Here is a 57671-nt window from a genome sequence, read left to right as displayed (position 1 = left end):
GACCGGCTCGACCTGCGGCACTGCTGCTACTGGGTCAACCTCGCCGGCCACGCCATCACCGGCCGGCGCCGCACCACCGTGCGCATACCGACCTCACGCATCTTCGACGACCGGGCGCTCTGCGAGATCATGACGCGGGTCGGGACCGGAGGCAGACCATGACGCACCGCCCGCTGGAGGAACCCGTACGCCCAGTGCGGCCGCACCCGGTCGAAGCGTCCTGGGACCGTCCCCCCGACCCCGGCGACGTCGACCCCGCCGTGCTCAGCGCCCTGCTGCGCCGGCACGGCTGGCAGCGGCGCGGGGGAGCGGCGGGGCGCTACGGCCGCTGGACCCCGCCCGGGCCGGGCGGCAACGGCACCAGCCTGCTCGTGCCCGAGTCCCGTGCCTTCCCCGACAGTGACGACCTGCTCGGCGAGGCGCTGATCGCCCTCTCCCGCAGCGGCACGCCCTCCGCCCGTGAGGTGCTGGTCGGGCTCGCCGTGCCCAGCGACGAGGTCCGCTGGTGGCGGGACGCGCCCAGCGGACCGGCCGGGGCCGCGCCCTGGACCGTCGAGGAGGAACTGCGCACCGGTGCCCGCCAGATGCTCCTCGCCGCGGCGCTCGCCACGCGCGCGCGGGCCGGCTACTACGGCGCCCGGCACCGCCGCGCCGCCGCCGCGATGCTGGAGAGCGTCCTCGTCGGCTCCGGAGCCGGCGGCCGCCACCTCGCCGCCTTCGTGCCCGTCGGCACGGGACGACCCCTCGCCGTACGCCTCCACCAAGCCCTCTACGCCGCCCGCGAGGCCATCGACTACCAGCGGGCCACCGGCGGCATGGACGCCTTCGACGGTGCCGTCGAGGCGGGCGTCAGCCGCGAGCTCACCGAAGCGCTGGTGGCGTTGGTGCGCGGTACGGAAGGCGCGCGCGTCGCCGTCGAGTGGGCACCCGCGGCCGGAGTGCCCGAGGACTGCGCGCGCGCCGTGGAACCCGTCGAGTTCTCACCGGGCGACCTGCCCGTACTGCGCGAGGCCGCCGCCCGCTATCTGCGCGAGGAACCCTCCGTACCGGTCAGGATCACCGGCACCGTCGTACGGATGCGCAGGTCCGGACCGCGCGGGGAGGGCACCGTACGCCTGCGCGTCCTCGCGGGCGCCGAGGTGCCGCACGTCCGGCTCACCCTGGACGAGGAGTCGTACCGCATCGCGGGGCACGCGCATCTGGTCGGCCTTCCGGTGCGCGTGCACGGGCGGCTGGAGAGCCGGGGCGGGTTCCGCAAGGTGACCGGGGCCTCCGGGGTCGTGCCGGTGCAGGTGGACGAGGCGGAGCGGGACCGGCTGATGAAGTCGCTGCAGGAGGATCTGGACTTCTTCGAGGGAGCGTGTGGCGGGGAGGACGCGGAGGACTGACGGGGACCCCCAGCTGGGACGCCCTGTAGGGGCGGGGAACTGCGCGACCAGCCACGATGGCGCCGCACACGACCCCCGACCGCTCACGCCCCTCCCCAAGCGGCAGCGCAACCGTTTCGCGGGCAGGTGGGTGAGGTCGGTACGATCGCGTAATGCGCGCGCTCCTGGTATGGCGCCGCACCCCCCTTCAGTCAGGAGAGACCGGTGTCAGACGTCCGTGTGATCATCCAACGCGATTCCGAGCGGGAAGAGCGCGTGGTGACGACGGGCACTACGGCCGCCGACCTCTTCGCCGGCGAGCGCTCGATCATCGCCGCGCGCGTGGGCGGCGAGCTCAGGGACCTGTCGTACGTGCTCGGCGACGGGGAAGAGGTCGAGGGCGTCGAGATCTCCTCCGAGGACGGGCTCAACATCCTGCGCCACTCCACCGCGCATGTGATGGCGCAGGCCGTGCAAGAGCTCTTCCCCGAGGCCAAGCTGGGCATCGGCCCGCCCGTCAGGGACGGCTTCTACTACGACTTCGACGTCGAGAAGCCGTTCACGCCCGAGGATCTCAAGGCCATCGAGAAGAAGATGCAGGAGATCCAGAAGCGGGGGCAGCGCTTCTCCCGTCGTGTCGTGACCGACGACGCGGCCCGCGAGGAGCTCGCAGCCGAGCCCTACAAGCTGGAGCTGATCGGCCTCAAGGGCTCCGCCTCGTCCGACGACGGCGCGGACGTCGAGGTCGGCGCCGGTGAGCTGACGATCTACGACAACCTGGACGCCAAGACCGGCGAGCTGTGCTGGAAGGACCTCTGCCGGGGTCCCCACCTGCCCACCACCCGCAACATCCCGGCGTTCAAGCTGATGCGCAACGCCGCCGCCTACTGGCGCGGCAGCGAGAAGAACCCGATGCTCCAGCGCATCTACGGCACCGCCTGGCCGTCCAAGGACGAGCTGAAGGCACACCTCGACTTCCTCGCCGAGGCCGAGAAGCGCGACCACCGCAAGCTGGGTAACGAGCTCGACCTGTTCTCCATCCCGGAGCAGATCGGCTCCGGGCTCGCCGTCTTCCACCCCAAGGGCGGCATCGTCCGCCGGGTCATGGAGGACTACTCGCGCCGGCGGCACGAGGAAGAGGGCTACGAGTTCGTCTACACCCCGCACGCGACGAAGGGGAAGCTCTTCGAGACCTCGGGGCACCTGGACTGGTACGCCGAGGGCATGTACCCGCCCATGCAGCTCGACGAGGGCGTGGACTACTACCTCAAGCCCATGAACTGCCCGATGCACAACCTGATCTTCGACGCGCGCGGCCGTTCCTACCGTGAACTGCCGCTGCGCCTCTTCGAGTTCGGGACCGTGTACCGGTACGAGAAGTCGGGCGTCGTGCACGGCCTCACGCGTGCGCGCGGCTTCACCCAGGACGACGCGCACATCTACTGCACCCGCGAGCAGATGTCGGAGGAGCTCGACAAGACGCTCACCTTCGTCCTCGGCCTGCTGCGCGACTACGGTCTGACCGACTTCTACCTGGAGCTGTCCACCAAGGACCCGGAGAAGTTCGTCGGCTCGGACGAGGTCTGGGAAGAGGCCACGGAGACGCTGCGCGAGGTCGCCGAGAAGCAGGGGCTGCCGCTGGTCCCGGACCCGGGCGGCGCCGCGTTCTACGGTCCGAAGATCTCCGTCCAGGCCAAGGACGCCATCGGGCGGACCTGGCAGATGTCGACCATCCAGCTCGACTTCAACCTGCCGGAGCGCTTCGACCTGGAATACACCTCGGCGGACGGCTCCAAGCAGCGACCGGTCATGATCCACCGCGCGCTGTTCGGCTCGATCGAGCGGTTCTTCGCGGTGCTGCTCGAGCACTACGCGGGCGCCTTCCCGGCGTGGCTGGCCCCGGTCCAGGCGCTCGGCATCCCGATCGGTGACGGGCACGTGGACTACCTGGAGAAGTTCGCGGCGGCCGCGAAGAAGAAGGGCCTGCGGGTCGAGGTGGACTCCTCCTCCGACCGTATGCAGAAGAAGATCCGCAACGCCCAGAAGCAGAAGGTGCCCTTCATGGTCATTGCGGGCGACGAGGACATGGCGAACAACGCCGTCTCCTTCCGCTACCGCGACGGCTCGCAGGAGAACGGCATCCCCTTCGACGAGGCCATCGCGAAGATCGCGCAGGTCGTCGAGGAGCGGGCGCAGGTCTGATCCGGCCGCAGGCGTGTGTCGAGGGCCCCCGGGGAGTTCAGCTCCCCGGGGGCCTTTCGTCGTCCTCGCGGGAGAAGGCGTGCAGCAGCCACGAGGCGAAGGTGCCGGTCACGGTCCCGAGCAGGCCCAGTCCCACGGCCATGATCCCTACGGCGATCAGCCGCCCGCGGACCGTGACGGGGGTGAAGTCGCCGTAGCCGACCGTGGCCAGCGTCGAGCACGTCCACCACAGGGCGTCCCCGAAGCTCCGCATGGTCGCGCCCGGTGCCCCGCGCTCCTGGTGGTAGACCGAGAGGGCTCCTGTGAAGCCGAGGAGGACGGTGGACAGGCCGGCGTAGACGATCACGCGTGCGTGCACGGTGAGCCGGGGCCGACCGTGCCGGCGCTGGAAGCTGTCGTGTGCCTTGACGATCTGCAGCGGCCGCAGCAGTGGCAGGAACAGCACCACCGTGTCCAGCGGGTGTCGCCGGACGAAGCTCCAGCGCTGTCCGCTGAGCAGCCAGCGCACGGCGTAGTCGACACCGAACAACGCCCAGGCCGTGAAGGTCAGCGCCAGGCAGAGGTCGAGCACGGCGTCCGTGAGATGACCATGGCCCAGGACCCGGATCGCGTACGAGGCGAGGAAGACCAGGGACGCCACACCGAGAGGGGTCTCGGTGCGCTGCTGCCAGCGTGCCAAGCGGCTGTCGTCGTCCACCGGCCAAGCTTGGCTCGGGCCGACCGGGTGCGAGCCCCGGCGACACGCCGCGAACGGACGAAGCCATATGCTGCACGCATGACGAGTGAGCCGGAGCAGCAGTGGGGAGTGGGGATCCAGGACGCGTTCCAGCGCCTGTGGACGCCCCATCGGATGGCCTACATCCAGGGTGAGAACAAGCCGACCGGTCCCGGAGCGGACGACGGCTGCCCCTTCTGCTCGATCCCGGCCAAGTCCGACGAGGACGGGCTGATCGTCAAGCGCGGCGAGCAGGTCTACGCCGTGCTCAACCTCTACCCGTACAACGGCGGCCACCTGATGGTCGTGCCCTACCGCCACGTCGCCGACTACACCGACCTCACCGAGCCGGAGACCATCGAGCTCGCCGCCCTGACCAAGCAGGCGATGACGGCCCTGCGCACCGCCTCCGGCGCCCACGGCTTCAACATCGGCATGAACCAGGGCACGGTCGCCGGCGCCGGCATCGCGGCCCACCTGCACCAGCACATCGTCCCCCGCTGGGGCGGCGACACGAACTTCATGCCGGTGGTGGGCCACACACGGGTCCTGCCCCAGCTCCTGGCAGACACAAGGAAGATGCTGGCGGAAGCCTGGCCCACGTCCTGACCCCGGTCCGGCGACCGATCAGCCTGTCCGGCGACCAACCAGCCCGTCCGGCGTTTGAGGACGAGGCCCGAAGGGCCGACAGCGGGGGTCTGGGGGCGCAGCCCCCAGAGGACGCCGCCCAGACCCACCTCACTCAGACCCGTCTCACCAGACCGACCCCACCCGCTCAACCGCCGGAGGCCTACGCGTCGTAGACGTCGGCCTTCCTGGGTGACGGATCCTGCACTGCCGTACTCAGGAACGACGACCGCGTACCGAACTTCTCCGTGTCCACGCCGTTCTCCGCCAGCACCTTGATCGCCGAGGCATGCACCACCCGCAGCACAGGGGTGGCCGCACGCAGCGCGTCGTCGGCCATGAACCGGTGCCGCCACGGCTGATCCGCCCACGCGTGCCGCAGGCCGAACGGCTCGGGCAGTCCTATCGTCCCGCCGAGCCAGTTGAGCAGCGGGGGATACCAGGAGATCGGGGCGCGGACCGCCAGCCGGACCACCTCGTCGGTGTTGACCAGCGGCAGCTTCACCTTGCGGGTCTCCCACGGCTTGAACGACTTGCTGACCTCCTTGGTCGGCGCCTCGGGCTTCTCCTGGAACAGCCCGTTCACCGGGCCGAGAGCGTGCCCGGTCACCTCGATGCGCAGCGTTTCGTGCAGCACGGTCACCGTGATCAGCATCGTGATGATCAACTGGCCGTCCCACAGCGTCCACTGGACGCCCAGGTAGTGCCGGTCGCCGCTGCCGAACTGCTGCTTGTTGCAGATGTCCTGTATGGCGTGCGACTTGACCTGGTACGCCTCGACGTCCGTGCCCTCCGGCCGGGAGACGGCCTTGGCGCCTTCGGCGATCGGTGTGACGACCCAGTGCCGTATCGAGGGCTTCGGGAAACCGCCGGTGTTCAGCGGGCCGCGCTCCAGCATGCGCAGCTGGTCGTGGATCGCACGGATCACGTCCCAGCTGCGGAACGGATGGATCTCCCGGGTGGGGTCGGCCGGCACCAGGTCCTCCGCCAGCTGCCAGCTGCCCCAGCGCGTGCCCATGCCGAGTATCCCCTTGGGGCCGGCGTAGAACACGGAGTTCGACTGCTGCTCGGCGCTCAACTTGGCCAGGGACTGGCGCAGTTGCTCGGCCTGGGTCTCGGTGGGGCTGGTCGGCACCGCCTCCGGCACCTTCGCGCCGACGCTGCTGCCGGCCAGCAGGCTGTCCCAGCGCTCCCGCAGATCCCTCGCCGTGCGCTCGCAGACCTGCTTGGCCCAGAACCAGCCGACCACGGGCATGAGGACCGAGGCCCGCGCATACCAGCCCCAGAAGCCGCTGAACGGCATGCGCAGCAGGAACAGCACGGCGAGCGCGCCCGCCGCGACGAGCAGCACGGAGGCCAGGGCGCCGCCGCGCTTCTCGTCCCGCTTGACGATGGTGGTGCGCAGCGTGAAGACCAGCAGCCAGACCAGCAGTCCGGGCAGGAACAGCACCCCGCAGATCACCATGATGGCGCTGAGCATCCGGTCACGGGCCTTGCGGATGTTGTTCGCGGCCAGACAGTGCTCGACGACGACCTGCGGCTCGGTGCCGAAGGACTGGATCAGGGGCTTGCGACCGCTGCCGAGCATGCGGTCGACCACGGCCCGGGAGAAGGCCTCACCCAGGTTGGGCCGGAAGATCTTCGCCCAGCTGCGGCCCGCCTTGACGTCGGTCTGGTGCCATTCGTTGTCGGCCTTCTTGATGTCCTCGAACGCATTGTCCCGGTAGGCCGCCGAGGCCAGCGCGAACGTCGCCGTCTGACCCTCTCCGGCCGTGCGCGGTACCTGCGGACCGAAGATGTCCGCGTAACCGCTCTCAACGGTCATTCCCGCCCCCGATCGCCGCACTGTCGCTTCTGCGGCCTTCCCGACTTCCGTGCTGCGCACACCTGTTGATCAATGATCAGCGTATCCCCCGCCACTGACAATCGTCGGCGGACGGCCAATGCCGCCCGCCGACGCGGAGGGGGTCTTCCGCAGGCCACTCGGTGGCGCCGGGCGCCAACTACGAGGCTTCGCGCGCCTCTTCACGAATCCTTTCCGCGATCTGCGCCGGCATCGGCTCGTGCCGGGCGTACGCACGGTTGAAGCGCGCGGTGCCGTGCGACAGCGACCGCAGGTCGACGGCGTACCGCCCGATCTCGATCTCGGGCACCTCGGCCTTGATGACGGTGCGGCCGCCGCTGGTCTGCTCGGTGCCCAGGACGCGGCCGCGCCGCCCGGACAGGTCGCTCATCACGGCGCCCACGTAGTCGTCGCCGACGAGGACGGACACCTCGGCCACCGGCTCCAGCAGATGGATCTTCGTGTCGGCCGCCGCCTCGCGCAGCGCGAGCGCGCCGGCCGTCTGGAACGCGGCGTCGGAGGAGTCCACCGAGTGCGCCTTGCCGTCGCGCAAGGTGACCCGGATGTCGACGAGCGGATGCCCGGCCGCGACTCCCTTGGCCGCCTGGGCCCTTACGCCCTTCTCCACCGACGGGATGAACTGCCGCGGCACCGCGCCGCCGACGACCTTGTCCACGAACTCGATGCCCGAACCGCCCGGCAGCGGCTCCACCTCGATCTCGCAGATCGCGTACTGTCCGTGGCCGCCGGACTGCTTCACGTGCCGACCGCGGCCCGCCGACTTGTTCGCGAACGTCTCCCGCAGGGAGACCTTGTGCGGCACGACGTCGACCTGGACGCCGTACCGGCTGCGCAGCCGTTCGAGGGCGACGTCCGCGTGCGCCTCGCCCAGGCACCACAGCACCACCTGGTGGGTGGCCTGGTTCTGTTCCAGCCGCATCGTGGGGTCCTCGGCGACCAGCCGGGACAGGCCCTGCGACAGCTTGTCCTCGTCCGCCTTGCTGTGCGCCTGGATGGCGAGCGGCAGCAGCGGGTCGGGCATCTGCCAGGGCTCCATCAGCAGCGGGTCGTCCTTGGCCGACAGCGTGTCGCCGGTCTCCGCGCGGCTCAGCTTCGCCACGCACGCCAGGTCACCGGCGATGCAGTGGCTGAGCGTGCGCTGCTGCTTGCCGAAGGGCGCCGACAGCGCGCCGATCCGCTCGTCGACGTCGTGGTCCTCGTGCCCGCGGTCCTCCAGGCCGTGCCCGGAGACGTGCACCGTCTCGTCGGGGTGCAGGGTGCCGGAGAAGACCCGGACCAGCGAGACCCGGCCGACGTACGGGTCGGACGCGGTCTTCACGACTTCCGCGACCAGCGGCCCGTCCGGGTCGCACAGCTTCAGCTCGCGCGGTGTGCCGTCGACCGTGGTGACCGAGGGCGCCGCGCGCTCCAGCGGCGTCGGGAACCCGCGCGTGATGAGCTCCAGCAGTTCGACCGTGCCGAGCCCCTGCCGGGCCCCGTCGGTCGCGGGGGCGGCGGCCAGGACGGGGTGGAAGGCACCCCGCGCGACAGCCCGTTCCAGGTCCTCGATGAGTGTCTTGACGTCGACCTGCTCGCCGCCGAGATACCGGTCCATCAGGGTCTCGTCCTCCGACTCGGAGATGATCCCCTCGATCAGCCGGTTGCGGGCCTCCTCGATCCGCGGCAGCTGCTCCTCGCCCGGATCGGACTCCTTGCGCTCGCCGGACGAGTAGTCGAAGAGCTGCTGCGACAGCAGCCCGATCAGACCGGTCACGGGCGCGTGCCCGTCCGGTGCCTGGGCACCGTGCAGCGGCAGATACAGCGGGAGCACCGCGTCGGGGTCGTCCCCGCCGAAGGCCTCCGCGCAGATCCGCGTCATCTCCTCGTAGTCGGCCCGCGCGGACTCCAGATGCGTGACGACGATCGCGCGGGGCATGCCGACGGCCGCGCACTCCTCCCACACCATGCGGGTCGAGCCGTCCACGCCGTCCGAGGCCGAGACGACGAAAAGGGCCGCGTCCGCCGCGCGCAGACCGGCCCTGAGCTCCCCGACGAAGTCGGCGTATCCGGGAGTGTCCAGAAGGTTGACCTTGATGCCGTCCCATTCGACCGGCACCAGGGAGAGCTGCACCGAGCGCTGCTGCCGGTGCTCGATCTCGTCGTAGTCCGAGACGGTGCCGCCGTCCTCCACGCGGCCCGCCCGGTTCACCGCCCCCGCCGTCAGCGCGAGGGCTTCCACCAACGTGGTCTTGCCCGATCCGGAGTGGCCGACCAGCACCACATTCCGTACGGACGCGGGGTGGTCGGCCGCCGTAGCCCTGCCGGCGGCTCCGGGGTGTGCGTTCGCCTTGTCGCCCATGATCCTGCCTCCCGTGCACGGTGAGGTCACTGTGGGCGCGGACATACGGATCCGCGTGCGATGGCGGCTCCGATGACGCCCGCGGTCCTTCGAGCTTTCCACTCCCGTCACGGTGCGTCCATACGGCGGACGTGATCGCGCCGCCCGGCACCGTGGACCGGGCCGCTCACGCCGTGTACGAGTGCCCGGCGGCCGCCCGCACCCGCGCGTGGCTACGATGGGCCAGCCGGTGGCCAGCAGGGGCCGCCCGGCCACACCGACCCTCGGGAAGGCCATGCTGAACAAGTACGCGCGTGCATTCTTCACGCGTGTCCTCACACCGTTCGCCGCGTTTCTGATCCGGCGGGGCGTCAGCCCCGACACGGTCACGCTCATCGGCACGGCCGGTGTGGTCGCGGGCGCGCTGGTCTTCTACCCCGTGGGAGAGTTCTTCTGGGGCACGGTCGTGATCACGCTCTTCGTGTTCTCCGACCTGGTCGACGGAAACATGGCCCGCCAGCTCGGCCGCTCCAGCCGCTGGGGCGCCTTCCTGGACTCCACGCTCGACCGCGTCGCCGACGGCGCGATCTTCGGCGGCTTCATCCTCTGGTACGCCGGTGGGGGCGACGACCTGGTCCTGTGCGCCGTCTCGATCTTCTGCCTGGCCAGCGGCCAGGTGGTGTCCTACACCAAGGCCCGCGGCGAGTCGATCGGCCTGCCCGTCGCCGTCAACGGCCTCGTCGAGCGCGCCGAGCGCCTGGTGATCTCGCTGGTCGCGGCCGGTCTCGCGGGCCTGCACAAGTTCGGCGTACCCGGCATCCAGTACCTGCTGCCCGTCGCCCTGTGGATCGTCGCCGTCGGCAGCCTCGTCACGCTGATCCAGCGGGTCGTCACGGTCCGCCGGGAGTCCGCCGAGGCGGAGGCCGCGGCGGCCGCCCCGGACAAGCCGCAGGGCGCCTCCCAAGGGAGCGAGGCCGCCAAGTGAGTGCCCAGGAGCGCCTCACGGACGCGCTGTACGGACTCGGCTGGGGCACCGTCAAGAAGCTCCCCGAACCGGTCGCCGTACGGCTCGGCCGCACCATCGCCGACCTCGCCTGGAAGCAGCGCGGCAAGGGGGTGCGGCGGCTGGAGAGCAACTACGCGCGCGTGGTGCCCGGCGCGAGCCCGGAGCGCCTCGCCGAGCTCTCGCGCGCGGGCATGCGCTCGTACCTGCGCTACTGGATGGAGTCCTTCCGGCTGCCCTCCTGGAGCGCCGAGCGCGTCAAGGGCGGCTTCGACCCCAAGGACCTGCACCACCTGACCGACGGCCTCGCCGCCGGGAACGGCGTGATACTCGCCCTGCCGCACCTGGCCAACTGGGACCTCGCGGGCGCCTGGGTCACCACCAAGCTGGAGACACCGTTCACCACGGTCGCCGAACGCCTCAAGCCCGAGACGCTCTACGACCGCTTCGTCGCCTACCGCGAGGGTCTCGGCATGGAGGTCCTGCCGCACAGCGGTGGCACCGCCTTCGGCACCCTGGCCCGCAGGCTGCGCGACGGCGGTCTGGTCTGCCTGGTCTCCGACCGTGACCTGTCCGCGTCCGGCGTCGAGGTCGACTTCTTCGGGGACACGGCCCGGATGCCCGCCGGCCCGGCGCTGCTGGCCCAGCAGACCGGGGCGCTCCTGCTGCCGGTCACGCTCTGGTACGACGACTCACCCGTCATGCGGGGCCGTGTCCACCCCCCGATCGAGGTACCGGAGACAGGCACCCGGGCCGAGAAGACGTCTGTCATGACACAGGCGCTGGCAGACGCCTTCGCCACGGGGATCGCCGAACATCCGGAGGACTGGCACATGCTCCAACGCTTGTGGCTCGCCGACCTGGAACCACGACCGGACGACGGCTCGGACGGAGAGCGTCCGTGAAGATCGGCATCGTCTGCCCGTACTCCTGGGACGTCCCAGGCGGCGTCCAGTTCCACATCCGCGACCTCGCCGAGTACTTCATCCGGCTCGGCCACGAGGTGTCCGTGCTGGCCCCGGCCGACGACGACACCCCGCTCCCGCGGTACGTGGTCTCGGCGGGCCGCGCCGTCCCGGTCCCGTACAACGGCTCGGTCGCCCGCCTGAACTTCGGGTTCCTCTCGGCGGCCCGGGTGCGCCGCTGGCTGCACGACGGCGAGTTCGACGTCATCCACATCCACGAGCCCGCCTCGCCGTCCCTCGGCCTGCTGGCCTGCTGGGCGGCCCAGGGCCCGATCGTGGCGACCTTCCACACGTCGAACCCGCGGTCCCGGGCGATGATCGCCGCCTACGCCATCCTCCAGGCGGCCCTGGAGAAGATCAGCGCCCGCATCGCCGTCAGCGAGTACGCCCGCCGCACGCTCGTGGAGCACCTCGGCGGCGACGCGGTCGTCATCCCCAACGGCGTCGACGTCGACTTCTTCGCCAAGGCCGAGCCCAACCCCGACTGGCAGGGCGACACCATCGGCTTCATGGGCCGCATCGACGAGCCCCGCAAGGGTCTGCCGGTCCTGATGAAGGCCCTGCCGAAGATCCTTGCCGCCCGCCCCCAGACCAGGCTCCTGGTCGCCGGACGCGGCGACGAGGAGGAGGCGGTCGAGTCCCTGCCCGCCGAACTGCGCTCCCGCGTCGAGTTCCTCGGCATGATCAGCGACCAGGACAAAGCCCGCTTCCTGCGCAGCGTCGACCTGTACGTCGCCCCCAACACCGGCGGCGAGAGCTTCGGGATCATCCTGGTCGAGGCGATGTCGGCCGGCGCCCCGGTCCTCGCCTCCGACCTCGACGCCTTCGCCCAGGTCCTCGACCAGGGCGCGGCGGGCGAACTCTTCGCCAACGAGGACGCCGACGCCCTCGCCGAGGCGGCGGTACGCCTCATGGAGGACCCCGCCCGCCGGGCCGAGCTGCGGGAGCGGGGGAGCGTGCATGTGCGCCGCTTCGACTGGTCGACCGTCGGCGCGGACATCCTGTCGGTGTACGAGACGGTGACGGCCGGCGCGGCGGCGGTGGCCGCGGACGAGCGGACCGGGGGCGGCAGCGGGTTGCGGGCTCGGCTGGGGCTGGCGCGGGACTGAGGCGGAGGGCTTTTGCCTCGTAGCGCCGGTCCAGGCGCTTTCAGCTCGTCCGGCGTTCGAGGACGAGGCATCGCCGTCCCGAACCCCCACCCACCCGCAGCGGGCTACGCCACGCCGCCCCAGGCCCTTTCAGCCTGCCCGGCGTTCGAGGACGAGGCCCGAAGGGCCGACAGCGGGGGTCTGGGGGCGGCAGCCCCCAGTGACGGCCACACCAACACCCCCGCGCGAACACCGACCCCCGCGCCACAAACGGCTCACCCCGCGGAGCGTAGGGTGCCGCCGTGACCGCAACTCTCATCTGGATCCTCGTAGCCCTCGTCGCGATCGGCCTCTACCTGAGCTGGACCGCAGGCCGTCTGGATCGGCTGCACGCCAGGATCGACGCGGCACGCGCCGCGCTCGACGCCCAGCTGCTGCGCCGCGCCTCCGTGGCCCAGGAACTGGCCACCTCCGGCGTCCTGGATCCGGCCGCGTCGATCGTCCTGTACGAGGCCGCCCACGCCGCCCGGCAGGCCGAGGAGGAGCAGCGGGAGGTCGCCGAGAGCGAGCTGAGCCAGGCACTGCGGGCGGTGTTCGCGGAGCCCCAGCAGGTGGAGGCCGTACGGGAGGCCCCCGGCGGCGAGGAGGCGGCCCGTGAGCTGACCGAGGCGGTGCGCCGGGTACCGATGGCCCGCCGCTTCCACAACGACGCCGTACGTGCCGCCAGGGCCCTGCGACGGCACCGCAAGGTCCGCTGGTTCCGCCTTGCCGGCCACGCCCCGTTCCCCCTGGCCTTCGAGATGGACGACGAGGCCCCGGTGGCCCTGGCCGACCGTGCCGCCTAGGACGTGCCGAAGTCGGGGAGGGTGAGGGACCCGTCGGCGCCGAGCGCGAACCCGGGGTTGTGCGCGACCTCCCAGGCATGGCCGTCCGGGTCCACGAAGCACCCGGAGTAGAAGCCGACGGCATTGGTGGCCGCGGGCTTGGTGACGGTCGCTCCGGCCCCTTCAGCGGCCGTCAGCAGGGCGTCGACCTCGGCGTCGGAGCGCACGTTGTGGGCCAGGGCGATGCCGCCGAAACCGGCTCCGGCGCCGTCCGTCAGCCCGCAGTCCCGGGCAAGCTTGTCGCGGCCCCACAGGACCAGGGCGAGGCCGCCCGCCTGGAAGAAGACGGTCTCCTCGACCTCCTGCCCCCGCCAGCCCAGGGCCTCGTAGAAGGCACGCGAGCGCGCCACATCGGAAACTCCCAGCGTGACCAGACTGATGCGCTGTTCCATGCCAGGACACTAACGCCGCCCGGGCGCCCAGGCTGAGGCAAAACGATCCACCGCCTCACCATTGGCCCTTGAAGTGGCCCCCGCCCGTCACGTTTCCTCAATCCTTGCAGTAGCCCCTTTTCCACCGAGCGAGGTCACCCGTGTCCATCTCCGAAAACCAGGCCCCCGAGACCGGCACCGCGCGCGTGAAGCGCGGTATGGCCGAGCAGCTCAAGGGCGGCGTGATCATGGACGTCGTCACGCCGGAGCAGGCGAAGATCGCCGAGGACGCGGGCGCCGTCGCCGTCATGGCCCTGGAGCGGGTCCCCGCCGACATCCGCAAGGACGGCGGCGTGGCCCGGATGTCCGATCCGGACATGATCGAGGGCATCATCGACGCCGTCTCCATCCCGGTCATGGCCAAGTCCCGCATCGGCCACTTCGTCGAGGCCCAGGTCCTGCAGTCCCTCGGCGTCGACTACATCGACGAGTCCGAGGTCCTCACCCCGGCCGACGAGGTCAACCACTCCGACAAGTGGGCCTTCACCACCCCGTTCGTCTGTGGCGCCACCAACCTGGGCGAGGCCCTGCGCCGCATCGCCGAGGGCGCCGCCATGATCCGCTCGAAGGGCGAGGCCGGCACCGGCAACGTCGTCGAGGCCGTCCGCCACCTGCGCCAGATCAAGAACGAGATCGCCAAGCTGCGCGGCTTCGACAACAACGAGCTGTACGCCGCAGCCAAGGAGCTGCGCGCCCCGTACGAGCTGGTCAAGGAAGTCTCCGAGCTCGGCAAGCTCCCGGTCGTGCTGTTCTCCGCCGGCGGCGTCGCCACCCCCGCCGATGCCGCGCTGATGCGCCAGCTCGGCGCCGAGGGCGTCTTCGTCGGCTCCGGCATCTTCAAGTCCGGCGACCCCGCCAAGCGCGCCGCCGCCATCGTGAAGGCCACCACCTTCTACGACGACCCGAAGATCATCGCGGACGCCTCCCGCAACCTGGGCGAGGCCATGGTCGGCATCAACTGCGACACCCTCCCCGAGACCGAGCGCTACGCCAACCGCGGCTGGTAAGCACCCCACCGGCGCCCCTCCGGCATCCCCCCAAGGACTGCACGTACATGACCGACGCACCCGTCATAGGCGTCCTGGCCCTCCAGGGCGACGTACGGGAGCACCTCATCGCCCTGGCCGCGGCCGACGCCGTGGCCAGGCCGGTGCGGCGCCCCGAAGAACTCGCCGAGGTCGACGGCCTCGTCATCCCCGGCGGCGAGTCCACGACCATCTCCAAGCTCGCCGTCCTCTTCGGCGTGATGGAGCCCCTACGCGCGCGCGTGCGGGACGGCATGCCCGTCTACGGCACCTGCGCCGGCATGATCATGCTCGCCGACAAGATCCTCGACCCGCGCTCGGGCCAGGAGACGATCGGCGGCATCGACATGATCGTGCGCCGCAACGCCTTCGGCCGGCAGAACGAGTCCTTCGAGGCAGCGGTCGACGTGCAGGGCGTCGCGGGCGATCCTGTGGAGGGCGTCTTCATCCGCGCCCCCTGGGTCGAGTCCGTCGGCGCCGAGGCCGAGGTCCTCGCCGAGCACGACGGCCACATCGTCGCGGTCCGCCAGGGCAACGCACTGGCCACGTCGTTCCACCCGGAACTGACCGGCGACCACCGTGTGCACGGCCTGTTCGTCGACATGGTGCACGCGAACCGGACGGCCGAGTCCTTGTAGGATCTCTGGCGTTCGTTCATAGATGGGTTACGCGAAGGAGACAGGCAGATGTCCGGCCACTCTAAATGGGCCACGACGAAGCACAAGAAGGCCGTGATCGACGCCAAGCGCGGCAAGCTCTTCGCGAAGCTGATCAAGAACATCGAGGTCGCGGCGCGTATGGGCGGCGTCGACCTCGACGGCAACCCGACGCTCTACGACGCCGTCCAGAAGGCCAAGAAGCAGTCGGTGCCGAACAAGAACATCGACTCCGCGATCAAGCGCGGTGGCGGTCTCGAGGCCGGTGGCGCCGACTACGAGACGATCATGTACGAGGGTTACGGCCCGAACGGCGTCGCCGTGCTCATCGAGTGCCTCACCGACAACCGCAACCGCGCCGCCTCCGACGTCCGCGTCGCCATGACCCGCAACGGCGGCAACATGGCCGACCCGGGCTCCGTGTCGTACATGTTCAGCCGCAAGGGCGTCGTCATCGTCCCCAAGGGCGAGCTGAGCGAGGACGACGTCCTCGGCGCCGTCCTGGACGCCGGCGCCGAGGAGGTCAACGACCTCGGTGAGTCCTTCGAGGTCATCAGCGAGGCCACCGACCTGGTCGCGGTCCGCACCGCCCTCCAGGAAGCCGGCATCGACTACGACTCCGCCGACTCCAGCTTCGTGCCGTCCGTCCAGGTCGAGCTCGACGAGGAGGGCGCCAAGAAGATCTTCAAGCTGATCGACGCCCTCGAGGACAGCGACGACGTCCAGAACGTCTTCGCCAACTTCGACGTCAGCGACGAGATCATGGAGAAGGTCGACGCGTAACGCTGCCGTGAGTTGAGCGGACTCGGCGGGCCGGTGGGACACACCCCACCGGCCCGCCGCCGTTGTCGGTGGCAGCAGATAGCCTGCACAAACAGGCGATCGAACGTGAGGGGGCGTGGTGCGGGTACTCGGGGTCGACCCCGGACTGACGCGGTGCGGTGTCGGTGTCGTGGAGGGAGTCGCGGGGAGGCCGTTGACGATGCTTGGCGTCGGTGTCGTACGGACGCCCGCGGACGCCGAGTTGGGCCGGCGCCTCGTCGCCGTCGAGCAGGGCATCGAGCAGTGGCTGGACGAGCACAGGCCCGAATTCGTCGCCGTGGAGCGGGTGTTCAGCCAGCACAACGTGCGCACGGTGATGGGCACCGCCCAGGCCAGCGCCGTCGCCATGCTCTGCGCCGCCCGCCGCGGCATCCCCGTCGCCCTGCACACCCCGAGCGAGGTCAAGGCCGCCGTCACCGGCAGCGGCCGCGCCGACAAGGCCCAGGTCGGTGCCATGGTCACCCGGCTGCTGCGGCTGAGCGCCCCGCCCAAGCCCGCCGACGCCGCCGACGCCCTGGCGCTCGCCATCTGCCACATCTGGCGCGCCCCCGCGCAGAACCGACTCCAGCAGGCCGTGGCCCTGCACTCAGCCAAGGCCCCGTCGAAAGGCCGTCTCGCATGATCGCGTTCGTCAGCGGCCCGGTCGCCGCCCTCGCCCCCGACTCCGCGGTGGTGGAGGTGGGCGGGATCGGCATCGCCGTCCAGTGCACACCGAACACCCTCTCGGGACTGCGGAAGGGCCAGCCCGCCAGGCTCGCCACCTCCCTGGTCGTCCGCGAGGACTCCCTCACCCTGTACGGCTTCGCGGACGACGACGAGCGCCAGACCTTCGAGCTGCTCCAGACCGCGAGCGGCGTCGGCCCGCGCCTGGCCCAGGCGATGCTGGCGGTGCACTCGCCCGACGCACTGCGCCGAGCCGTCGCGACCGCCGACGAGAAGTCGCTCACCGCCGTCCCCGGCATCGGCAAGAAGGGCGCCCAGAAGCTGCTCCTGGAGCTGAAGGACCGCCTCGGCGAGCCCGTCGGCGCCCCCGCCGTCGGCGCACCGGTCACCCAGGGCTGGCGCGACCAGCTGCACGCCGCCCTGATCGGCCTCGGGTACGCGACCCGCGAGGCCGACGAGGCGGTCGCCGCCGTGGCCCCGCAGGCCGAGGCCGCCGGGGGCACGCCCCAGGTCGGACAGCTGCTGAGGGCGGCCCTCCAGACCCTCAACAGAGCACGCTGATCGACGGACCCGACGACATGGGCGGACGACACACCCCCGTCGGCCACACCCCGTACGACACCCACCGCGACCCCCGAGGCACACTCCATGAACTGGGACGACACGACCGACACCCCCGCCCCCGAGCGGCTGGTGGGCCCTGTCGCCGACCGTGAGGACCAGGCCGTCGAGGCCGCGCTGCGTCCGAAGGACCTGGACGAGTTCATCGGTCAGGAGAAGGTCCGCGAACAGCTCGACCTCGTCCTGCGCGCCGCCCGCGCGCGGGGCGCCACCGCCGACCATGTGCTGCTCTCCGGCGCCCCCGGCCTCGGCAAGACCACCCTCTCGATGATCATCGCCGCCGAGATGGGCGCCCCCATCCGCATCACCTCAGGCCCCGCCATCCAGCACGCGGGCGACCTCGCGGCGATCCTCTCCTCCCTCCAGGAGGGCGAGGTCCTCTTCCTCGACGAGATCCACCGCATGTCGCGGCCCGCCGAGGAGATGCTGTACATGGCGATGGAGGACTTCCGCGTCGACGTCATCGTCGGCAAGGGCCCCGGCGCCACCGCCATCCCCCTCGAACTGCCCCCGTTCACCCTGGTCGGTGCCACCACGCGCGCGGGCCTGCTGCCGCCCCCGCTGCGCGACCGCTTCGGCTTCACCGCGCACATGGAGTTCTACGAGCCCGCCGAGCTGGAGCGCGTCATCCACCGCTCGGCCAACCTGCTCGACGTGGAGATCGAGGCCGACGGCGCCGCCGAGATCGCCGGCCGCTCCCGCGGCACGCCCCGTATCGCCAACCGCCTGCTGCGCCGGGTCCGGGACTACGCCCAGGTCAAGGCCGACGGGCTCATCACCAGGGACATCGCCGCCGCCGCACTCGCCGTCTACGAGGTCGACGCCCGCGGACTCGACCGCCTCGACCGCGGTGTCCTCGAGGCGCTGCTGAAGCTGTTCGGCGGCGGGCCGGTCGGACTGTCGACGCTCGCGGTCGCGGTGGGGGAGGAGCGGGAGACCGTCGAGGAGGTCGCCGAACCCTTCCTCGTCCGGGAGGGTCTGCTCGCCCGCACCCCGCGCGGCCGGGTCGCCACGCCCGCCGCCTGGGCGCATCTCGGCCTGACGCCGCCACGCTCGCAAGCTGCGGGAAACGGACAACAGGACCTGTTCGGGACGTGATGGCCCGGTCACGGCGAGCACACTGGCCGGAGCAGGAACCCCGGTGCCATGCTGAGCGTTGTTCCATGCGCGGAGACTCGCTTAGACTCCGCCGATGCCGCCTTTGTCGGCGGCACACATACCCCCAACCATCAGGCCGCTCACCGTCGCGGTCGTGTGAAGGAAGTACCGACCCGTGCCGAGTATCGTGACCCTCCTCCCGTTCATCGTGCTCATCGGGGCCATGTTCCTGATGACCCGGTCGGCCAAGAAGAAGCAGCAGCAGGCCGCCGACATGCGGAACCAGATGCAGCCCGGATCCGGTGTCCGCACCATCGGGGGCATGTACGCCACGGTCAAGGAGGTCAGCGACGACACCGTCCTCCTTGACGCCGGCCCGGGCGTGGAGCTCCTCTTCGCCAAGAACGCGATCGGTGCCGTCCTCTCCGACGACGAGTACAACCGCATCGTGCACGGCGTCGAGCACGACCTGAAGTCCGACGTCGTCCCGGACGACGCCTCCTCCCTCACCGAGACCGACGAGCCCGCCGCTGCCGCCGACTCCGACGAGAAGTCCGTCGACCTCGGTAAGAAGGACGAGGACAAGGCCGAGGAGTCCGCCGACGCCGTGTCCGCCGAGGCGAAGACGGACGACGAGCCGAAGAAGACCGACGGCGACTCCGACGCGAAGTAGCCATGCTCCGGGGCGCGCGGGCGGGCCACGCCTGCGCGCCCCCGGGCATGCTGAGCTCGCACGGGATCCCGACACCATGTCATGGCCGCCCGCCCGTTGACCCGGAGCGAGGCGGCCCGAGAGGGAGTACGAGAAGGTGGCAGCACCTAAGAAGGGCCGCAGCGCGGGTGCCCAGAGCAAGCCAGGGCGCTCGCTGGCCCTCATCCTGATCGCCATCGCGGCGCTCACCGGAGGGATGTTCGCCTCGGGGCACACCAAGCCGCGACTCGGCATCGACCTGGCCGGCGGCACGAGCATCACGCTTCGCGCGGTGGCCGAGCCCGGCCAGGAATCCGCGATCAACAAGACCAACATGGACACCGCGGTCGAGATCATGGAGCGCCGTGTCAATGGTCTGGGTGTCTCGGAGTCCGAGGTACAGACCCAGGGCGACGAGAACATCATCGTCAACATCCCCAAGGGCACGAACTCCAAGGAAGCCCGGGACCAGGTAGGCACCACCGCGAAGCTCTACTTCCGCCCGGTCCTGACCACCGAGATCTCCGGCGCCGACGCGCCCGCCACCCCCACGCCGAGTGCCACCAGCAGCGCGTCGGGCGACTCCACCGACAAGGCGACCTCCTCCGCGTCCCCCTCCGGCTCCACCAGCCCGACGCCGAGCTCCACCACCCAGGGCCGCGCGGTCACCGACGCCCTGAAGGCCGACCCCACGCCGTCGACGAGCGCCTCCTCCAGCGCCTCCCCGTCCGCGAGCGGCAGCGCCTCCGGCGACCAGGCGACCAGCGCCCTCGAAGCGCAGTACGCCAAGCTGGACTGCACCAAGGAAGCGGTCCGCGCCAAGGCCGGTGACGGCGCCAAGCCGACCGACCCCACCGTCGCCTGCGGCCAGAACTCGGCGGGCCAGTGGCAGAAGTACATCCTCGGCCCCGCCGAGGTCGACGGCACGGACGTCGACGACGCCCAGGCCGTGTGGGACGCGCAGAGGGCGGCCGGCTGGATCGTGAACATGAAGTTCACGGGCTCGGGCGGCAAGAAGTTCGCCAACATCACCGGCAAGCTCGCCAAGAACCAGCCGCCGCAGAACCAGTTCGCCATCGTCCTGGACGGCGAGGTCGTCTCCGACCCGTCCGTCAGCGAGGCCCTGACCGGCGGCAGCGCCGAGATCTCCGGCAACTTCACCCAGGAGTCGGCCGAGAGCCTGGCCAACATGCTGTCCTACGGCGCCCTGCCGCTGACCTTCCAGGAGGACAGCGTCACCACGGTGACCGCCGCGCTCGGCGGTGAGCAGCTGAAGGCCGGTCTGATCGCCGGTGCGATCGGCCTCGCCCTGGTCGTGATCTACCTGCTGGTCTACTACCGCGGTCTGTCGCTCATCGCCATCCTGTCGCTGCTGGTCTCCGCCGCCCTGACCTACACGATCATGTCGCTGCTCGGCCCGACCATCGGCTTCGCGCTGAACCTGCCGGCCGTCTGCGGTGCCATCGTCGCCATCGGCATCACAGCGGACTCGTTCATCGTGTACTTCGAACGCGTCCGCGACGAGATCCGCGAGGGCCGCTCGCTGCGCCCCGCTGTCGAGCGGGCCTGGCCGCGCGCCCGGCGCACCATTCTGGTCTCGGACTTCGTGTCCTTCCTCGCCGCCGCGGTGCTCTTCATCGTCACCGTCGGCAAGGTCCAGGGCTTCGCGTTCACGCTCGGCCTGACCACCCTGCTCGACGTGGTCGTCGTGTTCCTGTTCACCAAGCCGCTGCTGACGCTCTTGGCCCGCAGCAAGTTCTTCGGCAGCGGACACAGCTGGTCCGGCCTCGATCCCAAGCGACTCGGTGCCCGGCCGCCGCTGCGCCGCACCCGACGTCCCTCCGCCCCCGTCGAGACGAAGGAGGCGTGAGATGTCGAAGCTCGGCAACCTCGGCGCCCGACTGCACCGTGGCGAGGTCGGCTACGACTTCGTCGGCAACCGCAAGATCTGGTACGGCCTGTCGATCCTGATCACCATCACGGCCATCGTCGGCCTGGCGGTGCGCGGCCTGAACATGGGCATCGAGTTCCAGGGCGGCGCGGTCTTCAACACCCCGAAGACCAGCGTCTCGGTCTCCCAGGCCCAGGAGTACGCGGAGAAGGCCTCCGGGCACGACGCGATCGTCCAGAAGCTCGGCAGCGGCGACAAGGCGACCTTGCGCATCCAGGTCGCCGGCATCGACACCAAGCAGGCCGACAAGGTCTCGGCGCAGCTGGCCAAGGACCTCGGCGTCGCGGAGAAGGACGTCACCGGAGAGCTCGTCGGCCCCAGCTGGGGTGAGCAGATCGCCAACAAGGCCTGGCAGGGCCTCGGGATCTTCCTGGTCCTCGTGGTGATCTATCTGGCCATCGCCTTCGAGTGGCGCATGGCACTCGCCGCGTTCGTCGCCCTGATCCACGACATCACCATCACGGTCGGCATCTACGCCCTCGTGGGCTTCGAGGTCACGCCGGGCACGGTGATCGGTCTGCTCACGATCCTCGGTTACTCGCTCTACGACACGGTCGTCGTCTTCGACAGCCTCAAGGAGCAGACGAAGGACATCACCAAGCAGACCCGCTGGACCTACAGCGACATCGCCAACCGGTCGATCAACAGCACCCTGGTGCGCTCCATCAACACCACGGTGGTCGCACTGCTGCCGGTGGCGGGCCTGCTCTTCATCGGTGGCGGCTTCCTCGGCGCAGGCATGCTCAACGACATCTCGCTGTCGCTGTTCGTCGGCCTCGCGGCCGGTGCGTACTCCTCGATCTTCATCGCCACGCCGCTCGTCGCCGACCTCAAGGAGCGCGAGCCGCAGATGAAGGCCCTGAAGAAGCGCGTCCTCGCCAAGCGGGCGCAGGCCTCGACACCGGGCGAGGCGTCGGACGCCCCGGCCGCCGACGAGCCCTTCGACGACGAGCCGGAGGACGCCACCCCCGCGGTCGTCGGCCCCCGCAACCAGCCCGCGTCCCGCAACCGGGGCCGCGGCCGCCCGTCCGGGAAGCGCCGATGACCGACATCAAGGAACTGCTGCTCAGCCGGATCCGCGATGTGGCGGACCACCCGGAGCCGGGCGTGATGTTCAAGGACATCACCCCGCTCCTGGCGGACCCGGCGGCGTTCACGGCGCTCACCGACGCGCTGGCCGAGATCGCCGCGAACACCGGCGCCACGAAGATCGTCGGCCTGGAGGCCCGCGGCTTCATCCTCGGCGCCCCGGTCGCCGTCCGCGCGGGCCTCGGCTTCATTCCCGTACGCAAGGCGGGCAAGCTCCCCGGAGCGACCCTCAGCCAGGCGTACGACCTGGAGTACGGCTCGGCGGAGATCGAGGTGCACGCCGAGGACCTGGCCGTGGGCGACCGCGTCCTGGTCATCGACGATGTCCTCGCCACCGGCGGCACGGCGGAGGCCTCGATACACCTCATCCGCAGGGCAGGCGCCGACGTAGCGGGCCTCGCGGTCCTGATGGAACTCGGCTTCCTGGGCGGCAGGGCCCGCCTGGAACCGTCCCTGGCAGGAGCTCCGCTGGAAGCGCTGCTGGCGGTCTGAGGGATAAACGACGACCTCAGGGATAAACAACGACGGCCGTCCCAGTGCGACTGGGGCGGCCGTTTCGCGCCCCTTCAGGGGCGCGGGGAACTGTGCCACAAGCCACGACGGTGCGTCAGCCGGCAACGTGTCTCAGCCCCCACGTCCCTTCCGGAATGCCGACGGCAGCCCCTCGCGTTTCTCGGGTAGACGGCCCTCACATCGGCCTGAAGGCGATCCTCGGGCGCAGGATCGCTACCATGGGGTTTCCGGAGCCTGACCGGGGGACCCGGATCGCGCACGAGGAGTCCTCTTGCCAGACGAGGCCCAGCACCTGACCGCCGCCAAGCCCGAGTCCGCCTCGGCGCCCGCGGCGAAGCCCGCACCGAACGCGCCGCACGCGAAGAACGACTCGCGCGGGACGGTCGAGCACGCCCAGTCCGCGCCCGTCGACAAGCCGGCCGAGCAGGCCCGACCCAAGCCTGCCCCGCCCGAGCGGCCCGTCAACACGCCCGCGGCCCGCCCGTCCGCGGGCCAGCCCGCCCGCACCGGCTCCTCCAACCGCGTCCGCGCCCGCCTCGCGCGTCTCGGCGTCCAGCGCTCCAATCCGTACAACCCGGTCCTGGAGCCCCTGCTGCGGATAGTCCGCAGCAACGACCCGAAGATCGAGACCGCCACCCTCCGCCAGATCGAGAAGGCCTACCAGGTCGCCGAGCGCTGGCACCGCGGCCAGAAGCGCAAGAGCGGCGACCCGTACATCACGCACCCCCTCGCGGTGACCACGATCCTCGCCGAGCTGGGTATGGATCCGGCCACGCTCATGGCGGGCCTGCTGCACGACACCGTCGAGGACACCGAGTACGGCCTCGACCAGCTCCGCCGCGACTTCGGCGACTCCGTCGCCCTCCTCGTCGACGGCGTCACCAAGCTGGACAAGGTCAAGTTCGGCGAGGCCGCCCAGGCCGAGACCGTGCGCAAGATGGTCGTCGCCATGGCCAAGGACCCCCGCGTCCTGGTCATCAAGCTCGCCGACCGCCTGCACAACATGCGCACCATGCGCTACCTCAAGCGCGAGAAGCAGGAGAAGAAGGCGCGCGAGACCCTCGAGATCTACGCGCCCCTCGCCCATCGCCTCGGCATGAACACCATCAAGTGGGAGCTGGAGGACCTCGCCTTCGCGATCCTCTACCCCAAGATGTACGACGAGATCGTACGGCTGGTGGCCGAGCGGGCACCGAAGCGTGACGAGTACCTGGCCATAGTGACCGACGAGGTCCAACAGGACCTGCGCGCGGCCCGCATCAAGGCGACCGTCACCGGCCGGCCGAAGCACTACTACAGCGTCTACCAGAAGATGATCGTCCGCGGCCGTGACTTCGCGGAGATCTACGACCTGGTGGGCATCCGCGTCCTCGTCGACACGGTCCGCGACTGCTATGCGGCACTGGGCACCGTCCACGCCCGCTGGAACCCGGTTCCGGGGCGGTTCAAGGACTACATCGCGATGCCCAAGTTCAACATGTACCAGTCGCTGCACACCACGGTCATCGGCCCCAACGGCAAGCCGGTCGAGCTGCAGATCCGCACCTTCGACATGCACCGCCGCGCCGAGTACGGCATCGCCGCGCACTGGAAGTACAAGCAGGAGGCCGTCGCCGGCGCCTCCAAGGTGCGCACCGACGTGCCCAAGGCCGGCAAGGGCAAGGACGACCACCTCAACGACATGGCGTGGCTGCGCCAACTGCTGGACTGGCAGAAGGAGACCGAGGACCCGGGCGAGTTCCTGGAGTCCCTGCGCTTCGACCTGTCCCGCAACGAGGTCTTCGTCTTCACCCCGAAGGGCGACGTCATAGCGCTCCCGGCCGGGGCCACCCCGGTCGACTTCGCGTACGCCGTCCACACGGAGGTCGGCCACCGCACCATAGGGGCGCGGGTCAACGGCCGTCTCGTACCGCTCGAATCCACCCTGGACAACGGCGACCTGGTGGAGGTCTTCACCTCCAAGGCAGCCGGCGCGGGCCCCTCCCGCGACTGGCTCGGCTTCGTGAAGTCGCCGCGCGCCCGCAACAAGATCCGGGCCTGGTTCTCCAAGGAGCGCCGCGACGAGGCCATCGAGCAGGGCAAGGACGCCATCGTCCGCGCGATGCGCAAGCAGAACCTGCCGATCCAGCGCATCCTCACCGGCGACTCCCTGGTCACTCTCGCGCACGAGATGCGCTACGCAGACATCTCCGCGCTGTACGCGGCGATCGGCGAGGGCCATGTCTCCGCGCAGAACATCGTGCAGAAGCTCGTCCAGGCCCTCGGCGGCGAGGAGGCCGCCACGGAGGAGATCGACGAGTCGGTCCCGCCGGCCCGCGGTCGCAGTCGCAAGCGGCGTTCCAGTGCCGACCCGGGCGTGATCGTCAAGGGCGTCGAGGACGTATGGGTCAAGCTGGCCCGCTGTTGTACGCCCGTGCCCGGCGACCCGATCATCGGCTTCGTCACACGCGGTAGCGGAGTATCGGTTCACCGCAGCGACTGTGTGAACGTGGAGTCACTGTCCCGCGAGCCCGAGCGCATCCTCGAGGTCGAGTGGGCGCCCACCCAGTCCTCGGTCTTCCTGGTCGCCATCCAGGTCGAGGCCCTCGACCGCTCCCGGCTCCTCTCCGACGTCACCCGCGTCCTGTCCGACCAGCACGTCAACATCCTCTCTGCGGCCGTCCAGACCTCCCGCGACCGCGTCGCCACCTCCCGCTTCACCTTCGAGATGGGCGACCCCAAGCACCTCGGGCACGTCCTGAAAGCGGTCAGGGGAGTGGAGGGCGTGTACGACGTGTACCGCGTGACGTCGGCCCGCAGCAGGTCGTAGCACCGCACACGAACAGGGTCGTAGCCCGGCACCCGAGAAGGGCCCCGTACGTGACGTACGGGGCCCTTCTCGTCGTACCGGTGCCGGCTGCCGTCAGCCGCCGAACTCCTGCAGACCCTTCAGAGCCTGGTCCAGCAGCTCCTGGCTCCTCTGCAGCTCACCCTCGAGCTTGTCGGCCCGCGCGTTGTTGCCCTGGGCGCGTGCCTGCTCGATCTGGCCCTTGAGCTTGTCCACGGCGGCCTGGAACTGGCCGGTCATCCCCTCGGCACGCGCGCGTGCCTCCGGGTTGGTCCGGCGCCACTCGGAGTCCTCGGCCTCCTGGATGGCCCGCTCGACGGCGTGCATCCGGCCCTCCACCTTGGGCCGGGCGTCGCGCGGCACATGGCCGATGGCCTCCCAGCGCTCGTTGATCGAGCGGAAGGCGGCACGCGTGCCCTTCAGGTCGCCGATCGGCAGGAGCTTCTCGGCCTCCTCGGCCAGCTCCTCCTTCAGCTTCAGGTTCTCGGCCTGCTCGGCGTCGCGCTCGGCGAAGACCGAGCTGCGGGCCGCGAAAAAGATGTCCTGGGCGCCGCGGAAGCGGTTCCACAGGTCGTCCTCGTGCTCGCGCTGAGCGCGCCCAGCGGCCTTCCACTCCGACATCAGCTCGCGGTAGCGGGCCGCCGTCGGACCCCAGTCGGTCGACCCGGACAGCGCCTCGGCCTCGCCGACCAGCCGCTCCTTGGTCTTGCGGGCCTCCTCGCGCTGCGCGTCCAACTGCGCGAAGTGCGCCTTGCGGCGCTTGGAGAACGCCGACCGGGCGTGCGAGAAGCGGTGCCACAGCTCGTCGTCCGACTTGCGGTCGAGCCGCGGCAGGCCCTTCCAGGTGTCCACCAGGGCCCGCAGTCGCTCACCGGCGGCCCGCCACTGGTCGGACTGCGCCAGCTCCTCGGCCTCGGTGACCAGCGCCTCCTTGGCGTGCCGCGCCTCGTCCGACTGCTTCGCCCGCTGCTGCTTGCGCTCCTCGCGCCGCTTCTCGACCGTCTCGACGAGCTTGTCCAGCCGGGTCTTCAGGGCGTCCAGATCGCCGACCGCGTGGTGGGCGTCCACCTGCTCGCGAATGTGGTCGATCGCGGTCTGAGCGTCCTTCGCCGACAGGTCGGTGGTCTTCACTCGCTTCTCGAGGAGGCCGATCTCGACAACCAGGCCCTCGTACTTGCGCTCGAAATAGGCCAGCGCCTCGTCAGGGGTGCCTGCCTGCCAAGAACCGACAACCTGCTCGCCGTCGGCCGTACGCACGTACACGGTCCCCGTCTCGTCGACGCGGCCCCACGGGTCGCTGCTCACAGCGCCTCCTCCACATGATGCCTGCGAGGGGCTTCTGTTCCCCCGGGCATCGTCCACAGTTTCGTCACGGCCAACATAGGCGACCGGCGGGTTGCCTGTCCGCATCCCGCGCGACCGAAATTTCGCAGTTGGCGGTCAGGATTTGGTGACCGTCGCCTTGTCGATGACCACCGTCGCGTTCGGCGCCCCGTCGCCCTGGCCGGTGCTCTCTCCGGCGTCGGCAATCTTCTTGAGTACCTTCATGCCGGATTCGGAAACGGTACCGAACGGTGTGTAGCTCGGCGGCAGCTGACTGTCCTGGTACACCAGGAAGAACTGGCTGCCACCGGAGTGCTTCTGGCCGGTGTTCGCCATCGCCACGGTGCCCGCGGGATAGATGTTGTTCTTGAGGCTTTTGTCCTTCAGGTTCTCGTCCGGAATCGTGTACCCGGGACCGCCCGTCCCCGTGCCCGTCGGGTCACCGCACTGCAGCACGTAGATGCCGTTGGTGGTGAGCCGGTGGCACTTGGAGTGGTCGAAGTAGCCCTTGCCGGCCAGGAAGTCGAACGAGTTCACGGTGTGCGGCGCGGCCGACGCCTTCAGCGCGATGTCTATGTCACCGCACGTCGTCGCGAGCTTCATCGTGTACTTGGCCGACTTGTCGACCGTCAGCTCCGGCTCCTTCTTCCAGGTCGCCGTCTTGACCTTGCCCTCGGCGGGCTTCTCGCACGGGTCCGGAGCCTTGCTGGGCGTCGCGCTGGGCGTGACCTCCGCGCCCGCGTTCTCCTTGGTGTCGTCCTTCTTGAGGACTCCGGTCGTGTACAGCGCGAGACTGCCGATGACGACGACGCCGAGCACCGACGCGATCACCGAGTTGCGCATGCGCGCCTTGCGCCGGGCGGACGTACGCCGCTGCTGCTGCCGCAAGAACTTCTCCCGGGCGAGCTGACGCCGCCGCTGTTCCTGGCTGACCACCGGGTTCTCTCCTCATGCGTCGTGTGTGTCGACCGGTACGCGTGCGTCCTGTGAGCCGACTGCCTGCGTGTGCCCCGTACCGTATATGGGTTCGCTGAGAAATCGGCAGCGCCGGTAGGCTCTGACCACAGGCGGAGCCCGCCGACAAACCACTCGTGTCGACACAAACGAAGGACGATCGTGCTCATTGCCGGGTTCCCCGCCGGGGCCTGGGGGACGAACTGTTATCTCGTCGCCCCCGCCGCCGGCGAGGAGTGCGTGATCATCGACCCGGGCCACGAGGCGGCCCCCGGAGTCGAGGAAGCACTGAAGAAGCATCGGCTCAAGCCCGTCGCCGTCGTCCTCACCCACGGACACATCGATCACGTGGCCTCGGTCGTCCCGGTGTGCGGCGCGCACGACGTGCCGGCCTGGATCCACCCCGACGACCGGTACATGATGAGCGACCCCGAGAAGGCGCTCGGCCGTTCCATCGGCATGCAGTTGATGGGCGAGCTGACCGTCGGGGAGCCGGACGACGTCAAGGAGCTGACGGACGGCGCGAAGCTGCGGCTGGCGGGGATGGAACTCTCCGTCGCGCACGCTCCGGGCCATACGAAGGGGTCGGTGACCTTCGGCCTGCCCGAGGCGGCGGACATCCCGCCGATCCTGTTCTCGGGCGACCTGCTGTTCGCCGGCTCCATCGGACGCACCGACATGCCCGGCGGTGACATGGCCGAGATGCTCGACTCGCTGGCCCGCGTGTGCCTGCCGCTCGACGACTCGACCGTGGTGCTGTCCGGCCACGGCCCCCAGACGACCATCGGCCGGGAGCGCGCCACCAACCCCTATCTGCGGCAGGTGGCCGCCGGCCCGGGAGCCGACGTGAACGCTCCCCGACGAGGAATGTGACGAGACCTTCCGTGAGCACCTTCAAGGCCCCCAAGGGCACGTACGACCTGATCCCGCCGGACTCCGCGAAGTACCTGGCGGTCCGTGAGGCGATCGCCGCCCCGCTGCGCAACTCCGGCTACGGCTACATCGAGACGCCCGGCTTCGAGAACGTCGAGCTGTTCGCCCGCGGTGTCGGCGAGTCCACCGACATCGTCACCAAGGAGATGTACGCCTTCGAGACCAAGGGCGGTGACCAGCTGGCCCTGCGCCCCGAGGGCACGGCCTCGGTCCTACGCGCCGCCCTGGAGGCCAACCTGCACAAGGCGGGCAACCTCCCGGTCAAGCTCTGGTACTCGGGCTCGTACTACCGCTACGAGCGCCCCCAGAAGGGACGTTACCGGCACTTCTCCCAGGTCGGCGCCGAGGCGATCGGTGCCGAGGACCCGGCGCTGGACGCCGAGTTGATCATCCTGGCCGACCAGGCGTACCGCTCGCTGGGCCTGAGCGACTTCCGGATCCTGCTGAACAGCCTGGGCGACCAGGAGTGCCGCCCGGTCTACCGGGCCGCGCTCCAGGACTTCCTGCGCGGCCTGGACCTGGACGAGGACACCCTGCGCCGCGCGGAGATCAACCCGCTGCGCGTCCTCGACGACAAGCGCGAGTCGGTCCAGAAGCAGCTGGGCGACGCCCCGCTCCTGCGCGACTACCTCTGCGACGCCTGCAAGACGTACCACGAGGAGGTCCGCGAGCTGATCACGGCGGCCGGTGTCTCCTTCGAGGACGACCCGAAGCTGGTGCGCGGCCTGGACTACTACACGCGTACGACCTTCGAGTTCGTCCACGACGGTCTGGGCTCCCAGTCCGCGGTGGGCGGCGGCGGCCGCTACGACGGCCTGTCGGAGATGATCGGCGGCCCCGCGCTGCCGTCCGTCGGCTGGGCCCTCGGCGTCGACCGCACGGTCCTGGCGCTGGAGGCGGAGGGCGTCGAACTCGAACTCCCCTCCACGACCAGCGTGTTCGCCGTCCCGCTCGGCGAGGAGGCGCGCCGGGTCCTCTTCGCGAAGGTCACCGAACTGCGCAAGGTCGGCATCGCGGCGGACTTCTCCTACGGCGGCAAGGGCCTCAAGGGCGCCATGAAGAACGCCAACCGCAGCGGCGCCCGGTACACGATCGTCGCCGGGGAACGCGACCTCGCCGAGGGCGTCGTCCAGCTCAAGGACATGGAGTCCGGTGAGCAGGCGGCCGTCGGCGTCAACGAGATCGTGGCGGAACTGGAAGCCCGACTGGGCTGATTTCGGAGCGCTGGATTCCGAGGAGCGGGGGCCTGTCGGTCCCCGCTCCTCGCAGTTCCGACGGTGTCCGGAACCGAATGCCTTCACCCGCGAGCGGGCTCTTGCTTATGCCGCACGAACGGCGGACACGCGGCTGTGTACGGCACAATGTGCCGTGCCCGAAGAAGGTCCAACTCTCAGTGACGGAATCGGCGTGATGAGCAAGACGACAGTCAAGGACGTCTCCACCGAGCCCGAGCGGGAGCCCGCCGAAGCACCCCCGCAACTGCTGGGCGGCAGCCGCGCGTTCGCTCTGCTGCTGGTGATCACCGGCGCGGCCGGACTGCTCGCCGCGTGGGTCATCACGATCGACAAGTTCAAGATTCTTGAGGCCAAGGTCGAGGGAAAGACCTACACGCCCCCCTGCAGCCTCAACCCGATCGTGTCCTGCGGCAGCGTCATGCAGAGCAAGCAGGCGGCCGTCTTCGGGTTCCCCAACCCCATGCTGGGCCTCGTCTGCTACGGCATCGTCGTCTGCGTCGGCATGAGCCTGCTCGCCCGCGCCCGCTTCCCGCGCTGGTACTGGCTGACCTTCAACTTCGGCACCCTCTTCGGCGTCGCCTTCTGCACCTGGCTGATGTACCAGTCGCTGTACAACATCGGCGCGCTCTGCCTGTGGTGCTCGCTGGCCTGGGCGGCCACGCTCACCATGTTCTGGTACGTGACCTCCTTCAACGTCCGCAACGGCTTCCTGCCCGCCCCGCGCCCGCTGAAGAACTTCCTCGCCGAGTTCACCTGGGTGCTCCCGGTGACCCACTGCGGCGTCATCGCCATGCTGATCCTGACGCGCTGGGGCAGCCAGCTCTGGGCCGCCTGACCCGCTCCGCACCCGATGTCAGTGCGGTGATTTAGGGTTTCAGCGTGGAGCCCGACCTGTTCACCGCCGCAGCAGAAGAACGCCAGGAGAAGGACCCCGCGGGGAGCCCCCTGGCGGTGCGCATGCGCCCGCGCACCCTGGACGAGGTCGTGGGCCAGCAGCACCTGCTGAAGCCGGGCTCGCCCCTGCGCAGGCTCGTCGGAGAGTCCGGCGGCGGCCCCGCCGGACCGTCCTCGGTGATCCTCTGGGGCCCGCCCGGCACCGGCAAGACCACCCTGGCCTACGTCGTCTCCAAGGCCACCAACAAGCGCTTCGTCGAGCTCTCCGCCATCACCGCCGGCGTGAAGGAGGTCCGCGCGGTCATCGACGGTGCCCGCCGCGCCACCGGCGGCTACGGCAAGGAGACCGTCCTCTTCCTCGACGAGATCCACCGCTTCAGCAAGGCCCAGCAGGACTCCCTCCTCCCCGCCGTAGAGAACCGCTGGGTCACCCTGATCGCGGCGACCACCGAGAACCCGTACTTCTCGGTCATCTCCCCACTGCTGTCCCGCTCCCTCCTGCTCACCCTCGAACCCCTCACCGAGGACGACATCAGAGGCCTGCTGAAGCGGGCGCTGAGCGACGAGCGCGGTCTGAAGGACGCCGTCGGCCTCCCCGAGGACACCGAGGAGCACCTGCTGCGGATCGCCGGCGGCGACGCCCGCCGCGCCCTGACGGCCCTGGAGGCCGCGGCGGGCGCCGCCCTGGACCAGGGCGAGACCGACATCAGCCTCCAGACCCTGGAACAGACCGTCGACCGCGCGGCGGTGAAGTACGACCGCGACGGCGACCAGCACTACGACGTCGCCAGCGCCCTGATCAAGTCCATCAGGGGCTCCGACGTCGACGCGGCCCTGCACTACCTGGCCCGCATGATCGAGGCCGGCGAGGACCCCCGCTTCATCGCCCGCCGCCTGATGATCTCCGCCAGCGAGGACATCGGCCTCGCCGACCCCAACGCCCTGCCGATCGCGGTCGCCGCCGCCCAGGCCGTTGCCATGATCGGCTTCCCCGAGGCCGCCCTCACCCTCAGCCACGCCACCATCGCCCTCGCCCTCGCCCCGAAGTCCAACGCCGCGACGACCGCGATCGGCGCCGCCCTGGAAGACGTACGCAAGGGAATGGCCGGACCCGTGCCACCGCACCTGCGCGACGGGCACTACAAGGGCGCCGCCAAGCTCGGGCACGCGCAGGGGTACGTGTATCCGCACGACCTGCCCGAGGGCATCGCCGAGCAGCAGTACGCGCCGGACGCCCTCAGGGACCGCGAGTACTACACGCCGACCCGGCACGGATCGGAGGCGCGGTACGCGGACGCCGTGGAGTGGACCAGGAAGCACCTCGGTCGCAAGCGGTCCTGAGAACCCTGTAAACTTCTCCGAAGTGCTGTGTCCCGTGCTGTCAGAACGGGACGGTCAGCCGGAACCCCCAGCGGGTTCCAGGAGCGTCGCGCACCGTTCGATTGGTGTCGCGGGCAGCCCACCACCACTCGTCGCACGACGGGACCGGTCGGTGGGCCACTCGCGTGCTGCACGTATGTGCCCAGACCAGGGGAGCGGCTGCCCACCCCGTCCGCAAGGACGAGGAGGGTTTCCCCGGCTGCGGATGCGACCTCCCTCAACCCTGACGAGCCGAACACTGAGAAATGAGAGATTGTGGCGAACCAGTCCCGCCCCAAGGTCAAGAAGTCGCGTGCCCTCGGCATCGCGCTGACCCCGAAGGCCGTCAAGTACTTCGAGGCCCGTCCCTACCCGCCGGGTGAGCACGGCCGCGGCCGCAAGCAGAACTCGGACTACAAGGTCCGTCTGCTCGAGAAGCAGCGTCTGCGTGCGCAGTACGACGTGTCCGAGCGCCAGCTCGTCCGCGCCTACGAGCGTGCCTCCAAGGTTCAGGGCAAGACCGGTGAGGCCCTGATCATCGAGCTCGAGCGCCGTCTCGACGCCCTGGTCCTGCGTTCGGGCATCGCCCGCACCATCTACCAGGCCCGTCAGATGGTCGTGCACGGCCACATCGAGGTCAACGGCCAGAAGGTCGACAAGCCGTCGTTCCGCGTCCGTCCCGACGACGTCGTGATGGTCCGCGAGCGCAGCCGCGAGAAGACCCTCTTCTCCATCGCCCGTGAGGGTGGCTTCGCCCCCGAGGGTGAGACCCCGCGCTACCTCCAGGTGAACCTCAAGGCCCTGGCGTTCCGCCTGGACCGTGAGCCGAACCGCAAGGAGATCCCGGTGATCTGCGACGAGCAGCTCGTCGTCGAGTACTACGCCCGTTGATCCCTCGACGGTCGTAGGACTTCCGCGCCTGAAGCCCGTCGTCTCCCCGCCCTCCAGGGTGGGCGGGCGGCGGGCTTTCGCGTGCTCGTAATGCGGTGCGAAGCGCTGGGTCCAGCGCGATAGGCTCAGCGTGCACTATTGATTTTCTCGAAAGAGCAGGAAGTAGGTGCCAGGTGTCCGGTGGAGAGGTTGCCGGGATCCTGGTGGCCGTCTTCTGGGCGATTCTGGTCTCCTTCCTCGCCGTCGCGCTGGCGAGGCTGGCCCAGACGCTCAAGGCGACCACCAAGCTCGTCGCGGACGTGACCGACCAGGCCGTCCCGCTCCTGGCAGAGGCCTCCACGGCGGTGCGCTCCGCGCAGACCCAGATCGACCGGGTCGACGCGATCGCCTCCGACGTCCAGGAGGTCACCTCGAACGCCTCCGCCCTGTCGACCACCGTCGCCTCCACCTTCGGCGGCCCCCTCGTCAAGGTCGCCGCCTTCGGCTACGGCGTGCGCCGTGCCCTCGGCGGCCGCAAGGACGACGTGCCCGCCAAAGAGGCCCGGCGTACCGTGATCGTGGGCCGCACGGTCCCGGCCGCGCGACGGGACAAGCGAAACCTCCGCGGAAAGAGGGACTGAGACCCAGCATGTTCCGCCGAACGTTCTGGTTCACCACGGGCGTCGCCGCCGGTGTGTGGGCCACCACCAAGGTCAACCGGAAGCTGAAGCAGCTGACCCCCGAGAGCCTCGCCGCGACCGCGACGAACAAGGCGATCGAGGCAGGTCACCGGCTCAAGGACCGCGCGGTGGGCTTCGCCCTCGACGTCCGCGACAACATGGCCCAGCGGGAGGAAGAGCTGGGGGACGCCCTGGGCATCAACACCGACCCCGAACTCCCCGCACCCCGGCGCTTCGCCGCCATCGAGAACCGCACCAACCCGAAGTACGTCGACAGGACGACGTACTCGAACAACCGGAATGAGGACCACTGATGGAGTCGGCCGAGATTCGCCGCCGCTGGCTGAGCTTCTTCGAGGAGCGCGGGCACACCGTCGTCCCTTCGGCGTCGCTCATCGCGGACGACCCGACTCTGCTCCTCGTCCCCGCCGGCATGGTGCCCTTCAAGCCCTACTTCCTGGGTGAGGTCAAGCCGCCCTTCGACCGCGCCACCAGCGTCCAGAAGTGCGTGCGCACGCCGGACATCGAAGAGGTCGGCAAGACCACCCGGCACGGCACGTTCTTCCAGATGTGCGGCAACTTTTCCTTCGGCGACTACTTCAAGGAAGGCGCCATCAAGCTCGCCTGGGAGCTGCTCACCAGCCCCCAGGACAAGGGCGGTTACGGCCTGGAGCCGGAGAAGCTCTGGATCACCGTCTACAAGGACGACGACGAGGCCGAGCGCATCTGGCACGACGTCGTCGGCGTGCCGAAGGAGCGCATCCAGCGCCTCGGCATGAAGGACAACTACTGGTCCATGGGCGTCCCCGGCCCCTGCGGACCCTGCTCCGAGATCAACTACGACCGTGGCCCCGAGTTCGGCGTCGAGGGCGGCCCGGCCGTCAACGACGAGCGGTACGTGGAGATCTGGAACCTCGTCTTCATGCAGTACGAGCGCGGCGAGGGCGTCGGCAAGGACAACTTCGAGATCCTCGGCGAACTCCCGAGCAAGAACATCGACACGGGCCTCGGCCTCGAGCGACTCGCCATGATTCTGCAGGGCGTGCAGAACATGTACGAGATCGACACCTCCATGGCCGTCATCAAGAAGGCCACCGAGCTGACCGGTGTCGCCTACGGCGACGCCCACGCCTCGGACGTCTCCCTGCGTGTGGTCACCGACCACATGCGTACGGCCACGATGCTCATCGGCGACGGTGTGACCCCCGGCAACGAGGGCCGCGGCTACGTGCTGCGCCGCATCATGCGCCGCGCCATCCGCAACATGCGCCTGCTCGGCGCCACCGGCCCGGTCGTCAAGGACCTCATCGACGTCGTCATCGGCATGATGGGCCAGCAGTACCCGGAGCTCGTCACCGACCGCGAGCGCATCGAGAAGGTCGCCCTCGCCGAGGAGAACGCCTTCCTCAAGACGCTGAAGGCCGGCACCAACATCCTCGACACGGCCGTCTCCGACACCAAGGCCGCGGGCTCCTCCGTGCTGGCCGGCGACAAGGCGTTCCTGCTCCACGACACCTGGGGCTTCCCGATCGACCTCACCCTGGAGATGGCCGCCGAACAGGGCCTCTCCGTGGACGAGGACGGGTTCCGCCGCCTGATGAAGGAGCAGCGGGAGCGCGCCAAGGCCGACGCCCAGGCCAAGAAGACCGGTCACGCCGGCGCCGGCGCCTACCGCGAGATCGCCGACAAGGTCGGCGAGACCGACTTCATCGGCTACAGCGACACCGAGGGCGAGTCCACGATCGTCGGCATCCTCGTCGACGGCGCCTCCTCCCCGGCCGCCACCGAGGGCGACGAGGTCGAGATCGTCCTCGACCGCACCCCGTTCTACGCCGAGGGCGGCGGCCAGATCGGCGACACCGGCAAGATCAAGGTCGACACCGGCGCCGTCATCGAGATCCGCGACTGCCAGAAGCCGGTCCCGGGCGTCTACGTCCACAAGGGCGTCGTCCAGGTCGGCGAGGTCACGGTCGGTGCCAAGGCCCACGCCTCCATCGACTCGCTCCGCCGCCGGGCCATCGCCCGCGCCCACTCGGCCACGCACCTCACCCACCAGGCGCTGCGTGACGCCCTCGGCCCGACGGCCGCCCAGGCCGGCTCCGAGAACCAGCCCGGCCGCTTCCGTTTCGACTTCGGTTCGCCGTCCGCCGTCCCGACGGCCGTGATGACCGACGTCGAGCAGAAGATCAACGAGGTGCTCGCCCGCGACCTGGACGTGCACGCCGAGGTCATGGGCATCGACGAGGCCAAGAAGCAGGGCGCCATCGCCGAGTTCGGCGAGAAGTACGGCGAGCGGGTCCGCGTCGTCACCATCGGCGACTTCTCCAAGGAGCTCTGCGGCGGCACGCACGTGCACAACACCGCCCAGCTCGGCCTGGTCAAGCTGCTCGGCGAGTCGTCCATCGGCTCCGGCGTACGCCGGATCGAGGCGCTCGTCGGCGTCGACGCCTACAACTTCCTCGCCCGTGAGCACACGGTCGTCGCCCAGCTCCAAGAGCTGATCAAGGGCCGCCCGGAGGAGCTCCCGGAGAAGGTCTCCGCCATGCTCGGCAAGCTGAAGGACGCCGAGAAGGAGATCGAGAAGTTCCGCGCCGAGAAGGTGCTCCAGGCCGCCGCCGGTCTCGCCGAGTCCGCCAAGGACATCCGCGGCATCGCCGTCGTCACCGGCCAGGTTCCGGACGGAACCACCGCCGACGACCTGCGCAAGCTGGTCCTCGACGTGCGCGGCCGCATCCAGGGCGGACGCGCCGCCGTGGTCGCCCTGTTCACCGTGAACAACGGCAAGCCGCTCACGGTCATCGCCACCAACGAGGCCGCACGCGAGCGTGGCCTCAAGGCCGGTGACCTGGTCCGTACGGCCGCCAAGACCCTCGGCGGCGGCGGTGGCGGCAAGCCGGACGTCGCCCAGGGCGGCGGCCAGAACCCGGCCGCCGTCGGCGAGGCCGTCGACGCCGTCGAGCGGCTCGTGACGGAAACCGCCAAGTGAGCGACGGCACACCCGCGGATGGTGACGGCCCGGGCATGCGCCGGGGCCGTCGCCTCGCGATCGACGTCGGCGACGCCCGTATCGGCGTCGCCTCGTGCGACCCCGACGGGATTCTCGCCACCCCGGTGGAGACCGTACCCGGCCGGGACGTCCCCGCGGCCCACCGCCGTCTGCGGCAACTCGTCGAGGAGTACGAGCCGATCGAGGTCGTCGTCGGTCTGCCTCGCTCCCTCAAGGGGGGCGAGGGCCCGGCCGCGGTCAAGGTCAGGGGCTTCGCCCAGGAACTGGCACGCATGATCGCGCCCGTACCGGTCAGGCTCGTGGATGAGCGGATGACAACCGTGACGGCCAGCCAGGGACTGCGCGCCTCGGGGGTGAGGTCGAAGAAGGGCCGGTCGGTGATCGACCAGGCGGCCGCTGTGATCATTTTGCAGCAGGCGCTCGAATCCGAACGGGTGTCAGGTAAAGCACCCGGAGAGAGCGTCGAAGTGGTTATCTGATCGCGATACGGTAACGTTCCGCGCGATGCGCCGGTGTTCGAACAGCCGGCGCACAAAGAGAGGCGGGACGGGAACCGGATCTTCAGCAGCCGCGTGACCGCCGCCTCGCGGCTCTAGGGGATCGATGACTGAGTATGGCCGGGGCCCAGGCTCCGAACCGTGGCATCCCGAGGACCCGTTGTTCGGGGACGGGGGATGGGAAGGGCAGCAGGCCCATTCGGGTCAGCAGGCTGCCTACGGCGGCCAGCCGCAGCACTATCCGGAGCAGCCGCAGCAGCCGCAGCACTACGGCGACTGGGGCAACGGCCAGCAGGCCGCCTACGGTCAGGCGCAGCAGTACCAGCAGCAGGGTCAGCAGTACCCGGAGCAGGGCCAGCAGTACCCCCAGCAGTACGAACAGCAGCAGTACGCGGGCCAGGGCCAGCAGTCCTACGACCACAACGGCTGGGCCAACGGCGCCCAGCAGCACGTCCAGTACCCCGACCCCGCGGACCCGTACGGGCAGCAGCCCGCGGGGTACGGCGGTGAGCAGCCCGACTACTACGGCACGCCCGAGGCCTACCCGCCGCCGGAGCCGCCGAGTCGTCGGCAGGCCGAGCCGGAACCGCCCCAGACCGACTGGGACCCCGGCCCTGACCAGGGCGAACATGCCTTCTTCGCCGGTGGCGGCGACGATGACGAGGACGACTCCGACGACGGGTCGGGAGCCGGCCGCGGCCGCGGTGACCGCAAGGGCCGGGGCGGAAAGCCCAAGAAGCGGCGCAGCGGGATGGCCTGTCTGGTGGTCGTGCTGATCTTCGGCGGAGGCGTCGCCGGAGTCGGATATTTCGGTTATCAGTTTTACCAGGATCGTTTCGGCGACGCCCCGGACTACGCGGGTGACGGCACGAGCGAGACGGTCACCGTCGAGATCCCCAAGGGCGCGTTCGGATCAGAGATCGGGCAGCGGCTGAAGGCGGCCGGCGTCGTGAAGAGCGTCGACGCGTTCGTCGCCGCCCAGCAGCAGAACGAGAACGGGGACAAGATCCAGGCGGGCGCCTATCTGCTGAAGAAGCAGATGTCCGCCGCTGCCGCCGTCGAGATGATGCTCAGCCCCGAGAGCCAGAACAACGTGCTGGTCAGGCCGGGTGAGCGAAATCTGGCGGTCTACAAGGCGATCGACGAACAGCTGGAATTGTCGTCCGGCACCACCGAGAAGGTCGCCGAGAAGAAATACAAGAGCCTCGGACTTCCGAGCTGGGCGAACAGCAACAGCGAGATCAAGGACCCGCTGGAGGGCTTCCTCTATCCGGGCACCTATCCCGCGGCCAAGGGCATGAAGCCGGAAGCGGTCCTGAAGGAAATGGTGACCCAGGCCGCCGACAAGTACGACGCGCTCAACCTGGAAGCCAAGGCCAAGGCACTCAAGCTGGACAACCCGCTGCAGGTCATCACGGTCGCCAGCCTCGTCCAGGCCGAGGGCAAGACCGACGACGACTACCGCAAGATGGCGGAAGTGGTCTACAACCGCCTCGACCTCGCGAATCCCGAGACCTACGGCGCCCTTCAGTTCGACTCGACCTTCAATTACCTGAAGGGTCAGAGCAACATCGACATCAGCGAGTCGGAGATCAAGAGCAACCCGGACCCGTACAACACCTACTACCACAAGGGTCTGCCGCCCGGCCCGATCGGAAACCCGGGCGAGGGCGCGCTCAAGGGGACGCTCAATCCGACTGACCAGGGTTGGTACTACTTCGTGGCGACCGACGGCGTGAACAACACGGAATTCGCCAAGACCCACGACGATTTCCTGAAGCTCAAGGACAAGTTCAATGAGAGCAGGGGCAACTGACGCCCGCCGGGCCGCCGTTCTCGGTTCGCCCATCGCCCACTCCCTCTCCCCGGTGCTGCACCGCGCCGCCTACGAGGAGCTCGGGCTCACGGACTGGTCGTACGACCGGTTCGAGATCGACGAGGCCGCTCTGCCCGGATTCCTGAAGGAACTCGGGCCGGAGTGGGCCGGCCTGTCGTTGACCATGCCGCTCAAACGGGCCGTCATCCCGCTGCTCGACGAGATCAGCGAGACGGCGGCCTCCGTCGAGGCGGTCAACACCGTCGTGTTCGGACAGGACGGCCGACGCGTCGGCGACAACACCGACATCCCCGGCATGGTCGCCGCGCTGCGCGAGCGTGGCATCGAACAGGTCGACTCCGCCGCCATCCTCGGCGCCGGCGCCACGGCGTCCTCCGCGCTGGCCGCGCTCGCGCGTGTCTGCACCGGTGAGGTCGTTGCGTACGTACGCAGCGAGGCCCGCGCCGCCGAGATGCGGCAGTGGGGCGAGCGCCTCGGCGTCGAGATCCGTACGGCGGACTGGACCGAGGCGGACCAGGCGCTGCGCGCCCCGCTGGTGATCGCGACCACCCCGGCCGGTACGACGGACGCCCTCGCCGCGGCCGTACCGGAGCGCCCCGCCACCCTGTTCGACGTGCTCTACGACCCCTGGCCGACCGCTCTCGCGGCGCGCTGGTCCATGTACGGCGGAGCCGTCGTCAGCGGGCTCGACCTGCTGGTGCACCAGGCGGTCCTCCAGGTGGAGCAGATGACCGGCCGTGCCCCCGCGCCCGTCGAGGCCATGCGAAAAGCGGGGGAGCGCGCTCTCGCGGCCCGCTAGGATCCGCTGAGTTCCGCAGGGGGCGGAGAAGAACGAGGGGGAGTACCAGAGGTGTCCACCGGTGTGCCGTTGGCGTCCGCCAAGGGCGAGATAGTTCAGGCCGTCCTGCAGTTCATGCCGGACTGGGTGCAGATCCCCGCGCTGGTCCTGATCGTGCTGCTCGTCGTCGGGTCATGGGGCTTCAAGCTGAAGCGCGGGATCGACCGTCGGCGTGCGGCGCGCGCGGGACAGGCCGTCCAGGTGACGGCGCGGCACGGGGAGGGGCGGGGCGCCGACTACCTGGGGCAGTACGCGCCCCAGCAGGCCGCGCCGCAGCCCGAGCGGCAGCCGAGCGGTGCCGATTTCCTCGGCGCGTACGCGCCGCAGCAGCGTCAGGGCAACGGCCCCGCGTGATCCGTTCCGGGGCCCGGTGCCGCCGCACCGCCGTCCGCTTGGTGGACCGGCGGCCGGGGACCGGGCCCGGACGTGGGAGGATCGAAGGTGGCGGGCCGGGGCCGCGCACCTGGTCGCGCCGTCGACGTACGCGAGGACGCGCGTACGCAGGGCAGTACCAGGGCGCGAGCACTGAGGAGCACCGTTGAGCAGGTTGCGCTGGCTGACCGCGGGGGAGTCCCACGGTCCCGCACTCGTGGCGACGCTGGAGGGCCTTCCCGCCGGCGTGCCGATCACCACGGAGATGGTGGCGGACCACCTGGCCCGGCGCCGGCTCGGTTATGGACGCGGGGCGCGCATGAAGTTCGAGCGCGACGAGGTCACCTTCCTCGGCGGCGTCCGGCACGGCCTCACCCTCGGTTCCCCGGTCGCGATCATGGTGGGCAACACCGAGTGGCCGAAGTGGGAACAGGTCATGGCGGCCGACCCGATCGACCCCGAGATCCTCGCGGGCCTCGCCCGCAACGCTCCGCTGACCCGGCCCCGTCCCGGCCACGCCGACCTCGCCGGCATGCAGAAGTACGGCTTCGACGAGGCCCGGCCCATCCTGGAGCGCGCCTCGGCCCGTGAGACGGCGGCCCGGGTGGCGCTGGGCGCGGTCGCCCGGTCGTACCTGAAGGAGACGGCCGGCGTCGAGATCGTCAGCCATGTCGTCGAGCTGTGCTCCGTGAAGGCCCCGCAGGGTGTGTACCCGACGCCGGCCGACGTCGAGAAGCTGGACGCCGACCCGCTGCGCTGCCTCGACGCGGACACGTCGAAGGCGATGGTCGCGGAGGTCGACCAGGCCCACAAGGACGGCGACACCCTCGGCGGTGTGGTCGAGGTGCTCGCCTACGGCGTCCCCGTGGGCCTCGGCTCGCACGTCCACTGGGACCGCAAGCTCGACGCCCGCCTCGCCGGTGCCCTCATGGGCATCCAGGCGATCAAGGGCGTCGAACTCGGCGACGGCTTCGAGCTCGCCCGGGTCCCCGGCTCCAAGGCGCACGACGAGATCGTGAACACGCCCGAGGGCATCCGCCGCGTCTCCGGCCGTTCCGGCGGCACCGAGGGCGGCCTCACCACCGGTGAGCTGCTGCGGGTGCGTGCCGCGATGAAGCCGATCGCGACCGTGCCGCGCGCGCTGCAGACGGTGGACGTCACCACCGGCGAGGCGGCGCAGGCCCACCACCAGCGCTCCGACGTGTCCGCGGTCCCGGCCGCCGGCATCGTCGCCGAGGCGATGGTGGCCCTGGTGCTCGCGGACGCGGTGGCCGAGAAGTTCGGCGGCGACTCGGTGACCGAGACCCGCCGCAACGTGCGGTCCTACCTCGACAACCTGGCCATCCGGTGAGCCCAGCACCCGTGGTCGTCCTGGTCGGTCCGATGGGCGTGGGCAAGTCCACCGTCGGGCAGCTGCTGGCCGACCGGCTCGGCGTGGTCTACCGGGACACCGACGACGACATCGTGGCCGAGCAGGGCCGGTCGATCGCCGAGATCTTCGTCGACGAGGGCGAGCCCGCCTTCCGGGCGATCGAGAAGGCGGCCGTGCACCGGGCCCTCGCCGAGCACGACGGCGTCCTCGCCCTCGGCGGCGGCGCCATCCTTGACCCGGACACGCGTGCGCTGCTCGCCGGGCAGCGGGTGGCGTACCTGTCGATGGACGTCGAGGAGGCCGTCAAGCGCACCGGCCTGAACGCCGCCCGCCCGCTGCTCGCGGTCAACCCGCGCAAGCAGTGGCGGGAGCTGATGGAGGCCCGCCGCCATCTGTACGAGGGCGTGGCCACGGCGGTCGTCGCCACCGACGGCCGTACCCCCGAAGAAGTCACCCAAGCCGCCCTGGACGCACTGGAGTTGAAGGAAGCATGAGCGAGGCAGTGACGCGGATCCAGGTCGGCGGCACCGCGGGCAGCGAGCCCTACGAGGTCCTGGTGGGCCGTCAACTCCTGGGCGAGCTCGGCACGTTGATCGGCGACAAGGCCCAGCGGGTCGCCGTCGTCCACCCCGAGGCGCTGGCCGAGACCGGCGAGGCGCTGCGGGCCGACCTCGCCGAGCAGGGCTACGAGGCCGTCGCCATCCAGGTGCCCAACGCCGAGGAGGCCAAGACCGCCGAGGTCGCCGCCTACTGCTGGAAGGCGCTCGGCCAGTCCGGGTTCACCCGCACCGACGTCGTCGTCGGCGTCGGGGGCGGCGCGACCACCGACCTCGCCGGGTTCGTCGCCGCGACCTGGCTGCGCGGGGTGCGCTGGATCGCCGTTCCGACGACCGTGCTCGCCATGGTCGACGCGGCCGTCGGCGGCAAGACCGGCATCAACACCGCCGAGGGCAAGAACCTCGTCGGTGCCTTCCACCCGCCGGCCGGTGTGCTCTGCGACCTGGCCGCGCTGGACTCCCTGCCGGTCAACGACTACGTCTCCGGGCTCGCCGAGATCATCAAGGCCGGTTTCATCGCCGACCCGGCGATCCTGGAGCTCATCGAGGCCGACCCCGAGGCCGCCCGCACCCCGGCCGGCCCGCACACGGCCGAGCTGATCGAGCGCTCCATCCGGGTCAAGGCCGAGGTCGTCTCCTCGGACCTGAAGGAGTCCGGCCTGCGGGAGATCCTCAACTACGGCCACACCCTCGGCCACGCCATCGAGAAGAACGAGCGCTACAAGTGGCGGCACGGCGCCGCGGTCTCCGTCGGCATGCACTTCGCCGCCGAACTCGGCCGTCTCGCCGGGCGGTTGGACGACGCGACGGCCGACCGCCACCGCACGATCCTCGAATCGGTGGGCCTCCCCCTCCACTACCGCTACGACCAGTGGCCCAAGCTGCTGGAGACGATGAAGGTCGACAAGAAGTCCCGCGGCAACCTGCTGCGCTTCATCGTGCTGGACGGCCTGGCCAAGCCCACCGTCCTGGAGGGACCGGACCCGGCCGTTCTGCTCGCCGCGTACGGCGAAGTCGGCCAGTAAGTCCGGCGAACCGCCCTTCCGTCCGATTCGCCTGTGGCGATGGGCACTTCGGACCGCCACCGGCCGTTCACCAAACGGCGGCCGGGGGCGGTACCGTTCGGTAGCGGGCGGGGTTCACACCCTGCTGCCAGCGCCAATGGCCATGGAAGACGAGACGGAGTGGCACCGGATGCAGCATGCAGTGGGTTCTCCGCTGCCGCCGCCCCACCAGTCGGGGCACGGCTGGACGCCGGCCGCACAACACCCGGGTCCGCACCACCCGGGCACGCATCAGGGCCCTGCCCCGCAGGCCCCGCACCAGGGATCCGCCCCCGTGCCCCCGCCGCCTCCGGCACCGGGCTTCACCCCGCCCGGCCCGGCCCCGCACACCCCGCAGCACGCCCACGTCCCGCCGGCGCCCGCGCCCGAGACCACCGGCCACGTACCGCTGCCGCCCGGCGGCCCCGTGGGCATGCCGAGCGCCCCGCCCGCCGCGACCGCACCCGACCCCGCCGCCACGACCCTCGCGGTCCTGCTCATCGGCCCGGCCGGGGCCGGCAAGACCAGCGTCGCCAAGTACTGGGCGGACCACCGCCGCGTCCCCACGGCCCACATCAGCCTCGACGACGTCCGCGAATGGGTCCGCTCGGGCTTCGCCGACCCCCAGTCCGGGTGGAACGACCACTCCGAGGCCCAGTACCGCCTCGCCCGCCGCACCTGCGGCTTCGCCGCGCGCAACTTCCTGGCCAACGGCATCTCGTGCATCCTCGACGACGCGGTGTTCCCCGACCGCCCGGTGGTCGGCCTCGGCGGCTGGAAGCGCCATGTGGGCCCCGGCCTCCTCCCGGTGGTCCTCCTCCCCGGCCTGGAGATCGTCCTGGAGCGCAACGCCGAACGCTCCGGCAACCGCCGCCTCACCGACGAGGAGGTCGCCCGCATCCACGGCCGCATGGCCGGCTGGTACGGCTCGGGCCTCCCCATCATCGACAACTCCCAACTCGACGTCCCTCAAACAGCCCAGGTCCTCAACGACGTCCTCTCCCGCTCCATCGCGAGCCCTCCGACCTGGTAGCCGCCGGCCCTCCGACCCACTGGCCGACGGGGAAGTGCCCCAAGGGTGCGCCAAGCTCCCGATCCGGTAGCCGACCTGCAGGGAAGCTCCCCAGGGGAGGCTCCCGATCTGGCAGCCCAGGGGCGCGGGGAACTGCGCGCCAAGCCCCCACACCCCCGCAGCCGGCTCACAGCCCCAAGCCGCACACCGTCGCCGCCAACAGCACCCCACCAACCGGCACAATCCACCCACCCCACTCAGACGCCCCCAACCGGCGCCAACCGGGCGGAGCTCTTACGCTCGGGTCATGTCAGAGGTGTACGCCACCCGCCGATCCCGGCTGAGGGACCGCTGCCAAGCCAGCGGCAGCGCCACCGCGCTGATCTCCCGCCCCGCCAACGTCCGCTACCTCGCGGGCGCCGCCCCGCAGGGCTCCGTGCTGCTCCTCGGCAAGACCGAAGACCTGCTCGTGTGCGCCGGCCCGCCCGACGACCGCCCCAATGAGGGCCGCCCCGACGAGGCACTGCGGATCCACGCCCTCCCCGGCCCCGGAGGCGACCCCGCCGTGGCCGCGGCGGACCTCGCCGCGACGCAGGGCGGAGTCTGCCTGGCCGTGGAGGAACACCACCTCACCGTCGCCCGCCACCGAGCCATCCGCTCGGTCGTGCCGCGGCTGCGCCTCACCGACCTCGGCGGCGCCGTCGAGCAGCTCCGGGTGGTCAAGGACGAGGAGGAGATCTCCTGCCTCCGGATCGGCGCGGAGATCGCCGACCAGGCCCTCGGGGAACTGCTCGAATCCATCCTCGTCGGCCGCACCGAACGCCACCTCGCCCTCGAACTCGAACGCCGCCTGGTCGACCACGGCGCCGACGGCCCCGCCTTCCCCACCTCCGTCGCCACCGGCCCGAACGCCGGCCGCCGCGCGCACCCCCCGACCGACCGCCGCGTGGAGGAGGGCGACTTCCTCTCCGTCTGCCTGGGGGCCACGTACCGCGGCTACCGGTGCGAGATCGGCCGTACGTTCGTCATCGGTACGTCGCCCGCCGACTGGCAGATCGAGCTGTACGACCTGGTCTTCGCCGCCCAGCGCGCCGGACGGGAGTCGCTGGCGCCGGGCGCCGCCTACCGCGACGTGGACCGCGCGGCACGCCAGGTGCTGGACTCGGCGGGGTACGCGCAGGGCCTTCCGCCCTTGACGGGACACGGAGTAGGACTCGAAATCGACGAGGACCCTCAGTTGGCCCCCGCGGCCATGGGTAAACTGGACGCTTGCGTGCCGGTCACCGTCGAACCGGGGGTCCACCTCCCGGGCCGGGGCGGCGTCCGGATCGATGACACGCTCGTCGTCCGCCCCGAGGCGGACGGCGGACCCGAGCTACTCACCATCACGACCAAGGAGCTGCTCGCGCTCTAGCTCGTCGGCTACGCGCGTGCGCCGGGGTCGTCCACGTCAGTCCAGGAGATTCCGCAACCGTGGCTTCCACGAACGACCTCAAGAACGGCATGGTGCTCAAGCTCGAAGGCGGCCAGCTCTGGTCCGTCGTCGAGTTCCAGCACGTCAAGCCCGGCAAGGGCCCGGCCTTCGTGCGCACCAAGCTCAAGAACGTGCTCTCCGGGAAGGTCGTCGACAAGACCTTCAACGCCGGCGTGAAGGTCGAGACGGCCACCGTCGACAAGCGCGACATGCAGTTCTCCTACATGGACGGCGAGTACTTCGTCTTCATGGACATGGAGACCTACGACCAGCTCATGGTCGACCGCAAGGCCGTCGGCGACGCCGCGAACTTCCTGATCGAGGGCTTCACCGCCACCGTCGCGCAGCACGAGGGCGAGGTGCTCTTCGTCGAGCTGCCGGCCGCCGTCGAGCTCGTCATCCAGGAGACCGAGCCGGGCGTCCAGGGCGACCGCTCCACCGGCGGCACCAAGCCCGCCACGCTGGAGACCGGCCACCAGATCCAGGTCCCGCTCTTCATCACCACCGGTGAGAAGATCAAGGTCGACACCCGCACGAGCGACTACCTCGGCCGGGTGAACAGCTAACCGTGGCTGCCCGCAACACGGCCCGCAAGCGCGCCTTCCAGATCCTCTTCGAGGGCGACCAGCGCGGCGTCGACGTCCTGACCGTCCTCGCGGACTGGGTCCGGCTGTCCCGGACCGACACCCGGCAGCCGCCGGTGAGCGAGTACACGATGGAGCTGGTCGAGGGCTACGCGGCACACGCGAAGCGGATCGACGCGCTGATCGCCCAGTACTCGGTCGGCTGGACGCTCGACCGGATGCCGGTGGTGGACCGCAACATCCTGCGCCTCGGCGCGTACGAGCTGATCTGGGTCGACGCGACTCCGGACGCGGTCGTGCTGGACGAGATGGTGCAGCTGGCGAAGGAGTTCTCCACGGACGAGTCGCCCTCGTTCGTCAACGGCCTGCTCGGCCGGCTCAAGGAGCTGAAGCCCTCGCTGCGCCGCGACGAGGCCTAGAGGTTTCGAAGAACGCCGGAGGGCCCGCAGCAGGGATGCTGCGGGCCCTCCGGCATTCCGGTACCTCTGGACCTCCCCAGGCCCACAGAACGCCGCCGGGGTGGCCGGAACCGCAAAGTTCCGGCCACCCCGGCGGCACGTTTCTGCTGAAGGGCCTCGACCCGTGGGAGAGGGCTCAGCCCTCCTCGGCGTGGGAGACCGCGCGACGCGCGTCCGCGTCCAGCACACCCCAGCTGATCAGCTGCTCGGTGAGGACCGAGGGCGACTGGTCGTAGATGACGGCGAGTGTGCGCAGGTCGTCCTGGCGGATCGAGAGCACCTTGCCGTTGTAGTCACCGCGCTGCGACTGGATCGTCGCGGCGTACCGCTGCAGCGGACCCGCCTTCTCGGCCGGGACGTGGGCCAGGCGCTCCAGGTCCAGGACCAGCTTCGGCGGCGGCTCTGCGGCGCCGCCCGGCGTGGTGCCCGGAAGCAGCTCCTGCACCGGGACGCCGTAGAAATCCGCCAACTCGGCGAGGCGCTGCACGGTCACGGCGCGGTCGCCGCGCTCGTACGAACCGACCACGACGGCCTTCCAGCGTCCCTGGGACTTCTCCTCGACACCGTGAAGAGAAAGGCCCTGCTGGGTGCGGATGGCCCGGAGCTTGGCCCCGAGCTGTTTGGCGTATTCGCTGGACATATAGCTCCCCGGCACTGGGTCGACGCGACTGGGGTGGGTTCCATGCCGCGCGGTTGGTAACTCACTGTGAGGTTACGCAGCGTTACTCTGGCGCGTCAAGCCGAATGGTCCACACCGACGCTTCCGTGCTATCGGTGGCCGATTAGGCCAAGTGGGTGAACGGGGGAGGGTCGGCGGCCTGCTACGGTGGATGGCGCAAACCAGACGTCCTTTAAGGTCCGTCCCGTGAGGCGGAGAAGGAGGTCCCTTTCGTATGGACAGCCAGCAGGACACGCAAGCGTCCGACGCCCGGCCCGTTCTCGAAGGCCCTGACATCGCGCGGGTGTTGACCCGCATCGCGCACGAGATCGTCGAACGCGCCAAGGGCGCCGACGACGTGGTGCTCCTGGGCATTCCGACCCGCGGCGTCTTCCTCGCCCAGCGGCTCGCCGCCAAGCTCGAGCAGATCACCGAGCGCAAGATCCCGGTCGGCTCGCTCGACATCACCATGTACCGCGACGACCTGCGCATGCACCCGCCGCGTGCGCTGGCCCGCACCGAGATCCCCGGTGACGGCATCGACGGCCGCCTCGTCGTCCTCGTCGACGACGTCCTCTTCTCCGGCCGCACCATCCGCGCCGCCCTCGACGCCCTGAACGACATCGGGCGCCCCCGTGCGGTGCAGCTCGCGGTCCTCGTCGACCGAGGCCACCGCGAACTGCCGATCCGCGCCGACTACGTCGGCAAGAACCTCCCCACGTCGCTGCGGGAGACGGTCAAGGTCCAGCTCGCCGAGGAGGACGGTCGCGACACCGTGCTGCTCGGTGCCAAGCAGACCTCCCAGTAGCGCCCACGGCGTACGGCCCGGTCGTACGCCCGCTCAGCGCGCCCTCGAGCGCGCCCGTCTGCCCCGAATCGTCCGATTGAACTGCCTTACGGAGCCTGACAGATGCAGCGTCATCTCATCTCGGCCGCCGACCTCACCCGCGACGACGCCGTCCTGATCCTCGACACCGCCGAGGAGATGGCCAGGGTCGCCGACCGGCCGATCAAGAAGCTGCCGACCCTGCGCGGCCGCACCGTCGTGAACCTCTTCTTCGAGGACTCCACGCGCACGCGTATCTCCTTCGAGGCCGCCGAGAAGCGCCTCTCCGCCGACGTCATCAACTTCACCGCCAAGGGGTCGAGCGTCTCCAAGGGCGAGTCCCTGAAGGACACCGCCCAGACCCTGGAGGCCATGGGCGTCGACGCCGTCGTCATCCGGCACGGCGCCTCCGGAGCGCCGTACCGCCTCGCCAACTCCGGCTGGATCGACGCTGCCGTCATCAACGCGGGCGACGGCACCCACCAGCACCCCACCCAGGCCCTGCTGGACGCCTTCACCATGCGCCGCCGGCTCGTCGGCCGGGACGCCGGGCTCGGCCAGGACCTCGCCGGCCGGCGCATCACGATCGTCGGCGACGTCCTGCACAGCCGGGTCGCCCGCTCCAACGTCGACCTGCTGCACACCCTCGGCGCCGAGGTCACCCTCGTCGCCCCGCCGACCCTGGTGCCGGTCGGCGTCGAGACCTGGCCCTGCGAGGTGTCGTACGACCTCGACAGCACCCTGGCCAAGACCGACGCGGTGATGATGCTGCGCGTGCAGCGCGAGCGCATGAACGCCGCGTTCTTCCCGACCGAGCGCGAGTACTCGCGGCGCTACGGCCTCGACGGCGACCGCATGGCGCGGATGCCCGAGCACGCCATCGTGATGCACCCCGGCCCGATGGTGCGCGGCATGGAGATCACCGCGGAGGTCGCCGACTCGGAGCGCTGCACCGTCGTCGAGCAGGTCGCAAACGGAGTGTCCATCCGGATGGCCGTTCTGTACCTGCTGCTCGGCGGCAACGAACCCGCCCTCACCCACGCCCGTACCACCGAGGAGAAGTAAGACAGATGAGCAAGATCCTGATCCGTGGTGCGAAGGTGCTCGGCGGCGAGCCGCAGGACGTGCTGATCGACGGTGCCGTCATCGAGGCGGTCGGCACGGGGCTCTCCGACGAGGGCGCCCAGGTCGTCGAGGCGGCCGGCAAGGTGCTGCTGCCGGGCCTGGTCGACCTGCACACCCATCTGCGGGAGCCCGGCCGCGAGGACTCCGAGACCGTGCTGACCGGCACGCGCGCGGCGGCCTCCGGCGGCTACACGTCCGTGTTCGCCATGGCCAACACCTTCCCCGTGGCCGACACGGCCGGTGTCGTCGAGCAGGTCTACCGGCTCGGCCAGGAGCACGGCTACTGCGACGTACAGCCCATCGGTGCCGTCACCGTCGGCCTGGAGGGCAAGAAGCTCGCCGAGCTGGGCGCCATGCACGAGTCGGCCGCCGGGGTCACCGTCTTCTCCGACGACGGCAAGTGCGTCGACGACGCCGTGATCATGCGCCGGGCACTGGAGTACGTGAAGGCCTTCGGCGGCGTCGTCGCCCAGCACGCGCAGGAGCCGCGGCTGACCGAGGGCGCCCAGATGAACGAGGGCATCGTCTCCGCCGAGCTGGGGCTCGGGGGCTGGCCGGCGGTGGCCGAAGAATCGATCATCGCCCGGGATGTCCTGCTCGCCGAGCACGTCGGCTCCCGCGTGCACATCTGCCACCTCTCGACCGCCGGCTCGGTGGAGATCGTCCGCTGGGCCAAGTCCCGCGGCATCGACGTCACCGCCGAGGTCACCCCGCACCACCTCCTCCTCACCGACGAGCTGGTCCGCACGTACAACCCGGTCTACAAGGTGAACCCGCCGCTGCGCACCGAGCGTGACGTGCTGGCCCTGCGCGAGGCCCTCGCCGACGGCACGATCGACATCGTCGCCACCGACCACGCCCCGCACCCGCACGAGGACAAGGACTGCGAGTGGGCCGCGGCCGCCATGGGGATGGTGGGCCTGGAGACCGCGTTGTCAGTGGTGCAGGAGACCATGGTGGACACCGGGCTCCTCACCTGGGCCGGGGTCGCCGAGCGCATGTCCTTCAAGCCCGCCGAGATCGGGCAGGCCAAGGGGCACGGACGGCCCGTCTCGGCTGGTGAGCCCGCCAACCTCACGCTCGTCGACACGGAATACCGTGGGTCCGTGGACCCCGAGGGCTTCGCCTCGCGCAGCCGCAACACTCCGTACGAGGGGCGTGAGCTGCCGGGCCGTGTGACCCACACGTGGCTCCGGGGCAAGGCCACGCTCGTCGACGGGAAGCTCACGTGACACCTGCAACACTGCTCGCAGCCGGCACCGGACTCGCGGCCGAACAGAAGTCGGCCGAAGTCACCGACTGGGCCGCCCGCGTCGGCTGGGTCGTCGGACTCGCCCTCTTCGTCGCGCTCGTCTACTGGCTGATGCGCGAGGGCTGGAAGTGGCGCGGCACGCTCCAGGGCGACCTGCCCGAGCTGCCCGGCGCGCCGGACGACCCCGGCCCGGCCAGACTGAGCATGAGCGGCCGCTACCACGGCTCGACCACGGCAGGTCAGTGGCTGGACCGCATCGTGGCGCACGGCCTCGGCACCCGCAGCCGGGTCGAGCTCACCCTGACGGACGCGGGACTGGACGTCGTACGCCCCGGCGCGGCCGACTTCTTCGTCCCGGCCGACCGACTGCGCGAGGCCCGGCTCGACAAGGGCATCGCCGGCAAGGTCCTCACCGAGGGCGGACTGCTCGTCGTGACCTGGGCGCACGGCGACCGGCTGATCGACTCAGGGTTCCGCTCGGACCACGCGGCGGAGCACAACGAGTGGGTCGACGTCATTAACTCCATGATCAACACCAACAGCACGGAAGGCGCCGAACGATGACGACCTCCACAAGGGGAGCCGACAAGGTTCCTGCGGTACTCGTCCTGGAGGACGGCCGGATCTTCCGCGGCCGCGCCTACGGGGCCGTGGGGGTGACCTTCGGCGAGGCCGTGTTCTCCACCGGCATGACCGGCTACCAGGAGACCCTCACCGACCCGTCCTACCACCGCCAGGTCGTCGTGATGACCGCCCCGCACGTCGGCAACACCGGCGTCAACGACGAGGACCCGGAGAGCAAGCAGATCTGGGTCGCCGGCTACGTGGTGCGCGACCCCGCGCGCGTGCCGTCCAACTGGCGCTCCCGGCGCTCGCTCGACGACGAGCTGCGCCACCAGGGCGTCGTCGGCATCTCCGGCATCGACACCCGCGCGCTCACCCGCCATCTGCGCGAGCGCGGCGCCATGCGCGTCGGCATCTTCTCCGGCAACGCGCTGCCCGACGAGGGCACCATGCTCGCCGAGGTCCGCCAGGCCCCCGAGATGAAGGGCGCCGACCTCTCCGCGGAGGTCGCCACCAAGGAGGCGTACGTCGTCCCGGCGATCGGCACGAAGAAGTTCACCGTCGCCGCCGTCGACCTCGGCATCAAGGGCATGACCCCGCACCGGATGGCCGAGCGCGGCATCGAGGTGCACGTGCTGCCCGCCACCGCGAGCGTCGAGGACGTGTACGCCGTGAACCCGGACGGCGTGTTCTTCTCCAACGGCCCCGGCGACCCGTCCACCGCCGACCATCCGGTCTCCGTCATGCAGGCGGTCCTGGAGCGCGGCACCCCGCTCTTCGGCATCTGCTTCGGCAACCAGATCCTGGGCCGCGCCCTCGGCTTCGGCACCTACAAGTTGAAGTACGGCCACCGCGGCATCAACCAGCCGGTGCAGGACCGCACGACCGGCAAGGTCGAGGTCACCGCGCACAACCACGGCTTCGCCGTGGACGCTCCGACCGACCAGGTCTCCGACACCCCCTACGGCCGCGCCGAGGTCTCCCACGTGTGCCTCAACGACAACGTGGTGGAGGGCCTTCACCTCCTCGACAAGCCGGCCTTCAGCGTCCAGTACCACCCCGAAGCGGCAGCGGGCCCGCACGACGCCGCCTACCTGTTCGACCGCTTCGTATCCCTGATGGAGGGCCAGCGTGCCTAAGCGCACCGATATCCAGTCCGTCCTGGTCATCGGCTCCGGCCCGATCGTCATCGGCCAGGCCGCCGAGTTCGACTACTCCGGCACCCAGGCGTGCCGCATCCTGCGCGCCGAGGGCCTGCGGGTCATCCTCGTCAACTCCAACCCGGCGACGATCATGACCGACCCGGAGATCGCCGACGCCACGTACGTCGAGCCGATCACCCCGGAGTTCGTCGAGAAGATCATCGCCAAGGAGCGCCCCGACGCGCTCCTGCCCACCCTGGGCGGCCAGACGGCCCTCAACACGGCCATCTCGCTGCACGAGGCGGGGACCCTTGAGAAGTACGGCGTGGAACTGATCGGCGCCAACGTCGAGGCCATCAACAAGGGCGAGGACCGCGACCTCTTCAAGGAGGTCGTCGAGGCCGTGCGCCAGAAGATCGGGCACGGCGAGTCCGCCCGCTCGGTCATCTGCCACTCCATGGCGGACGTCCTCGCGGGCGTCGAGACCCTCGGCGGCTACCCGGTCGTCGTCCGCCCCTCCTTCACCATGGGCGGCGCCGGCTCCGGCTTCGCGCACGACGAGGAGGAGCTGCGCCGCATCGCCGGCCAGGGCCTCACGCTCTCGCCGACCACCGAGGTGCTCCTGGAGGAGTCCATCCTCGGCTGGAAGGAGTACGAGCTGGAGCTGATGCGCGACAAGCACGACAACGTCGTGGTCGTCTGCTCCATCGAGAACTTCGACCCCATGGGCGTGCACACCGGTGACTCCATCACCGTGGCGCCCGCGATGACGCTGACCGACCGCGAGTACCAGACCCTGCGCGACATCGGCATCGCCGTCATCCGCGAGGTCGGCGTCGACACCGGCGGCTGCAACATCCAGTTCGCGGTGAACCCCGAGGACGGTCGCGTGATCGTCATCGAGATGAACCCGCGCGTGTCGCGTTCCTCGGCTCTCGCATCCAAGGCGACCGGCTTCCCGATCGCCAAGATCGCCGCCAAGCTGGCCGTCGGCTACACCCTGGACGAGATCCCGAACGACATCACGCAGGAGACCCCGGCCTCCTTCGAGCCGACGCTCGACTACGTGGTCGTGAAGGCCCCGCGATTCGCCTTCGAGAAGTTCCCGCAGGCCGACTCCACGCTGACGACCACCATGAAGTCGGTCGGCGAGGCCATGGCCATCGGCCGCAACTTCACCGAGGCCTTCCAGAAGGCGCTGCGCTCGCTGGAGAAGAAGGGCAGCCAGTTCACGTTCGTCGGCGAGCCCGGCGACAAGGCCGAGCTGCTGCGCGAGGCCGTACGGCCCACCGACGGTCGTATCAACGCGGTCATGCAGGCCATCCGCGCGGGCGCCACGCCGGAGGAGGTCTTCGAGTACACGAAGATCGACCCCTGGTTCGTCGACCAGCTCTTCCTGATCAAGGAGATCGCCGACGAGCTCGCCGAGGCGCCGGAGCTCACCCCCGACCTGCTCGCCGAGGCCAAGCGGCACGGCTTCTCCGACCAGCAGATCGGTGAGATCCGCGGGCTGCGCGAGGACGTCGTGCGCGAGGTGCGGCACGCACTGGGCATCCGCCCGGTCTACAAGACGGTCGACACCTGCGCCGCCGAGTTCGCCGCGAAGACGCCGTACTTCTACTCGTCCTACGACGAGGAGACCGAGGTCGCGCCCCGCGAGAAGCCCGCGGTCATCATCCTGGGCTCCGGTCCCAACCGCATCGGCCAGGGCATCGAGTTCGACTACTCCTGCGTCCACGCCTCCTTCGCGCTGAGTGACGCCGGGTACGAGACCGTGATGGTCAACTGCAACCCGGAGACCGTCTCCACGGACTACGACACCTCCGACTGCCTGTACTTCGAGCCGCTGACGCTGGAGGACGTGCTGGAGATCGTCCACGCGGAGCAGCAGGCCGGCCCGGTGGCGGGCGTTGTGGTCCAGCTGGGCGGCCAGACCCCGCTGGGCCTGTCGCAGGCGCTGAAGGACAACGGCGTGCCGATCGTCGGTACGTCCCCGGAGGCCATCCACGCCGCCGAGGACCGGGGCGCCTTCGGCCGCGTCCTCGCCGAGGCGGGCCTGCCGGCCCCCAAGCACGGCACCGCGACCACCTTCGCGGGCGCCAAGGCCATCGCGGACGAGATCGGCTACCCCGTCCTCGTACGGCCCTCATACGTCCTCGGCGGGCGCGGCATGGAGATCGTCTACGACGAGACCCGGCTGGAGTCCTACATCGCCGAGTCGACCGAGATCAGCCCCTCGCGGCCGGTCCTCGTCGACCGGTTCCTGGACGACGCGATCGAGATCGACGTCGACGCGCTCTACGACGGCACCGAGCTCTACCTCGGCGGCGTCATGGAGCACATCGAGGAGGCCGGCATTCACTCCGGCGACTCCGCGTGCGCGCTGCCGCCGATCACGCTGGGCGGCTTCGACATCAAGCGTCTGCGGGCCTCCACGGAGGCCATCGCCAAGGGCGTCGGCGTACGCGGCCTGATCAACATCCAGTTCGCGATGGCCGGCGACATCCTGTACGTCCTGGAGGCCAACCCGCGCGCGTCCCGCACGGTGCCCTTCACCTCGAAGGCGACCGCGGTGCCGCTGGCCAAGGCCGCCGCCCGGATCTCGCTGGGCGCGACCATCGCCGAACTGCGCGTCGAGGGGCTCCTCCCGGCGAACGGCGACGGCGGCGAGCTCCCGTTCGACGCACCGATCTCCGTCAAGGAGGCCGTCATGCCGTGGTCGCGCTTCCGCGACATCCACGGCCGCGGCGTGGACACCGTCCTCGGCCCTGAGATGCGCTCCACCGGCGAGGTCATGGGCATCGACTCCGTCTTCGGCACGGCGTACGCCAAGTCGCAGGCGGGCGCCTACGGCCCGCTGCCGACGAAGGGCCGCGCGTTCATCTCGGTCGCCAACCGCGACAAGCGCTCGATGATCTTCCCCGCGCGCGAGCTGGTCGCCCACGGCTTCGAACTGCTCGCCACGTCCGGTACGGCCGAGGTCCTCAAGCGCAACGGCATCAACGCCACCGTCGTGCGCAAGCAGTCCGAGGGCACCGGCCCGAACGGCGAGAAGACCATCGTCCAGCTCATCCACGACGGCGAGGTCGACCTCATCGTCAACACCCCGTACGGCACCGGCGGCCGCCTCGACGGCTACGACATCCGTACGGCGGCCGTGGCGCGGTCGGTCCCGTGCCTGACGACGGTCCAGGCGCTCGCCGCCGCCGTCCAGGGCATCGACGCCCTCAACCACGGCGACGTGGGCGTCCGTTCGCTCCAGGAACACGCGGAACACCTGACCGCGGCCCGCGACTAGCAGCCCTGAGGGGGACACCGGAAACGGTGTCCCCCTCTTCGTGAGGGAACCATGTACAAGATCTTCTTCAATCTCGTCTTCAAGCGGATGGACCCGGAGCAGGCCCATTACCTGGCCTTCCGCTGGATCCGGCTCGCCGCCCGCGTCCCCGTGCTGCGCACCTTCGTCGCGGCCGCCCTCGCGCCCCGGTTCGAGGAACTGCGGACCGAGGCCTTCGGGCTGCGGATGCACGGCCCCTTCGGGCTCGCCGCGGGCTTCGACAAGAACGCGGTCGCGATCGACGGCATGTCGATGCTGGGCTTCGACCACGTCGAGATCGGCACCGTCACGGGGGAGGCCCAGCCGGGCAACCCGAAGAAGCGGCTGTTCCGCCTCGTGAAGGACCGGGCGCTGATCAACCGCATGGGCTTCAACAACGAGGGCTCCCTGGCCGTGGCGGCCCGGCTGGCGTCCCGTGAGCCGGTCTTCAGGACCGTCGTGGGCGTCAACATCGGCAAGACCAAGGTCGTCCCGGAGGCGGAGGCCGCCGGTGACTACGTGAAGTCGACGGAGCGGCTGGCGCCGTATGCCGACTACCTCGTGGTGAACGTCTCCTCGCCCAACACGCCCGGCCTGCGCAATCTCCAGGCCACAGAGTCGCTGCGCCCGCTGCTGACCGCCGTCCGCGAGGCCGCCGACCGCACGGTGGCCAGCCGCCGTGTGCCGCTGCTGGTGAAGATCGCGCCGGACCTCGCCGACGAGGACGTCGACGCGGTCGCCGACCTGGCCGTGGAGCTCGGTCTGGACGGGATCATCGCCACGAACACCACCATCGCGCGCGACGGCCTCGGTTTGAAATCCGAACCCTCGCTGGTCAAGGAGGTCGGCGGCCTCTCCGGCGCGCCCTTGAAGGCACGCTCCCTGGAGGTGCTGCGGCGCCTGTACGCGCGCGTGGGCGACCGGATCACCCTTGTGGGCGTAGGCGGCATCGAGAACGCCGAGGACGCCTGGCAGCGCATCCTGGCCGGCGCCACGCTGGTCCAGGGCTACAGCGCCTTCGTCTACGAGGGCCCCTTCTGGGGCCGCGCCATCCACAAGGGGCTCGCCGCCCGCCTGCGGACCAGCCCGTACGCCACCCTCGCCGACGCGGTCGGCGCCGACGTCAGGAAGGCAGAGGAAGCCGCATGACTGTCCTGGAGCCCTTCGGTGCACGCCTCCGCCGCGCGATGGACGAGCGTGGCCCCCTGTGCGTCGGCATCGACCCGCACGCCTCCCTGCTCTCCGAGTGGGGTCTGAACGACGACGTGGCCGGTCTGGAGCGGTTCAGCCGCACGGTCGTCGAGGCGATGGCCGACCGGGTCGCCGTGCTCAAGCCGCAGAGCGCGTTCTTCGAGCGCTTCGGCTCGCGCGGCGTCGCCGTACTGGAGAAGTCGGTCGAGGAGGCACGGGCGGCCGGTGCGCTGGTGGTGATGGACGCCAAGCGCGGCGACATCGGCTCGACCATGGCCGCGTACGCCGAGTCCTTCCTCCGCAAGGACTCGCCGCTCTTCTCCGACGCGCTGACCGTCTCGCCGTACCTCGGCTACGGCTCGCTCTCACCCGCCGTCGCGCTGGCCCGGGAGAGCGGCACCGGTCTGTTCGTGCTCGCGCTCACCTCGAACCCGGAGGGCGGCGAGGTCCAGCACGCGATCCGCGCGGACGGCCGTACCGTCGGCGCGACGATGCTGGCGCACCTGGCGGCCGAGAACGTGGGGGAGGAGCCGCTGGGCTCCTTCGGAGCGGTCGTCGGCGCCACGCTCGGCGACCTGTCGTCGTACGAGCTCGACATCAACGGCCCGCTGCTCGCTCCCGGCATCGGGGCCCAGGGGGCCACGCCGGCGGATCTTCCCCGGGTCTTCGGCGCCGCCGCGCGCAATGTGGTGCCGAACGTCAGCCGGGGTGTGCTGCGGCACGGCCCCGATGTCGTCGCGCTGCGTGACGCCGCGTCACGCTTCGCCGAAGAGGTCAGGGTCGCTGTGTCGGGTGCTTGACCGCCGTCAGGGGCGTTCGAGCCGCTCGGTGAATCCTCCGATGAGTGCTTCGCCGAGTGGCTCCCGGCCGACTTGAGTC

General features: G+C 70.3%; 53 protein-coding genes (1 of these 53 only partly in view). 46 read left to right on the top strand and 7 right to left on the bottom strand.

The genetic code is table 11. The annotated features are described in order from the left end of the window. The 3 genes from ACFZBP_RS30730 to thrS form a co-directional block, all read left to right on the top strand. Positions 1-162 carry the 3' portion of a DUF4365 domain-containing protein gene (locus ACFZBP_RS30730; protein WP_391417798.1) on the top strand. It extends 405 nt beyond the left edge of the window, so the window shows 162 of its 567 coding nt (coding positions 406-567); its start codon lies beyond the left edge, outside the window; the stop codon is at positions 160-162. Beyond that, entirely contained in the window at positions 159-1388 is a 1230-nt protein-coding gene (locus ACFZBP_RS30725; protein WP_391417796.1) for a hypothetical protein, read from the top strand. The genes ACFZBP_RS30730 and ACFZBP_RS30725 overlap by 4 nt, the downstream gene beginning before the upstream one ends. A gap of 204 nt (positions 1389-1592) precedes the next feature. Next, positions 1593-3569 (top strand): threonine--tRNA ligase, encoded by a 1977-nt coding sequence (thrS, locus tag ACFZBP_RS30720; protein WP_391417794.1) that lies wholly within the window; start codon positions 1593-1595, stop codon positions 3567-3569. A gap of 37 nt (positions 3570-3606) precedes the next feature. Here thrS and ACFZBP_RS30715 read toward each other — a convergent pair whose 3' ends face one another. Beyond that, positions 3607-4266 (bottom strand): potassium channel family protein, encoded by a 660-nt coding sequence (locus ACFZBP_RS30715; RefSeq protein WP_383459104.1) that lies wholly within the window; start codon positions 4264-4266, stop codon positions 3607-3609. A gap of 78 nt (positions 4267-4344) precedes the next feature. Between ACFZBP_RS30715 and ACFZBP_RS30710 the strand changes: the two genes are divergently transcribed. Next, a complete protein-coding gene (locus ACFZBP_RS30710) occupies positions 4345-4893 on the top strand; it encodes an HIT family protein (RefSeq protein WP_383459099.1) in 549 nt (182 codons plus the stop codon). A gap of 181 nt (positions 4894-5074) precedes the next feature. Here ACFZBP_RS30710 and ACFZBP_RS30705 read toward each other — a convergent pair whose 3' ends face one another. Both ACFZBP_RS30705 and ACFZBP_RS30700 read right to left on the bottom strand, forming a co-directional pair. Beyond that, a complete protein-coding gene (locus ACFZBP_RS30705) occupies positions 5075-6736 on the bottom strand; it encodes a hypothetical protein (protein ID WP_383459096.1) in 1662 nt (553 codons plus the stop codon). Between the two features lie 178 nt (positions 6737-6914). Next, positions 6915-9113 carry an elongation factor G-like protein EF-G2 gene (locus tag ACFZBP_RS30700; RefSeq protein WP_391417791.1) on the bottom strand — a complete coding sequence of 733 codons (2199 nt, stop codon included), beginning with the start codon at positions 9111-9113 and terminating at the stop codon, positions 6915-6917. Between the two features lie 217 nt (positions 9114-9330). Here ACFZBP_RS30700 and pgsA point away from each other — a divergent pair, with 217 nt between their 5' ends. From pgsA to ACFZBP_RS30680, 4 genes are all read left to right on the top strand, one after another. Continuing rightward, complete coding sequence (gene pgsA / locus ACFZBP_RS30695; protein WP_391418270.1) at positions 9331-10077, top strand: phosphatidylinositol phosphate synthase; 747 nt, start codon at positions 9331-9333, stop codon at positions 10075-10077. Further along, positions 10074-11000, top strand: coding sequence for a phosphatidylinositol mannoside acyltransferase (locus tag ACFZBP_RS30690; RefSeq protein WP_383459090.1), 927 nt, complete (start codon positions 10074-10076; stop codon positions 10998-11000). The genes pgsA and ACFZBP_RS30690 overlap by 4 nt, the downstream gene beginning before the upstream one ends. Continuing rightward, positions 10997-12169, top strand: a complete 1173-nt coding sequence (locus tag ACFZBP_RS30685; RefSeq protein WP_391417789.1) for a glycosyltransferase — start codon at positions 10997-10999, stop codon at positions 12167-12169. The genes ACFZBP_RS30690 and ACFZBP_RS30685 overlap by 4 nt, the downstream gene beginning before the upstream one ends. Before the next feature lie 281 nt (positions 12170-12450). Further along, positions 12451-12993, top strand: coding sequence for a hypothetical protein (locus ACFZBP_RS30680; protein WP_391417787.1), 543 nt, complete (start codon positions 12451-12453; stop codon positions 12991-12993). On the opposite strand, the gene ACFZBP_RS30675 is transcribed toward ACFZBP_RS30680, so the two are convergent. Continuing rightward, on the bottom strand, positions 12990-13424 hold the full coding sequence (locus ACFZBP_RS30675) for a VOC family protein (RefSeq protein ID WP_383459081.1): 435 nt from the start codon (positions 13422-13424) through the stop codon (positions 12990-12992). The genes ACFZBP_RS30680 and ACFZBP_RS30675 overlap by 4 nt on opposite strands. 140 nt (positions 13425-13564) lie before the next feature. On the opposite strand from ACFZBP_RS30675, the gene pdxS reads away from it, so the two are divergent. From pdxS to relA, 11 genes are all read left to right on the top strand, one after another. After that, positions 13565-14470 carry a pyridoxal 5'-phosphate synthase lyase subunit PdxS gene (pdxS, locus tag ACFZBP_RS30670; protein WP_048581098.1) on the top strand — a complete coding sequence of 302 codons (906 nt, stop codon included), beginning with the start codon at positions 13565-13567 and terminating at the stop codon, positions 14468-14470. Between the two features lie 47 nt (positions 14471-14517). Next, positions 14518-15126 carry a pyridoxal 5'-phosphate synthase glutaminase subunit PdxT gene (gene pdxT / locus ACFZBP_RS30665; RefSeq protein WP_383459078.1) on the top strand — a complete coding sequence of 203 codons (609 nt, stop codon included), beginning with the start codon at positions 14518-14520 and terminating at the stop codon, positions 15124-15126. A 48-nt stretch (positions 15127-15174) separates the two neighbouring features. Continuing rightward, complete coding sequence (locus ACFZBP_RS30660) at positions 15175-15927, top strand: YebC/PmpR family DNA-binding transcriptional regulator (RefSeq protein ID WP_383459076.1); 753 nt, start codon at positions 15175-15177, stop codon at positions 15925-15927. A gap of 118 nt (positions 15928-16045) precedes the next feature. Further along, complete coding sequence (gene ruvC, locus ACFZBP_RS30655; RefSeq protein WP_383459073.1) at positions 16046-16588, top strand: crossover junction endodeoxyribonuclease RuvC; 543 nt, start codon at positions 16046-16048, stop codon at positions 16586-16588. Continuing rightward, positions 16585-17190 carry a Holliday junction branch migration protein RuvA gene (ruvA, locus tag ACFZBP_RS30650; protein WP_383459070.1) on the top strand — a complete coding sequence of 202 codons (606 nt, stop codon included), beginning with the start codon at positions 16585-16587 and terminating at the stop codon, positions 17188-17190. Before ruvC ends, ruvA begins: the two co-directional genes overlap by 4 nt. A gap of 87 nt (positions 17191-17277) precedes the next feature. Next, positions 17278-18348, top strand: a complete 1071-nt coding sequence (gene ruvB / locus ACFZBP_RS30645) for a Holliday junction branch migration DNA helicase RuvB (protein WP_391417783.1) — start codon at positions 17278-17280, stop codon at positions 18346-18348. A 175-nt stretch (positions 18349-18523) separates the two neighbouring features. Next, on the top strand, positions 18524-19021 hold the full coding sequence (gene yajC, locus ACFZBP_RS30640; protein ID WP_391417780.1) for a preprotein translocase subunit YajC: 498 nt from the start codon (positions 18524-18526) through the stop codon (positions 19019-19021). A 136-nt stretch (positions 19022-19157) separates the two neighbouring features. Then, positions 19158-20909 carry a protein translocase subunit SecD gene (secD, locus tag ACFZBP_RS30635; protein ID WP_391417778.1) on the top strand — a complete coding sequence of 584 codons (1752 nt, stop codon included), beginning with the start codon at positions 19158-19160 and terminating at the stop codon, positions 20907-20909. A 1-nt stretch (position 20910) separates the two neighbouring features. After that, positions 20911-22035 (top strand): protein translocase subunit SecF, encoded by a 1125-nt coding sequence (gene secF, locus ACFZBP_RS30630; RefSeq protein WP_383459055.1) that lies wholly within the window; start codon positions 20911-20913, stop codon positions 22033-22035. After that, positions 22032-22571: an adenine phosphoribosyltransferase gene (locus tag ACFZBP_RS30625; protein ID WP_391417776.1), complete on the top strand. Its 540-nt coding sequence runs from the start codon at positions 22032-22034 to the stop codon at positions 22569-22571. The genes secF and ACFZBP_RS30625 overlap by 4 nt, the downstream gene beginning before the upstream one ends. Positions 22572-22863: 292 nt before the next feature. Next, positions 22864-25401: a GTP pyrophosphokinase gene (gene relA / locus ACFZBP_RS30620; protein WP_062722586.1), complete on the top strand. Its 2538-nt coding sequence runs from the start codon at positions 22864-22866 to the stop codon at positions 25399-25401. A 93-nt stretch (positions 25402-25494) separates the two neighbouring features. Here the strand turns inward: relA and ACFZBP_RS30615 are convergent, their stop codons facing one another. Further along, positions 25495-26724: a DUF349 domain-containing protein gene (locus ACFZBP_RS30615; protein WP_383459048.1), complete on the bottom strand. Its 1230-nt coding sequence runs from the start codon at positions 26722-26724 to the stop codon at positions 25495-25497. Positions 26725-26859: 135 nt separating this feature from the next. Beyond that, a complete protein-coding gene (locus ACFZBP_RS30610) occupies positions 26860-27678 on the bottom strand; it encodes a peptidylprolyl isomerase (RefSeq protein WP_391417773.1) in 819 nt (272 codons plus the stop codon). A gap of 180 nt (positions 27679-27858) precedes the next feature. Between ACFZBP_RS30610 and ACFZBP_RS30605 the strand changes: the two genes are divergently transcribed. The 19 genes from ACFZBP_RS30605 (at position 27859) to nusB (ending at position 46679) form a co-directional block, all read left to right on the top strand. Beyond that, positions 27859-28569 carry an MBL fold metallo-hydrolase gene (locus ACFZBP_RS30605; RefSeq protein ID WP_391417771.1) on the top strand — a complete coding sequence of 237 codons (711 nt, stop codon included), beginning with the start codon at positions 27859-27861 and terminating at the stop codon, positions 28567-28569. A gap of 11 nt (positions 28570-28580) precedes the next feature. Continuing rightward, the gene (gene hisS, locus ACFZBP_RS30600) at positions 28581-29843 is read left to right on the top strand and encodes a histidine--tRNA ligase (protein WP_383459040.1); all 1263 of its coding nucleotides are present in this window, start codon (positions 28581-28583) and stop codon (positions 29841-29843) included. A gap of 196 nt (positions 29844-30039) precedes the next feature. Further along, positions 30040-30699 (top strand): vitamin K epoxide reductase family protein, encoded by a 660-nt coding sequence (locus tag ACFZBP_RS30595; protein ID WP_391417768.1) that lies wholly within the window; start codon positions 30040-30042, stop codon positions 30697-30699. A gap of 44 nt (positions 30700-30743) precedes the next feature. After that, the gene (locus ACFZBP_RS30590; protein ID WP_383459034.1) at positions 30744-32099 is read left to right on the top strand and encodes a replication-associated recombination protein A; all 1356 of its coding nucleotides are present in this window, start codon (positions 30744-30746) and stop codon (positions 32097-32099) included. A 294-nt stretch (positions 32100-32393) separates the two neighbouring features. Beyond that, positions 32394-33008: a 30S ribosomal protein S4 gene (rpsD, locus tag ACFZBP_RS30585; protein WP_015661793.1), complete on the top strand. Its 615-nt coding sequence runs from the start codon at positions 32394-32396 to the stop codon at positions 33006-33008. A 173-nt stretch (positions 33009-33181) separates the two neighbouring features. Next, a complete protein-coding gene (locus ACFZBP_RS30580) occupies positions 33182-33628 on the top strand; it encodes a DUF948 domain-containing protein (RefSeq protein ID WP_383459031.1) in 447 nt (148 codons plus the stop codon). Between the two features lie 8 nt (positions 33629-33636). Then, positions 33637-33981 (top strand): hypothetical protein, encoded by a 345-nt coding sequence (locus ACFZBP_RS30575; protein ID WP_383459029.1) that lies wholly within the window; start codon positions 33637-33639, stop codon positions 33979-33981. Beyond that, the gene (gene alaS / locus ACFZBP_RS30570; protein WP_391417764.1) at positions 33981-36653 is read left to right on the top strand and encodes an alanine--tRNA ligase; all 2673 of its coding nucleotides are present in this window, start codon (positions 33981-33983) and stop codon (positions 36651-36653) included. Before ACFZBP_RS30575 ends, alaS begins: the two co-directional genes overlap by 1 nt. A gap of 35 nt (positions 36654-36688) precedes the next feature. Further along, positions 36689-37153 carry a Holliday junction resolvase RuvX gene (gene ruvX / locus ACFZBP_RS30565; protein ID WP_062722783.1) on the top strand — a complete coding sequence of 155 codons (465 nt, stop codon included), beginning with the start codon at positions 36689-36691 and terminating at the stop codon, positions 37151-37153. 124 nt (positions 37154-37277) lie between these two features. Further along, entirely contained in the window at positions 37278-38987 is a 1710-nt protein-coding gene (gene mltG / locus ACFZBP_RS30560; RefSeq protein ID WP_383459020.1) for an endolytic transglycosylase MltG, read from the top strand. Beyond that, a complete protein-coding gene (locus ACFZBP_RS30555; protein WP_391417762.1) occupies positions 38968-39807 on the top strand; it encodes a shikimate dehydrogenase in 840 nt (279 codons plus the stop codon). The genes mltG and ACFZBP_RS30555 overlap by 20 nt, the downstream gene beginning before the upstream one ends. A gap of 51 nt (positions 39808-39858) precedes the next feature. Continuing rightward, the gene (locus tag ACFZBP_RS30550) at positions 39859-40200 is read left to right on the top strand and encodes a hypothetical protein (protein WP_391417760.1); all 342 of its coding nucleotides are present in this window, start codon (positions 39859-39861) and stop codon (positions 40198-40200) included. A 184-nt stretch (positions 40201-40384) separates the two neighbouring features. Continuing rightward, a complete protein-coding gene (gene aroC / locus ACFZBP_RS30545) occupies positions 40385-41569 on the top strand; it encodes a chorismate synthase (protein ID WP_383458725.1) in 1185 nt (394 codons plus the stop codon). Positions 41570-41601: 32 nt separating this feature from the next. After that, positions 41602-42084 (top strand): shikimate kinase, encoded by a 483-nt coding sequence (locus ACFZBP_RS30540; RefSeq protein WP_383458739.1) that lies wholly within the window; start codon positions 41602-41604, stop codon positions 42082-42084. Continuing rightward, complete coding sequence (gene aroB, locus ACFZBP_RS30535; RefSeq protein WP_391417757.1) at positions 42081-43172, top strand: 3-dehydroquinate synthase; 1092 nt, start codon at positions 42081-42083, stop codon at positions 43170-43172. Before ACFZBP_RS30540 ends, aroB begins: the two co-directional genes overlap by 4 nt. A gap of 169 nt (positions 43173-43341) precedes the next feature. Then, positions 43342-44223 (top strand): Pro-rich N-terminal domain-containing protein, encoded by an 882-nt coding sequence (locus ACFZBP_RS30530; protein ID WP_383458720.1) that lies wholly within the window; start codon positions 43342-43344, stop codon positions 44221-44223. Positions 44224-44509: 286 nt separating this feature from the next. Then, positions 44510-45616 carry a M24 family metallopeptidase gene (locus tag ACFZBP_RS30525; RefSeq protein WP_391417755.1) on the top strand — a complete coding sequence of 369 codons (1107 nt, stop codon included), beginning with the start codon at positions 44510-44512 and terminating at the stop codon, positions 45614-45616. Between the two features lie 59 nt (positions 45617-45675). Further along, the gene (efp, locus tag ACFZBP_RS30520; protein ID WP_015661807.1) at positions 45676-46242 is read left to right on the top strand and encodes an elongation factor P; all 567 of its coding nucleotides are present in this window, start codon (positions 45676-45678) and stop codon (positions 46240-46242) included. A gap of 2 nt (positions 46243-46244) precedes the next feature. Continuing rightward, entirely contained in the window at positions 46245-46679 is a 435-nt protein-coding gene (gene nusB / locus ACFZBP_RS30515) for a transcription antitermination factor NusB (protein ID WP_391417752.1), read from the top strand. Positions 46680-46854: 175 nt separating this feature from the next. Here the strand turns inward: nusB and bldD are convergent, their stop codons facing one another. Beyond that, on the bottom strand, positions 46855-47358 hold the full coding sequence (bldD, locus tag ACFZBP_RS30510) for a transcriptional regulator BldD (RefSeq protein WP_062722566.1): 504 nt from the start codon (positions 47356-47358) through the stop codon (positions 46855-46857). A 253-nt stretch (positions 47359-47611) separates the two neighbouring features. Here bldD and pyrR point away from each other — a divergent pair, with 253 nt between their 5' ends. From pyrR to pyrF, 8 genes are all read left to right on the top strand, one after another. Beyond that, the gene (pyrR, locus tag ACFZBP_RS30505) at positions 47612-48184 is read left to right on the top strand and encodes a bifunctional pyr operon transcriptional regulator/uracil phosphoribosyltransferase PyrR (RefSeq protein WP_217208510.1); all 573 of its coding nucleotides are present in this window, start codon (positions 47612-47614) and stop codon (positions 48182-48184) included. A 102-nt stretch (positions 48185-48286) separates the two neighbouring features. Beyond that, positions 48287-49267, top strand: a complete 981-nt coding sequence (locus tag ACFZBP_RS30500; protein WP_383458708.1) for an aspartate carbamoyltransferase catalytic subunit — start codon at positions 48287-48289, stop codon at positions 49265-49267. A gap of 5 nt (positions 49268-49272) precedes the next feature. Beyond that, positions 49273-50559, top strand: a complete 1287-nt coding sequence (locus ACFZBP_RS30495) for a dihydroorotase (protein WP_383458705.1) — start codon at positions 49273-49275, stop codon at positions 50557-50559. Next, positions 50556-51143 carry a hypothetical protein gene (locus tag ACFZBP_RS30490; RefSeq protein ID WP_383458702.1) on the top strand — a complete coding sequence of 196 codons (588 nt, stop codon included), beginning with the start codon at positions 50556-50558 and terminating at the stop codon, positions 51141-51143. The genes ACFZBP_RS30495 and ACFZBP_RS30490 overlap by 4 nt, the downstream gene beginning before the upstream one ends. Next, complete coding sequence (gene carA, locus ACFZBP_RS30485) at positions 51140-52282, top strand: glutamine-hydrolyzing carbamoyl-phosphate synthase small subunit (protein ID WP_383458699.1); 1143 nt, start codon at positions 51140-51142, stop codon at positions 52280-52282. The genes ACFZBP_RS30490 and carA overlap by 4 nt, the downstream gene beginning before the upstream one ends. Next, positions 52275-55583 (top strand): carbamoyl-phosphate synthase large subunit, encoded by a 3309-nt coding sequence (gene carB, locus ACFZBP_RS30480; protein ID WP_391417747.1) that lies wholly within the window; start codon positions 52275-52277, stop codon positions 55581-55583. Before carA ends, carB begins: the two co-directional genes overlap by 8 nt. A 51-nt stretch (positions 55584-55634) precedes the next feature. After that, on the top strand, positions 55635-56750 hold the full coding sequence (locus ACFZBP_RS30475; protein WP_391417745.1) for a quinone-dependent dihydroorotate dehydrogenase: 1116 nt from the start codon (positions 55635-55637) through the stop codon (positions 56748-56750). Beyond that, positions 56747-57592, top strand: a complete 846-nt coding sequence (gene pyrF, locus ACFZBP_RS30470; RefSeq protein WP_391417743.1) for an orotidine-5'-phosphate decarboxylase — start codon at positions 56747-56749, stop codon at positions 57590-57592. The genes ACFZBP_RS30475 and pyrF overlap by 4 nt, the downstream gene beginning before the upstream one ends. Positions 57593-57671 lie beyond the last annotated feature (79 nt).

This window comes from Streptomyces sp. NPDC008086, assembly GCF_042957325.1.
GTDB lineage: Bacteria > Actinomycetota > Actinomycetes > Streptomycetales > Streptomycetaceae > Streptomyces.
Note: the sequence above shows the minus strand (reverse complement) of the source record. Positions and strands in the feature narration are given on the sequence as shown.

Coding starts and splice junctions, on each gene's coding strand:
- ACFZBP_RS30725 (WP_391417796.1), top strand. CDS start 159: ATGACGCACCGCCCGCTGGAGGAACCCGTACGCCCAGTGCGGCCGCAC.
- ACFZBP_RS30710 (WP_383459099.1), top strand. CDS start 4,345: ATGACGAGTGAGCCGGAGCAGCAGTGGGGAGTGGGGATCCAGGACGCG.
- ACFZBP_RS30705 (WP_383459096.1), bottom strand. CDS start 6,736: ATGACCGTTGAGAGCGGTTACGCGGACATCTTCGGTCCGCAGGTACCG.
- ACFZBP_RS30700 (WP_391417791.1), bottom strand. CDS start 9,113: ATGGGCGACAAGGCGAACGCACACCCCGGAGCCGCCGGCAGGGCTACG.
- pgsA (WP_391418270.1), top strand. CDS start 9,331: ATGGGCCAGCCGGTGGCCAGCAGGGGCCGCCCGGCCACACCGACCCTC.
- ACFZBP_RS30675 (WP_383459081.1), bottom strand. CDS start 13,424: ATGGAACAGCGCATCAGTCTGGTCACGCTGGGAGTTTCCGATGTGGCG.
- pdxT (WP_383459078.1), top strand. CDS start 14,518: ATGACCGACGCACCCGTCATAGGCGTCCTGGCCCTCCAGGGCGACGTA.
- ACFZBP_RS30660 (WP_383459076.1), top strand. CDS start 15,175: ATGTCCGGCCACTCTAAATGGGCCACGACGAAGCACAAGAAGGCCGTG.
- ruvA (WP_383459070.1), top strand. CDS start 16,585: ATGATCGCGTTCGTCAGCGGCCCGGTCGCCGCCCTCGCCCCCGACTCC.
- ruvB (WP_391417783.1), top strand. CDS start 17,278: ATGAACTGGGACGACACGACCGACACCCCCGCCCCCGAGCGGCTGGTG.
- secF (WP_383459055.1), top strand. CDS start 20,911: ATGTCGAAGCTCGGCAACCTCGGCGCCCGACTGCACCGTGGCGAGGTC.
- ACFZBP_RS30625 (WP_391417776.1), top strand. CDS start 22,032: ATGACCGACATCAAGGAACTGCTGCTCAGCCGGATCCGCGATGTGGCG.
- ACFZBP_RS30595 (WP_391417768.1), top strand. CDS start 30,040: ATGAGCAAGACGACAGTCAAGGACGTCTCCACCGAGCCCGAGCGGGAG.
- ACFZBP_RS30575 (WP_383459029.1), top strand. CDS start 33,637: ATGTTCCGCCGAACGTTCTGGTTCACCACGGGCGTCGCCGCCGGTGTG.
- alaS (WP_391417764.1), top strand. CDS start 33,981: ATGGAGTCGGCCGAGATTCGCCGCCGCTGGCTGAGCTTCTTCGAGGAG.
- ruvX (WP_062722783.1), top strand. CDS start 36,689: ATGCGCCGGGGCCGTCGCCTCGCGATCGACGTCGGCGACGCCCGTATC.
- mltG (WP_383459020.1), top strand. CDS start 37,278: ATGACTGAGTATGGCCGGGGCCCAGGCTCCGAACCGTGGCATCCCGAG.
- ACFZBP_RS30555 (WP_391417762.1), top strand. CDS start 38,968: ATGAGAGCAGGGGCAACTGACGCCCGCCGGGCCGCCGTTCTCGGTTCG.
- ACFZBP_RS30540 (WP_383458739.1), top strand. CDS start 41,602: ATGGGCGTGGGCAAGTCCACCGTCGGGCAGCTGCTGGCCGACCGGCTC.
- aroB (WP_391417757.1), top strand. CDS start 42,081: ATGAGCGAGGCAGTGACGCGGATCCAGGTCGGCGGCACCGCGGGCAGC.
- ACFZBP_RS30530 (WP_383458720.1), top strand. CDS start 43,342: ATGCAGCATGCAGTGGGTTCTCCGCTGCCGCCGCCCCACCAGTCGGGG.
- ACFZBP_RS30525 (WP_391417755.1), top strand. CDS start 44,510: ATGTCAGAGGTGTACGCCACCCGCCGATCCCGGCTGAGGGACCGCTGC.
- bldD (WP_062722566.1), bottom strand. CDS start 47,358: ATGTCCAGCGAATACGCCAAACAGCTCGGGGCCAAGCTCCGGGCCATC.
- pyrR (WP_217208510.1), top strand. CDS start 47,612: ATGGACAGCCAGCAGGACACGCAAGCGTCCGACGCCCGGCCCGTTCTC.
- ACFZBP_RS30500 (WP_383458708.1), top strand. CDS start 48,287: ATGCAGCGTCATCTCATCTCGGCCGCCGACCTCACCCGCGACGACGCC.
- ACFZBP_RS30495 (WP_383458705.1), top strand. CDS start 49,273: ATGAGCAAGATCCTGATCCGTGGTGCGAAGGTGCTCGGCGGCGAGCCG.
- carA (WP_383458699.1), top strand. CDS start 51,140: ATGACGACCTCCACAAGGGGAGCCGACAAGGTTCCTGCGGTACTCGTC.
- ACFZBP_RS30475 (WP_391417745.1), top strand. CDS start 55,635: ATGTACAAGATCTTCTTCAATCTCGTCTTCAAGCGGATGGACCCGGAG.
- pyrF (WP_391417743.1), top strand. CDS start 56,747: ATGACTGTCCTGGAGCCCTTCGGTGCACGCCTCCGCCGCGCGATGGAC.